The 47,458-nt window shown below is 67.2% G+C and carries 30 protein-coding genes (1 of these 30 running past the window's edge); 11 read left to right on the top strand and 19 right to left on the bottom strand.

Annotation, left to right across the window (positions count from 1 at the left end):
* The 3 genes from KDB67_RS02220 to KDB67_RS02210 all read right to left on the bottom strand — a co-directional run.
* Window positions 1–7,787: non-ribosomal peptide synthetase (locus KDB67_RS02220; protein ID WP_291011849.1), on the bottom strand; the 7,787-nt coding region annotated here is incomplete at its 3' end.
* 103 nt (window positions 7,788–7,890) lie between these two features.
* Window positions 7,891–19,080: a non-ribosomal peptide synthetase gene (locus tag KDB67_RS02215; RefSeq protein ID WP_291011847.1), complete on the bottom strand. Its 11,190-nt coding sequence runs from the start codon at window positions 19,078–19,080 to the stop codon at window positions 7,891–7,893.
* Window positions 19,081–19,087: 7 nt separating this feature from the next.
* Entirely contained in the window at window positions 19,088–27,127 is an 8,040-nt protein-coding gene (locus KDB67_RS02210; protein WP_291011844.1) for a non-ribosomal peptide synthetase, read from the bottom strand.
* 525 nt (window positions 27,128–27,652) lie between these two features.
* Here KDB67_RS02210 and KDB67_RS02205 point away from each other — a divergent pair.
* The 5 genes from KDB67_RS02205 (at window position 27,653) to KDB67_RS02185 (ending at window position 32,550) form a co-directional block, all read left to right on the top strand.
* Entirely contained in the window at window positions 27,653–28,975 is a 1,323-nt protein-coding gene (locus tag KDB67_RS02205) for an ATP-binding cassette domain-containing protein (protein WP_291011842.1), read from the top strand.
* The gene (locus tag KDB67_RS02200; RefSeq protein ID WP_291011839.1) at window positions 28,972–29,799 is read left to right on the top strand and encodes an ABC transporter permease; all 828 of its coding nucleotides are present in this window, start codon (window positions 28,972–28,974) and stop codon (window positions 29,797–29,799) included. The genes KDB67_RS02205 and KDB67_RS02200 overlap by 4 nt, the downstream gene beginning before the upstream one ends.
* Complete coding sequence (locus KDB67_RS02195; RefSeq protein WP_291011837.1) at window positions 29,796–30,653, top strand: ABC transporter permease; 858 nt, start codon at window positions 29,796–29,798, stop codon at window positions 30,651–30,653. Before KDB67_RS02200 ends, KDB67_RS02195 begins: the two co-directional genes overlap by 4 nt.
* A gap of 91 nt (window positions 30,654–30,744) precedes the next feature.
* Entirely contained in the window at window positions 30,745–31,605 is an 861-nt protein-coding gene (locus tag KDB67_RS02190; protein ID WP_291011834.1) for a glycosyltransferase family 2 protein, read from the top strand.
* 84 nt (window positions 31,606–31,689) lie between these two features.
* A complete protein-coding gene (locus tag KDB67_RS02185) occupies window positions 31,690–32,550 on the top strand; it encodes a glycosyltransferase family 2 protein (RefSeq protein ID WP_291011832.1) in 861 nt (286 codons plus the stop codon).
* 99 nt (window positions 32,551–32,649) lie between these two features.
* On the opposite strand, the gene KDB67_RS02180 is transcribed toward KDB67_RS02185, so the two are convergent.
* Window positions 32,650–33,090 (bottom strand): hypothetical protein, encoded by a 441-nt coding sequence (locus tag KDB67_RS02180; protein ID WP_291011829.1) that lies wholly within the window; start codon window positions 33,088–33,090, stop codon window positions 32,650–32,652.
* Window positions 33,091–33,582: 492 nt separating this feature from the next.
* Here KDB67_RS02180 and KDB67_RS02175 point away from each other — a divergent pair, with 492 nt between their 5' ends.
* Both KDB67_RS02175 and KDB67_RS02170 read left to right on the top strand, forming a co-directional pair.
* Complete coding sequence (locus tag KDB67_RS02175; RefSeq protein ID WP_291011827.1) at window positions 33,583–33,789, top strand: hypothetical protein; 207 nt, start codon at window positions 33,583–33,585, stop codon at window positions 33,787–33,789.
* Between the two features lie 9 nt (window positions 33,790–33,798).
* Window positions 33,799–34,449 (top strand): Fic family protein, encoded by a 651-nt coding sequence (locus tag KDB67_RS02170; protein WP_291011824.1) that lies wholly within the window; start codon window positions 33,799–33,801, stop codon window positions 34,447–34,449.
* A 59-nt stretch (window positions 34,450–34,508) separates the two neighbouring features.
* On the opposite strand, the gene rpsQ is transcribed toward KDB67_RS02170, so the two are convergent.
* From rpsQ to KDB67_RS02105, 13 genes are all read right to left on the bottom strand, one after another.
* On the bottom strand, window positions 34,509–34,802 hold the full coding sequence (gene rpsQ, locus KDB67_RS02165) for a 30S ribosomal protein S17 (protein ID WP_291011820.1): 294 nt from the start codon (window positions 34,800–34,802) through the stop codon (window positions 34,509–34,511).
* On the bottom strand, window positions 34,799–35,032 hold the full coding sequence (rpmC, locus tag KDB67_RS02160) for a 50S ribosomal protein L29 (protein ID WP_005193589.1): 234 nt from the start codon (window positions 35,030–35,032) through the stop codon (window positions 34,799–34,801). The genes rpsQ and rpmC overlap by 4 nt, the downstream gene beginning before the upstream one ends.
* Window positions 35,032–35,448, bottom strand: coding sequence for a 50S ribosomal protein L16 (rplP, locus tag KDB67_RS02155; RefSeq protein WP_005193588.1), 417 nt, complete (start codon window positions 35,446–35,448; stop codon window positions 35,032–35,034). The genes rpmC and rplP overlap by 1 nt, the downstream gene beginning before the upstream one ends.
* Before the next feature lie 3 nt (window positions 35,449–35,451).
* Window positions 35,452–36,258 (bottom strand): 30S ribosomal protein S3, encoded by an 807-nt coding sequence (gene rpsC, locus KDB67_RS02150; protein WP_291011816.1) that lies wholly within the window; start codon window positions 36,256–36,258, stop codon window positions 35,452–35,454.
* Window positions 36,259–36,260: 2 nt separating this feature from the next.
* Window positions 36,261–36,671, bottom strand: a complete 411-nt coding sequence (gene rplV, locus KDB67_RS02145; protein WP_291011814.1) for a 50S ribosomal protein L22 — start codon at window positions 36,669–36,671, stop codon at window positions 36,261–36,263.
* Between the two features lie 2 nt (window positions 36,672–36,673).
* Window positions 36,674–36,955: a 30S ribosomal protein S19 gene (gene rpsS, locus KDB67_RS02140; protein WP_005193585.1), complete on the bottom strand. Its 282-nt coding sequence runs from the start codon at window positions 36,953–36,955 to the stop codon at window positions 36,674–36,676.
* A 20-nt stretch (window positions 36,956–36,975) separates the two neighbouring features.
* A complete protein-coding gene (rplB, locus tag KDB67_RS02135; protein ID WP_291011812.1) occupies window positions 36,976–37,812 on the bottom strand; it encodes a 50S ribosomal protein L2 in 837 nt (278 codons plus the stop codon).
* A 33-nt stretch (window positions 37,813–37,845) separates the two neighbouring features.
* Window positions 37,846–38,151: a 50S ribosomal protein L23 gene (gene rplW / locus KDB67_RS02130; protein ID WP_291011810.1), complete on the bottom strand. Its 306-nt coding sequence runs from the start codon at window positions 38,149–38,151 to the stop codon at window positions 37,846–37,848.
* 2 nt (window positions 38,152–38,153) lie between these two features.
* Window positions 38,154–38,834, bottom strand: coding sequence for a 50S ribosomal protein L4 (gene rplD / locus KDB67_RS02125; protein ID WP_291011807.1), 681 nt, complete (start codon window positions 38,832–38,834; stop codon window positions 38,154–38,156).
* Window positions 38,834–39,487 (bottom strand): 50S ribosomal protein L3, encoded by a 654-nt coding sequence (gene rplC, locus KDB67_RS02120; protein ID WP_291011804.1) that lies wholly within the window; start codon window positions 39,485–39,487, stop codon window positions 38,834–38,836. The genes rplD and rplC overlap by 1 nt, the downstream gene beginning before the upstream one ends.
* A gap of 19 nt (window positions 39,488–39,506) precedes the next feature.
* Complete coding sequence (rpsJ, locus tag KDB67_RS02115; RefSeq protein ID WP_003938093.1) at window positions 39,507–39,812, bottom strand: 30S ribosomal protein S10; 306 nt, start codon at window positions 39,810–39,812, stop codon at window positions 39,507–39,509.
* Between the two features lie 397 nt (window positions 39,813–40,209).
* Window positions 40,210–41,820, bottom strand: a complete 1,611-nt coding sequence (locus KDB67_RS02110; protein WP_291011802.1) for an MDR family MFS transporter — start codon at window positions 41,818–41,820, stop codon at window positions 40,210–40,212.
* Between the two features lie 84 nt (window positions 41,821–41,904).
* Entirely contained in the window at window positions 41,905–42,339 is a 435-nt protein-coding gene (locus tag KDB67_RS02105) for a MarR family transcriptional regulator (RefSeq protein ID WP_291011799.1), read from the bottom strand.
* 196 nt (window positions 42,340–42,535) lie between these two features.
* On the opposite strand from KDB67_RS02105, the gene KDB67_RS02100 reads away from it, so the two are divergent.
* From KDB67_RS02100 to KDB67_RS02085, 4 genes are all read left to right on the top strand, one after another.
* Entirely contained in the window at window positions 42,536–43,243 is a 708-nt protein-coding gene (locus KDB67_RS02100) for a GntR family transcriptional regulator (RefSeq protein ID WP_291011859.1), read from the top strand.
* Between the two features lie 156 nt (window positions 43,244–43,399).
* Complete coding sequence (locus tag KDB67_RS02095; protein ID WP_291011797.1) at window positions 43,400–44,965, top strand: NCS1 family nucleobase:cation symporter-1; 1,566 nt, start codon at window positions 43,400–43,402, stop codon at window positions 44,963–44,965.
* Window positions 44,966–45,050: 85 nt separating this feature from the next.
* Window positions 45,051–45,776 (top strand): aspartate/glutamate racemase family protein, encoded by a 726-nt coding sequence (locus KDB67_RS02090; RefSeq protein ID WP_291011856.1) that lies wholly within the window; start codon window positions 45,051–45,053, stop codon window positions 45,774–45,776.
* A gap of 33 nt (window positions 45,777–45,809) precedes the next feature.
* On the top strand, window positions 45,810–46,298 hold the full coding sequence (locus KDB67_RS02085; protein ID WP_291011795.1) for a hotdog fold domain-containing protein: 489 nt from the start codon (window positions 45,810–45,812) through the stop codon (window positions 46,296–46,298).
* Between the two features lie 57 nt (window positions 46,299–46,355).
* Here the strand turns inward: KDB67_RS02085 and KDB67_RS02080 are convergent, their stop codons facing one another.
* Both KDB67_RS02080 and mftG read right to left on the bottom strand, forming a co-directional pair.
* Window positions 46,356–47,198, bottom strand: a complete 843-nt coding sequence (locus tag KDB67_RS02080; RefSeq protein WP_291011793.1) for a DUF559 domain-containing protein — start codon at window positions 47,196–47,198, stop codon at window positions 46,356–46,358.
* 155 nt (window positions 47,199–47,353) lie between these two features.
* On the bottom strand, window positions 47,354–47,458 hold the 3' end of the coding sequence (mftG, locus tag KDB67_RS02075) for a mycofactocin system GMC family oxidoreductase MftG (protein ID WP_291011791.1). 1,173 nt of this gene lie beyond the right edge of the window; the window shows 105 of its 1,278 coding nt (coding positions 1,174–1,278); its start codon lies beyond the right edge, outside the window; it ends in the stop codon at window positions 47,354–47,356.

Genomic DNA, 47,458 nt, shown 5'->3' with positions numbered 1-47,458 from the left:
ATGGTGGTCTCAGTCGGCCCGTACTGATTGTGGACACCGACCGACCATTCCTCGGTGACCTGGGCGGCCACCGACGGTGGCAGTGCCTCACCACCGACGGACACCTTGGCCAGTGTCTTGGCCCACGCAGGAGCCCCGCCGGGCAGATCCGGGCCGAGCGTCTCGGCCATCATGGCCATTAACGACGGAACAACCATCATGGCCGTGACGCCGAACCTCGCGATCGCCGCGGCCAGCGCCTGCGGGTCGCGATGCTCGCCGGGTTCTAACAGCACCAGCGGTGTTCCGTCGATGATCGGCCGCACGAACTCCAGCACCGCCGGATCGAAGGTGTACTCGAGCGCCTGCAAGAACACGTCGTCAGGCCCGAAGCCGTAGTGCGCGCGGTCGGCGCAGACCTCGACCATCAGCGAGCGGTGGCTCACGGTCACCCCCTTGGGGCGGCCCGTCGATCCGGAGGTGAACATCGTGTAGGCGGCATTGTCCGGGCGCAGCGGGGCGTTCCGATCGACGTCGGTCACCGCGGGGGCGGCGGGTACGGCGTCGCCGGAGCAGTCGACGGCGATCATCCGGACGCCGTCGGAACCCGCGAGCACCCGGACGCCGTCGGAGCCGGCGAGCACCCGGACGCCGTCGGAGCCGGCGAGCACCCGGACGCCGTCGGAGCCGGCGATGCCCGCCGCGCCGGCGGCATTCCCGGTGAGCAGCACCGACGCGCCGGAGGTGGCCAGGATGTAACCGACCCGGTCGGCGGGCGCGTCGGGAGCGATGGGCACGAACTGTCCGCCGGCTGCCCACACCGCGTGCACGGCCACCACCATCTCAACCGAACGCTCGAACCGGATGCCGACCGCGGTGTCGGGACCGACACCCACCGAGATGAGTTCGCGCGCCAGCGCATTCACCCGATCACCCAGTTCGGCGTAGCTGACCGACCGGTCCCCGGAACACACCGCGATCTGCTCCGGCGCCGAGGCGACACATCTGCGCAGCAACCCGGTAACCGAGTCCGCTCCGACGTCGACCGTTCCCCCGGACGCGGCGTCGAGCAGTCTGCGCTCATCGGTCGCAGTCATCAGGTCGGCGTCGCCCACCACGGCGTCGGGGTCGGCGGTCAGGCCGTCGAGCAGCCGGACCAGCCGCTCGGCGAACCCGGCCATCGTGAAGTCGTCGAACAGGTCGGTGGCGTAGGTGATGGATCCGGCCCAGTCGGTACCGTCCGCCGATGGCGACAGCACCACCTCGATATCGAGTTTGGCCGGTGCCGACGGCGGATCCAGCGGCTGCACCCGGACCCCGGCGACGGACAGCTCCGCGCCGATCCCGGCCTGCGGGTCGAACGAGAGCGACACCTGCGCCAGCGGTGAGAATGCCTCGCTCCGAACCGGATTGAGCGCCTCCACGACCACCTCGAACGGCACGTCGGCGTTCGCGTAGGCATCCAGATCGATGCCCCTGACCTGGCGCAGCAGTTCGGTGAACGAATCGTGCTGATCGACCTGGGTGCGCAGCACGAGCGTGTTGACGAACATGCCGACGAGCGGGTCGAGGACTTGCTGACCGCGACCGGCGACCGGCGCCGCGATCGCGATGTCGTCGGTGGCGCTCAGCCGCGACAGGAGCACGGCCAGCGCCGCGTGCACCACCATGAACGGGGTGGCCCGGTGGCGGCGTGCGACCTCATCGATCTCGGCACCGACGGCCGCCGGGAGCGTGAAACCGACTCGCGCACCGCGATGGGAGGCAACGACGGGCCGCGGGCGGGCGCCGGCGATGTCGAGCACCTCGGGCAGCCCGTCGAGCCGGTCGCGCCAGCGCTCAAGCTGGCGCCCCACCACCGAATCGGGAACGATACGCTCGCCGGTCCCTGGATCGATCCGGATCCGTTGCGCCGCTTCAGGATCACCGAGCACCCGATGCTGCCACACTGCGAAGTCGGCGAACTGCACCGGCAGCGGCTCCCACGCCGGCGCGGCCCCGCCGCTGCGGGCGGCGAAGGCGGTCACCACGTCGGCCACCAGCGGCGGCATCGACTCGCCGTCGACCGCGATGTGGTGGGCGACGACGGCGAGCAGGTACTCGCCGGACGCCTGCTCGTACAGCCGCACCCGCAGCGGCCAGGTCTTGGACACGTCGAAACCGGTGGAGACGGCGGCCACGATGTCGGCCTCGGAGTCGACGACCCGCCAGACCTCGCTCCGGTCGAACTCGTCGAGTTGCCCGACGACCTGCCGGGGCTCGCCGTCGACCGCCGGGAACGACGTGCGCAACACCTCGTGCCGGGCGATCACATCTCGCACCGCTTCGCGCAGGGCGGTGGTGTCGACGGAGCCGGTCAGCCGCAGTACCGCGGGCACGTTGTAGGTGGCCTCTGTGGGGTCGAACTGGTTGATGAACCACAGCCTGGCCTGGGCGAACGACAACGGGATGACGTCCGGGCGCGGATCGATCGCGGTGATCGGAGGCAAGACCCGGTCGTGGCCGGCAACCTCGGCGACGAGGCCGCGAACCGTGTCGGCGGAGAACACATCGCGCACTGTCACCGTGACACCGAGCGCGTCGCCGGCGCGCGCTGCCAGGCGCATCGCGGCCAGCGAGTTGCCGCCCAGGTCGAAGAACGACGACGTGACGCTCACCCTGTCGACACCGAGGACGTCGGCGAACACCTGCGCGACGAGTTCCTCGGCGTCGGAGGCGGGTTCGGTGAAGTCGTCGCCGGGGACGCCGAACTCGGGTTCCGGCAACAGTTTTCGGTCGAGCTTTCCGGAGGCGCTGAGCGGCACGTCGGCGAGTGGCACCCATGCGGTCGGCACCATGAATTCCGGCAGTCGCAGCGCGGCGAACGCCGTGACGCCGGCGACGTCTACATCGGCAGGCGTCAGATATCCGGCCAGCACCTGGTCCCCGGCGGGGGTGGTGACGACGGCAGCGGCGGCGTGCACCACGCCGGGCGCGGCGGCCAGCACCGCCTCGACCTCACCGAGCTCGAGTCGCTGACCGCGCAGCTTGACCTGAAAGTCTGTACGGCCCAAGTATTCCAGTGCGTCGGAAGCAGTCCAGCGCACCAGGTCGCCGGTGCGATAGAGGCGTCCGCCATCGGGGCCCAGCGGATCGGCGACGAACCGTTCGGCGGTCAGGTCCGGGCGCGCGGCGTAGCCACGGGCCAGCTGCACACCGCCGAGATACAGTTCGCCGATCACGCCCGGGGGCACCGGGTGCAGGCGTTCGTCGAGCACGAGCGTCGTCGTGTTGGGTACGGGCGTACCGATCGGGATGACCTCGTCGCCGACCCGTGCTTCATGGGCGGTGACGTCGACCGCGGCCTCGGTGGGTCCGTACAGGTTGATCAGCCGCACCGCGGGCACCCCGGTGAGCAGAGCCCGTGCGGACGAAGTCCCGAGCGCCTCCCCGGAGGTGAACACGACCCGTAGCGATGTCAGCTCCGCGAGACCGTCCGCGCCGAGGACATCGGTGAACGCCGACAGCATCGACGGCACGAAGTGCATCACGGTGATCTGTTCTGCTCGTACGAGAGCGGCCAGATAGTCCGCGTCGCCATGTCTGCCGGGTGCGGCGATGACCAGCGGCGACCCGATGACCAACGGCAGCAGCAGTTCCCACACCGACACGTCGAAGGTCGCCGGGGTCTTCTGCACGAACACGTCGGAAGCCGACAGCCCGTACTGCTCGCGCATCCACTCCAACCGGTTGCGCAGCGCCCGGTGCGAGACCGTGACGCCCTTGGGCTGCCCCGTCGACCCCGAGGTGAACAGGGTGTATGCGGCGTGGTCCGGACGCAGCGGCGCCAGACGCTCTGCGTCGCAGACCGCTGCTGCCGAGTCCGGATGGATCTCGCCGGAACAGTCGACGACGACCGTCCCGACTCCCTCGGGCAGGTTGGTGACACCGGAGCCTGCCACCAGGACGAGGCCCGCGCCCGCGGTGTCCAGCATGTAGCGGACCCGTTCGGCGGGCGCATCGGCCGCGATCGGCACGTACTGGCCGCCGGCGGCGAGCACCGCGTGCACGGCGACGAGCAGTTCGACGCTGCGGTCGATCAGCACGGCGACCGCGGTATCGGGGCCGACACCCAGCGTTATCAGTTGCCTCGCAAGGGTATTGACGCGTGAACCGAACTCAGCGTAAGTCACCGTACGGGAGTCGTGGCGCAGCGCCGGACTGTCCGGGGAGCTGACGGCGCGAGCCCCGATCACATCGACGACGGTGCCGGGCGGCACCGGCTGCGCCGATCCCTGCGACGCGGCCAGGACCGCGGATCGTTCAGCGGCGTCGACGATTCCGGCCTCCCCCACCGGCAGCCCGGGATCGGCGGTGAGCACCTCGAGCAGTGCGACGAACCGCCGCAGCATCGTCGCGGCCGTCGGCTCGGTGAACAGATCGGTGGCGTAGGTCAGGGCCAGCGACCACGGATCGCCGGCGGCCGCGGTCGACACGATCACCGACAGGTCCAGTTGCGCGGGAATCACCGGCAGCCCGACCGGGCTGAATTCCAGGCCGCCCACCGCGATGTCGGCGCCGGCGGCAGAGGCCGCCGGATCGAACGACAGCAGCACCTGTGCGAGCGGCGAGAAGGCCTCGGAACGAACAGGATCCAGTGCCTCGACGACCGATTCGAAGGGGGCCTCCGAATGCCCGAACGCGTCGAGGTCGACGCCCCGCACCGCGTGCAGGAACTCGGTGAACGTCTCGCCCGAGAAGGTCTGGGTACGCAGTACCAGGGTGTTGACGAACATGCCGACGAGCGGTTCGAGGACGGCCTGGCCGCGGCCGGCGATCGGGGTGGCGACGGCGATGTCGTGAGTTGCGCTGAGTCGGGCCAGCAGGACCGCGAGCGCCGCGTGCACCACCATGAACGGGGTGGCGTCATGGGTACGCGCCACCTCCAGGATCTGTGCCGCCACCGCGGCCGGCACCTCACCGCGGACCTGGGCGCCGTGGTAGGAGGCAACCTTGGGCCGGCGATGATCCGCGGGCAGGTTCAGCACATCCGGCAGACCCGCCAATTGTTCACGCCAGTAGGCCAATTGGCGAGCCACCACCGAGCCCGGATCGCCGGCACCGCCGAGCGCCCGGTGCTGCCAGATGGCGTAGTCGGCGAACTGCACGGCCAGCGGAGCGAATTCCGGTGCGCGCCCGTCGATCCGGGCGGCATATGCGGCAAGCAGATCACTCACCAGCGGCAGCACGGATTCGCCGTCGACGCCGATATGATGGCCGACGACGGCCAGCAGATGCCGTGAGGCGTCCTCCGGGTCGGCCGAAATACGCACCCGCAAAGGCCAATCCGTGGTCACGTCGAAACCCTCGGAGATGGCGCCCAGCAGTTCGCCGGGCGACCCGGCCACCCGCCACACGTCACGGGCGTCGAGTTCGGCTACGTCACCGACGAGCTGGAACGGTTCACCGTCCGGGGCGGGGAACGAAGTGCGCAGGATCTCATGGCGGGCGACGAGATCGCCGACCGCCAGCCGCAGCGCTCCGATGTCCAGCGGTCCCGACACCCGAAGCACCGCGGGAATGTTGTAGGCGGGCGAGGTGGTATCGAGCTGATTGATGAACCACATCCGTGCCTGGGCGAACGACAGCGGCACCCTGGCCGGTCGCGGCACCACCGCCACCACCGCGCCGAGTCCCGCGTCGGCGCCGGCCACCCGCTCGGCGAAGCCGCGTACCGTGGGTGCCTCGAACAGGTCGCGCAGGTTCAGGTCGACACCCATGTCGTCGCAGACGCGGGCGACGATGCGCGCCGCCAGCAGCGAGTTGCCGCCCATGTCGAACACGGACTCGACGACGCTGATCTTCTCCAGCCCCAGTACCTCGGCGAAGATCTTCGCCAGCGTGGCCTCGGCATCGGTTGCGGGTGCGACGAATTCGACCGCTGACACCAGGACCGGCGCCGGCAGTGCCCGGCGGTCGAGCTTGCCGTTCACATTGAGCGGAAGCTCATCGAGTACCGTGATCACGTCCGGCACCATGTACTCGGGAACCTTGCCCGCGACAACACGTTTGATATCCGCGGGGACCAGTTCACCGGCCGCCGAGCCCGCGGTGACATAGCCGACGAGCTGATCGGGGAAACCGTCGCGCGAATGTACGGCCGCCGCCGCCGCGCTGACCCCATCCGCGGCCAGCAGCGCGGCCTCCACCTCGCCGAGCTCGATCCGGAAGCCGCGCAGCTTCACCTGGTCGTCGGCGCGGCCGAGGTATTCGATGCCGCCGTCACGGATCAGCGCGACGTCGCCGGTCTGGTACATGCGGTCGCCCGGGCTGCCGAAGGGGTCGGCGACGAACCGGGTGGCGGTCAGTTCGTACCGGTCGGCATAGCCGCGGGCGAGTTGCCCACCGGCCAGGTACAGGTGCCCGGGCACCCCGTCGGGTGCCTTGACGAGCCGTGAGTCGAGCACGTACGCACGCACACCGGGCAGTGCGGCGCCGATGTCGCTCGCCGATGTGGCCGCCACGAAATCCGGGGTCAGCTCGCGGCGGGTGGAGTAGACGGTGGCCTCGGTAGGCCCGTACATATTGTTCAGCTGCGGTCCGGCGCTGCCCTCGCAGCGTTCCCGATCGGCGAACCAGCGCCGAACCTGCAGGAAGTCGAGTGCCTCACCGGCCAGGATCATCGACCGCACCGACGCGGGGAATGTGCGGACCGACGGCTCCCGCACGGCCTCGGCCAACTGGTAGAACGCCGACGGTGTCATGTTGATCACCGTCACCCGCTCGGCGTCGAGCACCCGCACCAGATCCGGCGGCGTCCGCGTGGTCAGGTAGTCCAGAACCACCAGGCGACCGCCCCAGCACAGCGACACCCAGACCTCGCTGACCGAGACGTCGAAGGCATAGGAGGTGTACATCGCCCACACGTCGTCGGGCGAGTAGTCGTATTCGCGGCCCATCGCCGACAGCAGATTGACCACGTCGGCATGGCTGATGACCACGCCTTTCGGGCGGCCGGTGGACCCGGAGGTGTACATGACGTAGGCAGGGTGCGCGCTGTCGATCCGGGTGGGCAGCGCGGCCCGGTGGTCGTCGGTGGCCAGGGCGCGCTGCCCGGCGACGGTGACCAGTTCGGCACCGAGGCCGGACCATTGCCCGATGGTCGCTTCGTCGGTGAGCACCAGAACCGGGTCGGCGTCGTCGACGACCATCTGCAGGCGGTCGACCGGGTGGGTCTGATCGAGTGGCAGGTAACCCGCCCCGGTCTTGACCACGGCCAGCAGTGCGACGACCAGGTCGATGCTGCGGGGCAGGGCGACGCCGACCAGCTTCTCGGGTCCGGCGCCGGCGGCCAGCAGGCCGGCGGCCAGATCGTCGGACAAACCGTCGAGCTCGGTATAGGTGACCGTGCGTCCGTGTTCGTCGGTGAGGGCGGTGCGCTCCCCGAAGCGGGCCGCCACCGACCGGAAGATACCGGGCAGGGAGGCGAGGTCGGTGCTGCCCGCGTAGCCGAGGGCTCGCGCCCGGATCGCGGCCACCGTCTCCCTGGTCTGTGCGGCCACGGCCTCGGGCGATAGTCCCGCGACCGGGAGGGCGGGGGTCACCGCGGCCCCGACGGCCGCGTCGGTGTCGATGCCCTGAGCTGCGAGAACCCTGGCGGTCAGCGACAGTTGTGTGTTGAGCTGCGCGAACGACACGGGTCCGGCGACACCGTCGACGGCGACCGAGTCTGGCGCAATCGTCGCGGCGAACGCCACCAGGTCCACCGTCGCCGGGGCAGGACCCCAGACACGGCTGAACGCGGCAGCAACCTCACCCACACCCGTCACGCCAAACCAGCTCCCCTCACATCTGTCTCCACCGTGCGGCGTACCGACGGACTCAACGACATCAACCGTCCGACGATACGCCACTGTCCGATCGCCGATACGTTCACCGGTCCAAATCCCCGGCCGTATCATGAATGCGGATATTGCCCGACTTATCAATCTGTGCCCGCAGCCCGGTGGCGAAGATCCGGTCGCCCGGTCCGCCCGCGGGGTCGGCGACGAAGACCATCGACGTCGACGCGGCGTCACCGGGATAGCCCGTGCCCAGCCCGTTGCCGCCGACATAGAGGGCGCCCTCCACGCCGGTGTCGACGGCCGCCAGGCGGTCGTCGAGCACCCGGACGACGACACCGTCGACAGGCTTGCCCACCCCGACGTCCTTGCCCGGGCGCAACCTCGCCGCCGTCGCCGCCCCGGCCACCTCTGCGGGCCCGAACAGGGTGAACATCCGCCGACCGCGTGTCTTCCACGGTCCGGACAGCTCCGCGGCACCGGGCTCGCCGACGAACGTCAGATTCCGCACCGACTCCAGCAGCTCCGGGTCGATCGCCTTCAGATCGGCGAATGAAGTCCACAGGTCCGTCACGGCGTGGCGGGCGATCGCGGCGCCGATGCGGTCACCGGCCCCCGGGATACCGGGAACGAGCACCAGGGTGTGTCCCGCGGCGATCGCGGCGAGCGACTCGCGCAGTGCGCCGATCGTGCCCGGTGTGGCCGTCGCGACGATCCGCGTATCGGGGTCGGTGGCAAGCGTGCCGGTGACTTTCAGGTTCTCCGCCACCACCATCGATAGTCCCGCGTGGGTCAACGCCACCGGCGGTGCGCCGGCGCCTTGCCATGCCAGCACCGCGACGCCGGCGGGATGTACGGGAGCGGTGCGTTCGGTGGCGGTGATCGGCGCGGACGACAGCGCGGCATCGTCGAGGTCGGCGATGCCGCCTTGCTCGATGCCGTCCGGGCCGCCCGGCCCGATCCACAGCCGCACCCGCGGCCAATAGGACGGGAGAGCCATACCCGCCGCGTCGCCGCCTGCGCCCAGAGGGGCCGCACCCGACTTGAGGACACCCCAGGTGGCGACCACCTCGTCCACGGCCCCGATCGGCCCGACGACGACGACATCGCCCGGGCCGACACCGCGGGCGATCAGGGCCCGCGCCACCCGGTTGGTGCGTGCCTCGAACTCGGCGTACCCGATGTTGATGCCGTCGCCGAGCAGTGCCGGATGACCGGGATCGAGGTCACGGGCGGCGAGCAGGCCGGGGAGGGTGGCCGGGTCGGCCGGTTGCCCGGTATCCTGCGAGAACGTATCGAGGATGTCGATATCGCCGATCGCCGGGTCGGCGGGGTTGTCACCCACGGAGCCGCTCCTCACGATCGCTTCGAGGATGCGTTCCCACACCAGGCCGAACCGGACGATACTGGCTTCGTCGAACAGTGCTGTCGCGTAGGTGATTTCGACCTCGGTATGCCCGGAACCCTCGTGCACGCTCAGCATCAGGTCAGTCTTCGCCTCAACGACATCGGGTACTACCGGCTCAACCGTCAGGTCACCTCCCGCCCTACTGCCCACCGTGCGCGCCGCGTCGAAGATCTCCAGGTCACCTGAGGTGTAGGTGAGGGCGATCTGGAACAACGGGGAGTAGGCCGTGGGCCGGTCGGGCACAAGCAGGTCGACCAGTTGGTCGAACTGCACCTCGGAGTAGGCGAACGCGTCAAGGTCGATGCGCCGGGCCACCGCCAGGGCCTCGGTGACCGTGGCCGCCGGATCGAACGCCGTCCGCAGGACGAGCGTATTGACGAACATCCCGACAACGCGGTCGAGCGCCCGGTCTGCCCGGCCCGCGATCGGCGTGCCGATCACCACATCCCACACCCCGGTCATCCGTGCGACGGTCAGCGCGAGAGCGGTGTGGAACACGATGAACGGAGTCACCCGGTGGTGTGCCGCGCACGGGGCGACCGCGGCGGCGATGTCCGCGCGCACCGTCAGGCGCACCACGCCGGCGCCGGCGTCCGCCACCGCCGGACGTGGCCGGTCCATGGGCAGGTCGGTAACCGCCGGCAGACCTGCCAGATGCCGGAGCCAGTAGCCCAGCTGGCCGCCCGGAACCCCGTGATCGTTTGTACCGCCGAGGATCTCGCGCTGCCACAGGGCGAAGTCGGCGTACTGCACCGGCAGCGGCTCCCAATCGGGCGCGCCGCCGGCGGCGCGCGCGGCATACGCCGTCACCAGATCCTGGAGCAGGACCCGCACGGATTCGCCGTCGCACGCGATGTGGTGGACGACGACCAGGATCTCCGATTCGGCACTGTCCGCATCCCGGAAGAACCGCACCCGCACGGGCAGATCGGCGTCGACGTGGAAACCCGCCACGGCCGCACCCCGCAGTTCGGCGGGATCGGCAACGATACGCCAATCAAGTTGCCATGCAGCCGATTCCGGATCCAGGATGTCCTGATAGGGCCCGGACTCGTCGGCCGGATACCTGGTACGCAGCACCTCGTGGCGGCCGAGGACGTCACCGAACGCCGCGCGGACCGCTACGGCGTCGACCGGTCCACGCATCCGCAGACCCAGCGGGATGTTGTACGCGCTGGACTCCGGATCGAGCCTGTTGACGAACCACATCCTGGTCTGCGCACCGGACAACGGGATCCGTTCGGGCCGGGTGACGGCCGACACGACCGGCGGCAGCGCGGAGCCGTTCCCCGACACCGCGGCCACCAGCTCACGCACGCTCGGTGCGGTGAACACATCACGCACCGACACGGTCACCCCGAGTGCGTCCGAGGCCCGTGCGGCCAGCCGCATCGCAGACAGTGAGTTACCGCCCAGATCGAAGAACGAGTCGGTGACCGACACCCGGTCGACGTCGAGAAGTTCGGCGAAGACCTGGGCCACAAGGGTTTCCGCCGGATTCTGCGGAGCCGCGTGAGCACCGGACCCGCCGGTCAGCTCGACGACGGGCAGCGCCGCACGGTCCAGCTTGCCGTTGGCGGTCAGCGGCAGGTCATCGAGCACGACGACGGCAGCGGGCACCATGTACGCCGGCACCCGCCGGGCAACCGCCGCGACCACCACATCCCGATCGACGGTGGCGCCCGGCTCGCGCACCACATATCCAACGATCGCGTCGCCGGCGAATCCGGTGACCGCACGATTCACGCCGTCGGCCGACTCCATCGCGGCCTCGATCTCACCGAGCTCGATCCGGAAACCACGTAGCATAACCTGAAAGTCGTTGCGGCCCAAGTATTCAATATCACTGCACTCAATATCACTGCACTCGATATCACCGCGCTTGCCGCCGTCCACGCGGCGGGCCGTGTCACCGGTCCGGTACATCCGCCGCCCGTCACCGGAGAACGGGTCGGCGACGAACCTTTCCGACGAGATGTCCGCGCGGCCGGTGTATCCCCGGGCCAATTGGTCACCGGATACGTAGATCTCACCGCGCACACCGACCGGCACGGGCCGAAGCCGGCTGTCGAGGATGTGAACTCGCAGCGACGACAGCGGCCGGCCGATCAGCGAGCGATCCCCGACCGGCACCGAATCCGGGGTCAGTTCACGGAAAGTGACGTGCACGGTGGTCTCGGTGATCCCGTACATGTTGATCAGGCGGGCCTGGTCGCCCGGGAACAGTTCCCACCAGCGCCGCACGCGCTGGGGACTGAGCGCCTCACCGCCGAACACCACATATCGCAGGGCGATCGGCCCGTGCCGGCGGCTGCGGGCGTCGATGAACGGGTAGAAGGCCGACGGGGTCTGACTCAGTACCGTCACGCGTTGTGCGGCTACGAGTTCGACCAGGAGGGCTGGGTCGCGCACCGTGTCGCGGTCGACGATCACGCACCGGCCACCGGTCGCCAGCGCACCCCACAGCTCCCAGACCGAGAAGTCGAATCCGTACGAATGGCACATCGTCCACACGTCTTCCGGACCGCAGTCGAAGTCGGCGGCCGCGGCGCCGAGCAGGGTCAGTACGTTTCGATGGGTGATCTCGACCCCCTTGGGTCGTCCCGTCGACCCAGAGGTGTAGATGACGTATGCCAGTGAATCCGGCTGCACCGCAACCGGAAGCGGGACAGCGACCGCTTCGCGCGCTGTGAGATCGGCGAGGTCGAGGCGGCGGGCCCGGCCTGCGGTGGCCTCCCACAGCGGATGGCCGTCCGTCGATGCGTCCGTCACGATCACCGACACCGCCGAATCGGTGACGTAGTAGTCCAGCCGTGCCACCGGATAGCTCATGTCCAGCGGGACGTACCCGGCGCCTGCCTTGAGCACGCCCAGGATGGCCACGGCCAGATCCACCGACCGGTCAGTGGCCACACCCACCGGATCACCCGGCCGCACACCGGAATCCACCAGGGCGGCGGCGACCGTGTCCGAGCGTGCGTCGAGCTGGGAGTAGGACAGTCCCGCATCCGTTCCGGCCGACACCGCGATCCGCTCGCCGTAGGCTCCGACGGACCGGGTGAACACGTCCACCAGAGACCCGGCGGCGGGCCCGGGCCGCGGCACCTCCTCGACCACCGGATGCGCGTGATCGGAGTCGATCAGAATGTCGGCATCACCGACGGCGGCCTCCGGGGCGGCGGTGACCGCGTCCAGGACGCGGACGAACCGCTCCATGATGGTCTCGACCGAAGAATCGTCGAACAGGTCGGTGGCGTAGCCGACCGCACACCGCCACGGCTCACCCGCGAGCCCGGTCTCGATGATGACGATCAGATCCAGCTGCGCGGGAATGTTCGGTGGACGCACCGGTTCTACGGTCAGGCCCGCGACCGTGATGTCCGCGTCGGCCACTGCCGCCGTCGGATCAAACGACAGCATCACCTGTGCCAGCGGCGAAAAAGCCTCCGACCGTACCGGATTCAGCGCCTCGACGACAGTCTCGAAGGGCGCGTCGGCGTGGGCGAAGGCGTCGAGGTCGACGTGCCGCACCTGCTCGAGCAGTTCGGTGAACCGGCCGGCGGGATCGACCTCGGTGCGCAGGACGAGGGTGTTGACGAACATGCCGACCAGCGGGTCGAGCACGGGCTGACCGCGCCCGGCGATCGGTGTGGCCACTGCGATGTCGGTGGTATCACTGAGCCGGGCCATCAGCACCGCGAACGCCGCGTGTACCACCATGAACGGGGTGGCGCCCAGATCTCTTGCGACAGAGTTGATCCGGTCGCCCACATCGGCGGGTATCGCGAACTCGACCCGGCCACCGGCCATCGACGCCACCGATGGCCGCGGACGGGTCGTGGGAAGCTCCAGGACGTCGGGCAGACCGGCGAGTTGGCCGCGCCAGTACTCGAGTTGACGCCCGATCACCGAGTGTTCGTCGGAAGCGGGACCGAGCACGTCGTGCTGCCAGACGGCGAAGTCGGCGAATTGCACCGCCAGCGGCGTGAATTCGGGTACATGTCCCTGCGCACGGGCCGTGTACGCCGCCACGAAGTCTCTGAGCAGCGGATGCAGTGATTCACCGTCGCCGGCGATGTGATGAATGATGACGGCGAGTACGTGCACGTCGCCGGACTTACGCCAGACGCACACCCGGATCGGCCACTGCTGCGCCACATCGAATCCCGTCGACACGGCGTCGAGCACCGCCTGCCGCGAATCGACGACCTGCCACACCCCGCGCGCGTCGAACTCCGCGGCCGAACCGATCCGCTGGCAAGGCACACCGTCGATCGCCGGGAAGGTGGTGCGCAGCACCTCGTGACGGTCGATGACGTCGATCATCGCCGCGCGGACCGCCGGTACGTCGAGTGCACCGGTGATCTTCAGGACGACGGGAATGTTGTAGGTCGGGGCGTCGGGGTCGAACCTGTTGATGAACCACATGCGCTGCTGCGCGAACGACACCGGGATCGGGTCGGGACGCACGGCGAGGGCGGTCACCGGCCCCGGGGCGAGCTCGTTGTCGGCCACCTGCTCGATCAGTTCCCGGACCGTCGGCGTGGCGAACACGTCGCGGATCGCCACCCCGACGCCCAGGACCACGGCGATCCGCGCCGCGAGCCTGGTCGCCGACAGCGAATTGCCGCCGATGTCGAAGAACGAATCGGTAACGCCGACCCTAGGCAGACCGAGGACCTCGGCGAACGCCTGGGCGACGAGGATCTCCTGGGCGGTCTCCGGCGCGGTGAAACCAGCTGTCGCGGCACCGAATTCGGGCACGGGCAAGGCCTCGCGGTCGAGCTTTCCGTTCGCGGTCAGCGGCAGGGCGTCGACGACCAGTACGGTGGCGGGCACCATGTACGCGGGTACGAGATCCGCGGCGCGTTCGCGCACCGCACCGACGTCGGGTTCGGCGCCGTCGGCGGCGACGACGTATCCGATGAGCTGCTCCCCGATCACCGGCATGTCCACGATGCGTGCCGCCGCGGCCACCACGCCCTCGGTGGCGAGCAGCCCGGCCTCGACCTCACCGAATTCGATCCGGAAGCCGCGCAACTGAACCTGCGAATCCGCACGGCCAAGATACTCGATATCCCCGTTTCCGTCGTCCCCCGCCACGCGCCGGGCGACGTCACCGGTTCGATACAGCCGCGATCCGGGCGGCCCGTACGGGTCGGCGACGAACCGGGTGGCGGTGAGGTCGGGGCGGGAAAGGTAGCCCTGCGCCAATTGTCCACCGGCCACGTACATCTCGCCGGCCACACCCATCGGTACCGGCCGCAGCCGGGCATCGAGGACGTGAATACCCAACGAGGACAGCGGCCTACCGATCAGCGATCCGTCACCCGCCGACACCGCCGCACGATCGAGCTCGCGGAAACTCACGTGCACAGTGGTTTCGGTGATGCCGTACATGTTGACCAGCCGGGCTTCATCGTCTCCGAACAGGTCGAACCAGCGCCGCACCTGCTCGAAACTCAGTGCCTCGCCGCCGAATACGATGTAGCGCACCGGCCACCGCCGACCCGCAGCACCGCGCCGACGCACGTCGATGAGCTGATAGAACGCCGACGGCGTCTGATTGAGTACCGTCACTCCTTCTGCCACAAGCAGATCCACGAACACTTCCGGGTCGCGGGCCAGGTCCCGATCGACGATGACGCAGCGCCCGCCGTGGAACAGCGGCCCCCACAGCTCCCACACCGAGAAGTCGAATGCGTAGGAATGGAACATCGTCCATACGTCGCCGGAACCGAAATCGAAGTCGGCCGACGCAGCATCGAGCAGGGTGAGCACGTCGCGGTGAGTCACCTCGACGCCCTTCGGCAGCCCCGTCGAACCCGACGTATAGATCACGTAGGCACGCGAATCAGACGGCACCGCAACGGAAACCGGATCATCAACGGCAACCCGGGGGGCCGAGATCAGGTCTGCGACGTCGGCAACGACAACGCCGTCGCCCGCCGCCTCCCAGAGCGGGTGGGCCGACGACGACGCGTCGGTCAGCACTACACCCACACCTGAGTCGGACACGATATGGGCCAGCCGCCCGACCGGATTGGTGAGGTCGAGCGGTACATAGGCCGCGCCCGCCCGCAAGATGCCGATGATCGAGGCGACCAGGTCCACCGACCTGGCGGTGGCGACCCCCACCAGATCACCGGCCCGGACACCGCGAGCGCGCAGTCCCGACGCGACCGCGCGGGATCGGGTATCCAATTCGGCATAGGTCAGCGACATCTCTCCCGCCGTCACCGCGATCGAATCAGGATGGGCTGCAGCGGAATCGGCGAATATCCCGGCCAGCGACGACTGTGCGTGCGCGGTGGCGGTCACCGGCGCGGGCAACCGTGCCAGCATCGCCCGGTCGCCGTCGGTCAGGATATCGACGTCACCGACGGCCATCGCCGGATCGGCGGTCAGCGCATCCAGAACACGGATGAACCGTTCGGCGAAGACCACCATCGTCGAACGGTCGAACAGGTCGGTCGCATAGCCGAGCGAACCGTGCCACAGACCCGAACCCGCCCCCGGAACCAGGGACACCGTCAGATCACGTTGCGCCGCCCGCTGCCCCGGATCCACGGCACGGACCTCGATCCCGGGCAGGGTGAGGTCCAAATCGGCCAGGTCACCGGTCGGATTGAACGACAGCATCACCTGGGCGAGCGGTTCGTACGCCTGTCCGGCATGCGGCACCAACTGCTCGACGATGTTCTCGAACGGCACGTCCGCATGCGCGAAGGCGTCGAGGTCGGTGGCTTTGACACAGTCCAGCAGCTCGTCCATCGTCAGTTCCGCGGACACCGCCGTACGCAGTACGAGTGTGTTCACGAACATACCCACGACCGGATCGAGCGCCGCCTGGCCGCGGCCGGCGATGGGTGTGGCGATGGCGATATCCCCGGATGCGCTGAGCCTGGCGAGCAACACGGCCAGACCGGCATGCACCACCATGAACGGTGTGACCCCCCGCCCGCGTGCCAGCGCATCGATCCGGCGGCCGACAGGAACGGGTATCTCGAATCCGACGCGGTCGCCCCGCCCGGACGCGACCGTCGGGCGCGGCCGGTCCGTGGGGAGTTCGAGAACATCGGGTACCCCCGCCAGCTGCTCGCGCCAATACCCGAACTGGCGACCGATGACCGAATCCACGTCGTCGACGGTGCCGAGCACCTCGCGCTGCCAGATCGCATAGTCCGCCATCTGGACCGCGAGCGGTTCGATGTCGGGCACCGCGCCGCGCGTCCGTGCGCCGTACGCCGTCAGCAGGTCCGACACCAGCGGCGCCAGCGATTCACCGTCGGCGGCGATGTGGTGCACGACGATCGCCAGCAGATGTTCGGCGACCCCGGTCCGGCAGACGCGGACCCGGATCGGCCAGTTCGTGGATACATCGAATCCGCGGCCGACCGCCTCATCGATCCCGGACCGATCCTCGACCACCGACCAATCAAGTTGCCCCGTAATCGATTCCGGGTCCGCGATGAGCTGGCAGGGCTGGTCGTCGCCGGGCGCGTCCCCAGCACCCGATCCGGTGGGTGCGAACACCGTGCGCAGCACCTCGTGACGGATGACGACGTCGACCACCGCCTGTCGCAGCGCCTCGACGTCCAGCGTGCCGGTGATACGCAGGACGAGCGGGATGTTGTATGCCGACGAGGCAGTGTCCAGCTGGTTGACGAACCACATCCGCGCCTGCGCGAACGACAGCGGAATCCGTTCGGGCCGTGGCGAAACCGCTGTCACCGCGGGCAATCCGGCGTTCGCCCGGGCCACCCGCACAGCGAGCCCCCGCACGGTGGGCTCATCGAACAGGTCGCGGAGGTTCAGGTCGACGCCGAACTCGTCGCACACCCGCGCCACTATCCTGGCCGCCAGCATCGAGTTGCCGCCGACGTCGAAGACCGACTCGACGACGCTCACCCGTTCCACACCGAGCACCCGCGCGCAGATCTGCTCGACGGTCACCTCGACGGAGCCTTGCGGGGCAACGTATTCCGCGGCGGCGCCGAAGACCGGCGCGGGCAATGCGCGCCGGTCGAGCTTGCCGTTCAGCGTCAGCGGCAGCCGTGCAAGGATCATCACCACGTCGGGAACCATGTAGTCGGGGAGCCGGGTGCGGACGAACTCCCGGACCGACTCGCCGGTGGCCCCGGCGCCCGTGACATAACCCACCAGTCGGTCGGTGGATCGCTCGTCGCCGTAGACGTCGGCGGCCGCGGCTACCACGCCGGGCGCCGCCGACATCACCGACTCCACCTCACCGAGTTCGATCCGATAGCCGCGCAGCTTCACCTGGTCGTCGGAGCGTCCCAGAAATTCCAGACTCCCGTCCCGCAGCAGGCCCACGTCGCCGGTAAGGTACATTCGGTCGCCGGCACCGCCGAAAGGGTCCGCGACGAAGCGTGCGGCGGTGAGCGCCGGACGATGCGCGTAGCCGTCGGCCAACTGGGCGCCGGCGAGGTACACATCTCCAGGCACCCCGTCGGGTACCGCCGCCAGCCGCGAATCCAGCACGTACAAGCGGGTTTCGGGCAGGGCGCCGCCCACATCGCCGGCCGGGGTCTCCTCGACGAACTCCCGCGTCAGTTCACGGCGCGTGGCATAGACGGTCGCCTCCGTCGGTCCGTACATATTGTTCAGGCGCGGCCCGATGACCCCTTCGGCATCACGATCGGCGAACCAGCGCCGTACCTGGGTGATGTCCAGTGCCTCCCCCGCGAGCATCATGATCCGCACGCACGAGGGAAAGCCCCCGCCGCGTACTGCACCGGCGATCTCGTAGAAGGCCGACGGGGTCATGTTGACCACCGACACCCCCTCGCGGCCCAGCATGGCCACGAAATCACCGGCCGATCGTGAGGTCAGGAAGTCGATCGCCACGAATCGTCCGCCGCACGCCAGGGACAGCCACATCTCGGCGACCGACACGTCGAAACCGAAGGATGTGAACCCCGCCCACACGTCGTCCGGCGATATGTCGTATTCACCGATCATCGTCGCCAGTAACGCCAGCACAGCGCGATGGGACACCGCCACGCCCTTGGGCACCCCCGTCGTACCCGAGGTGTACATGACGTACGCGGGCAGCCCCGGATCGATCCGCGTCGGCAACGCCGGCTCGCCGGTATCCCCATCGCCGCCGGCCAGGTCATCCCCGGCCAGGTCACTCGCCAGCACACACCGGACGTCCAACGCCGCCGACCAGCTGTCCACCACGGACGCGTCCGAGATCACCAGCACCGGTTCCGCGTCCGCCACCACGGTGCTGATCCGGTCGACCGGGTGACCGGTGTCGAGCGGCACATACCCGGCCCCGGCCTTGAGCACCGCCAATAGCACGGTGATCAGTTCGGCGCCCCGGTCGACACCCACACCCACCAATGTCCCGGTGCCCGCACCGCGCCGGAGCAGGCCCGCGGCGAGTTCATCGGAACGGGCGTCCAGTTCACGGTAGGTCAGCGCGGCACCCGAGGTGTCGACGACCGCGACCCGGTCCGGGTTCCGGGCGGCCACGACCCGCAGTACACCGGCCAGCGAGCCCAGATCGGCATGCCCGACCACCGATCGGGCCGACTCGCGAACCCGGGTGACCTCCTCGGGGACCCGTGCCGCCACACCGGCAGCATCACCACCGGCGCGCATCAGGACCGCCGTAAGGATGGCACCCACCGCGGCATCGGTATCCAGACCTTGCGCCACAAGGACTTCCGCGGTCACTGTAACTTGCTCATGCAACTGACCGAAGGTGAGCACCGGGGTGTCGGCCACCGCGACGCGGCCGGGATCAACCGCCGCGGCACACGCGATCAGGTCGACGGTCGAGGGCGCTGCCGATCCCCACACCCGCGAGAAAGCCAGCACGCTCTCACGACTATCTGTCATCCCCGGCTCAGACCACGTTGCCCTGGTCCATCTCGCGTCCGCCCGCTGCCCGGCGCCGGATCTCCTCGAGCGCATCACCGAGTTCTTCGGCATCGCCTCCGGCCAGACTCTGCGCCAGACTCATCAACGCGGTGACGAATGCCGAGTCCGGATCGGGCAGCGCGGCCGACATGGCGGCGGTCATCTCGGCCAGCGCCTGGAAGGTGACCGTGACCCCGTCCCGGCTCAACGCCGTGCCGTCGGGCGAACGCAGTGCCGCGGCCGCCACCAACGCGGGCAGCGGCTGATCCTCCTGAGCCGACGTACCGGCCGCCGCACGCTCCTCGTCCGTGGCGATCGAGATGTCGCCGACCACGATCTGCGGGTCGGCGCAGATCTCCTCGAGCACGCGAAGATAGCGGCGAGCATGCCGGTCGATCGTCGCCTCGTCGAAAAGATCTGTGGCGTAAACGAACTCACCACGCATCGGGGCGCCGTGATCGGTCACACCGGCATCTCCCGGCAGCAGCGTCAGCTGCAGATCGACCTTGGCCGCGACCAGTTCCTCCGAGAGCGGAGAGATCTCCAGGCCGGCCAGCTCGACCACCGGGAACTCCAGATTCTGGAAGGCGAACATCGCCTGGAACACCGGATTGAACGACGCACTGCGCGCGATGCCGAGTTCGGCCACCACCGACTCGAACGAGACGTCGGTGTGCGCCATGTCGGCAAGATCGTTGCTACGGACCCGTTCGATGAGACCGGAGAACGGTTCGGCCGGATCGATCTCGGTGCGCAGAGCCAGCGTGTTGACGAACATTCCCACGATGTCGTCGAGGGCGGGCATCGAGCGCCCCGCGTACGGGGTCCCGATGACAACGTCGTTACGTCCGCTCAGTCGGGTCAGCAGGATCGCCAGTGCCGCATGGGTGACCATGAACAGGGTCGTGTTGCGCGCGCGAGCGATGCCTTCGAGAGCGTTGACGAGCCGGGCCGGGATCTCGAATCCGACACGCGCACCGCCGAATGTGGGCACGGCCGGACGGGGCCGGTCGCTGGGCAGGTCGAGACGCTCGGGCGCCCCCGCCAGACGGTGCTTCCAGTAGGCCATCTGCCGGTCGCGTTCCGGTACCCCGTCGTCGTCGCGCATGGCCAGACGCTCGGCCTGCCACTGCACGTAGTCGGCGTACTGGACCCGCAGCGGCTGCCATGACGGCGCATGGCCCGCGGCCCGGGCCGAGTACGCGGCCATGAAGTCGCGCGCGAGCGGTCCGAGCGACGAGCCGTCGCCGCCTATGTGATGGATGACGAACACCATCACGTGCTCGGCCGGACCGACACGGAGAAGCGCCAGCCGCATAGGCGGCGCGGTGACCACGTCGAAACCCTTGCCGGTGATCTCGGCGATCGCCGCGTTCAGCGGTCCGCGCACGTCGATCGGGGTGAGTTCGAGTCCTGCCACCACCTCGTCGGCGGGGCGGATCACCTGGGTGGGCATCCCGTCGATCATCGGGTAGCTGGTGCGCAGCACCTCCTGACGGCGGATCAAGTCACCGGCGGCGGCCCGCAGAGCACCGAGATCGAGGTCGCCGACCAGGCGTAGCGCGAACGCGATGTTGTAGGCGGCCGAATCGGGATCGGCCCGGTTGAGCAGCCACATTCCGCGCTGCGCATCCGACACGGGCACGAGCTCGGCCCGCTGCCGGGCGACCAGCGGTGGCATGATGTGGCCCGCGGTCAGCGTTCCGATGGCCTCGGACATGCCGGCAACGCTGGGCGCCTCGAAGAGCGTCTTCACCGGAACCGGACGCCCGATCACATTGGACAGCGCCGCCGCGAGCTTGGTGGCCGACAGTGAGTTGCCGCCGAGTTCGAAGAACCCGTCGTGGACGCTGACCCGCTCAAGTCCGAGCGTCTGCGCGAACACGTCGGCGATGACACTTTCGAGCTGGGTGCGCGGCGCGACGAAGTCGGTCACCCGCGTGAAGTCGGCGGTCGGCAGCTTCGAACGGTCGATCTTGCCGACCGGGGTCAGCGCGAACTCGTCGACCACGACCACCGACTGCGGCACCATGTGCGAAGGCAGCGACTGCGCCGCGAAGTCGATCACGTCGTCGGGGAAGAGCGTGCTGCCCTTGACCGGGGTCACATACGACACCAGGACCGTCGCACCGGCCGGACCGGGCACACCCATGCTCAGCGAGTTGGCCACACCCGGATACGTGTTGAGCACCGCGTCGACCTCGCCCGGTTCCACGCGCATCCCGCGGACCTTCATCTGGAAGTCGCCGCGGCCGTGGTAGACGAGCCTGCCGTCGGCCAGCCGCCGCACCCGGTCGCCGGTCCGGTACATCCGCGTGCCCGACCCGAACGGATCGGCCACGAATCGCTCGGCAGTGAGCTGCATACGATTGAGGTAACCGAGAACCACCTGATCACCGGTCAGATACAGCTCCCCGATCACTCCGGTGGGCGTGGGCCGCAGACCGACATCGAGCACCATCGCACCGATCCCCGCCGGCGCCCGGCCGATCGTCACCTCCTCGGTGGTGGTCATCGGGCCGATGTAGGTGGCGAACACCGTGGCCTCGGTGGGTCCGTAGGCGTTGTAGAAGCGGCGGCCGGCGTCGGTCCAGGTGCGCACCAGATCCGGCGAGCACGGCTCACCGCAACTGACCACGACCTGCACCGAGGGCACCTGCTCCGGCGCCACCGTGGACAGCGCCGACGGTGTCATCACCACATGGGTGGCCTCGTGCGCGGCGATGAGCGCCTCGAGTTCCTGACCGCCGTAGGTGTAGCGGTCGGCGACGACGAACGGCTCGTCGGTGGACAAGGCCATCAGGAGTTCGGCGATCCACACGTCGAAGCTGGTCGACACCACGTGCAGAACACGCGAGGACCGGGTGACGCCGAAGATCTCGACGCACCGTTCGGCCAGGTTCTGCAACCCGCGATTGGGGACGACCGTGGCCTTCGGCGTACCCGTGGACCCGGACGTGTAGATCAGGTAGGCCGGGTCGTCCGGCAGCGGCAGGCGGCGCAACTCCGCGTCGTCGATGGGGGTCTCGCGGTGACCGGCGAGCCTCAGCTCGCACACGCTGTCGTCGAGCACGATCCAGTCGAGCCCGCCGGCACCGGCCGCACCGGTCGCCGTGGTGGTGATACCGATCGCCGACCGCGAGTCCGCGAGCATCGTCTCGCGGCGATCGGCGGGGAACTCGGGGTCGATGCTGACGAACGCGGCACCGGTCTTGATCACTGCCACCGCCGCGATCACCGACAGGTGAGAACGTGGAATCGACAGTGCGACAACATCTCCCGGACCGAGACCGACGGCGAGCAGTTCGCGCGCAAGCTGATTGCTCTGCATGTCGAACAACTCGTTGCTCACGGTGGTGGCACCGGTGACCGCGGACCGCTGCGCATCAGCGGCCGCGAGCGCACCGATCACGAACTCGCGCAACGTGCCCGGTGTGGCCCCGGGCGCATGGCCGGTCAGAGCCGTGATCTCGCCGGCGGGAAGGATATCGATCGAGCCGAGCGGGCGGCCCGGATCGGCGATCATCGCCTCGATCGTCGCTGCCAGGTACGCCGCGATCCGCTCGACCGTCGAACGTTCGAAAAGGTCTGTGGAGTACGAGAATTCGAGCTCGATGCGGTCGCTTTCGGCACCGGCTCCGTCAGTGCCGTCGTCGCGGAACTGAACCGCGGAGACACTCAGGTCGTACTTGGCGGCGGGAACGCGGGCGTCGAGAACCTCGACGCCCTCGGTGCGCAGCGCCCGATGGTGGTCGGTGGTCATCGTGAAGATGGCCTGCACCAACGGGCTATGCGCCAGCGTCCGGTGGGTTGCCACGGCGTCGACCACCTGCTCGAACGGCGCCTGCGAATGCTCCAGCGCCCGCGTGCGCACCCGGCCGGCCTCACGCAGGAAACCGGCCACCGTCTGCCCCGGCCGGACCTGAGTGCGCAGCACAACCGTGTTGACGAACATGCCGATGAGCGCTGCCGTCTCGGGCTCGTCGCGGCCCGCGACAGCGGTGCCGATCGAGATATCGCCACTGTCACCGAGCCGGGAGAACACCGCGGCGAGCGCGGCATGCAGGACCGTGAACGGGGTGACGTCGTGCGCCCGCGCAAGGGCACGCACCCCGGCGGCCGTCGTGCCGTCGAGCACCGTGTCGACGAACGCTCCGACACCGGTGGGGATATGCGGACGGGGATGGTCGGCGGGCAGGCTCAGCAGCTCCGGTGCACCGGCCAGTTCATCGGCCCAGAACACCAGTTCCTTGTTCAGCCTCGATGTCTCGTCGTCGGGTGCTCCGAGGACATCACGCTGCCACAGCGCGTAGTCGGCGTACTGGACGGGCAATGGCAGCCAGAGCGGGACCTGACCCGCCAGCCGGGAGGCGTAGGCGGTCATCAGGTCGGTGATCAGCGGTTCGAGCGACGCGCCGTCACCGGCGATGTGATGCAGCACGATCGCCAGCACATTGTCTGTGACCACACCGGCCTCGACCACCTGGAGGACCAGGAACCGGACCGGGAGTTGGGTGGCGACGTCGAAACCGACCATGACCTCGGTGCTCAACGCGGAATCGAGTTCTGCCGACGACACCTTGCGCACCGACAGCGCCGTCTCCGCGACGGCCGCCTCCACCGGAACGATCTCCTGCAGCGGCTCACCGTCGACGGCGGGGAAACGGGTGCGCAACGACTCGTGCCGGGTGACCACGTCGGTCACCGCCGAACGCATCGCGTCGATGTCGACGTCGGAGCCAAGCCTGACCGCGCCCGGCATGTTGTAGGTGGCCGCGGAAGGATCCATCCGGTTGATGAACCACAGCCGGGTCTGCGGATACGACAGCGGGATCCGCTCGGGGCGCAGGGCCGCACGGAGCGGTGGTCGGTCGTCCGCACGCTCGGCGTTGTCGATGGCTGCTGCGAGCTCGCCGATGTCGACGCTGTCGAACACCTCGTTCAGGGCGACCGCGGAACCGAACTCCTTGCGGACCCGGGCGGCGAGCCTGGCCGCGGTGAGCGAATCGGCACCGAGAGAGAAGATGTTGTCACGCAGGCCTATGCGCTCGACATCGAGGAGTTCGGACAACAATGACACCAGACGGAGCTGGGTGGGTGTCGTCGGCTCCACGAACGGTACCGAGTCGTCGGTGGTGAACATCGGATCCGGCAGCGCGGACCGGTCGAGCTTGCCCGATGAATTGACCGGGAACTCGTCCAGCACGACGACCACCGCGGGCACCATGTAGCGAGGCAGGTGCCGACGGCACCAGCGCAGCAGCGACGCCGACAGATCCTCGTCAACAGTGGTCCACGGATTGGGCCGCACGTACGCGACGAGTGTGGGTGCGCCCAGGTCGGTACGGACCACCACGACAGCGCTGTCGACCCGGCCCTCGCCGAGCAGAGTCGCCTCGATCTCGCCGAGCTCGACCCGCTGGCCACGGATCTTGACCTGGAAGTCGGTGCGGCCCAGGTAGTCCAGATCGCCGTCGGCGTTCCACCGGACCAGATCGCCGGTCCGGTACATCCGCTCACCCGACACGAACGGGTCGGCGACAAACCTGTCGGCCGTGAGCGACTCCTGATTGACGTAGCCGTCGGCCAACTGCGCACCGGCCAGATACAGTTCGCCGGCGACACCGACCGGCACCTGCCGCAGCCGCGCGTCAAGAACGTACGTACGCGTGTTGGGAACCGGGGCACCGATGGGAATGGCGTGCTCGTCACCGTTGACCTCGTACCCGGTCACCTCGACCGAGGCCTCGGTGGGACCGTACAGGTTGATCAGCCGGACATCGGACTCGGCGACCACACGTCGGGCCAGCGGCGCCGGCAGTCCCTCGCCGGAGGTGAAGACCCGGCGCACGCCCGGCGGCAGGATCTGCGTGCCCGGCTCGACGGCGTCGACGAAGACGTCGAGCATCGACGGCACGAAATGGACGTTGGTCACCGACTTGGCGCTGAGCACCGTCCGCAGGTATTCCGGGTCACGGTGGCCGCCCGCGCGGGCGATCACCATCCGAGCACCCACCTGTAGCGGCCAGAAAAGCTCCCACACCGAGACGTCGAAGGTGAACGGGGTCTTGTACAGCACCGAGTCGCCGGCATCGATCGGGTAACGGTCCTGCATCCAGGCGAGCCTGTTGGCCACGCCGGCCACCGGCACCCCGACACCCTTGGGGACACCGGTCGAGCCCGAGGTGAAGATCACGTAGGCGTTCGCTCCGAGCGGCAGCGCGGGCGAGGTGACCTCGACCGGATCGGATCCGTATGCAGCGGGATCGGCCTGCAGGCCGACCTTCGTCAGGTAGTCGGCGTCGATGACCAGAGCGGGCTGCGCGGTCTCCAGGACCAGTGAGCGCCGGCCGTCCGGCGAGGCCGGATCGATCGGCACATAGGCGCCGCCGACGGTGAGGACCGCGTAGATGGCTGCGACCTGCTCGATCCCACGATCGAGGACGACAGCCACCCGGTCGGCGGGCCGGACACCGTCGTCCGCGAGGTGCGCTGCCAGTTCCCGCCGCAGCCCGTCGAACTGCGCATAGGTCCAGTCGTGGGTGTCATCGCTGATCGCGACTCGGTCAGGATGCTCGGCCACCCGCGCCGAGAACAGCCCGAGCAGCCCGTCGGGCGAGAACTGCCGGTCAGTCCACTGCCGCTCGGCACCAGTGGCGAGTTCGGTCAGATCCGCGCTCTCGCCGGGCAGCAGGATGTCGACGTCAATGACGTCGGCGTCCAGGTCATCGAGTAGCCGTCCCACGAACGCCAGGAATCGCCGGTGGTGGGTGCTGATCTCCTCTATCGAATACAGATGCGGGTTGCCGTGCAGGTCGACCACCAGTTCGGCGCCCTTACTCGCCTGGTACAGGTTGATGAGCAGGTCTTCGAGGATCCCTGAGGTGAGAATCCGGTAGTCGACGCTCGCACCCTCGATCTCGATGGGTTCGTCGAAAAAGACCATGTTGATCCGCGGCCCGAATCCCACAGAACTGCCGTCCATGTCGGCGTCCCGTTTGATGTCGTCCGAGCGGTAGCGCTGATGCCGCAGCGCACCCGTCAGCTCCAGTTGAGCTGCGGCGACCAGGTCACGCACGGTTCGCGTACTCACATCCCGGACACGGACCGGGAGGATGTTCGACAGCATTCCACCCGACCGCTTGATCTTGGCTGTCGAGCGTCCGGTGACGGGCAAGCTCATCACGATATCGTCCGCGCCGCTCATCCTCGAGAGGAAGGCGGCGAAAGCCGCAGTCAGCACCACGGCCATAGAGGAGCCGCATTCCTTGGCGACAGTCTCGAGGCGGACCTGCAGGACAGGATCAAGAGCCCCTCCTGCAACCACGTTGTCGAATGACAGCGGTGCGTTGCCGCTGACCCGCGCCAGAGTGACGCGCTCGGGGAGATCCTGCACGCGGCTCAGCCAGTGCTTACGATCCGTTTCCCTGCGGCCGCTGGACTGGTATGCCTTCTCGTACTCAACGATCTCCGCCATGTCGGCAGCGGGCCGGGAGACCGGTTCCTCGCCGCGGCGAAGTGCGTTGTAGCGGTCGACGATGCGCTGTACCACGGTCAGTGCGGCATACCCGTCGACGATGATGTGGTGGCTTCGCTGGTACCAGAAGGTCCGGTCGTCGGCCACACGGATCAGTACGATCACCACGAACTGATCGGAAAGCAGATCGACAGGCTGCCGGTACTCGGTGTTCATCCAGGCGAGCGCGGTGGCCACCGGATCGGCCTCGCCGCGCAGGTCCTTGATCTCGACATGCTGGTCGAAGTCGACATCGACGTACTGCATGGGTACGCCATCGACCTCGGTCAACCGCACGAACGGCGACTCGATCTGCTTACCAACCTCCTCGCAGACCCCAGCGAGGAGGTCCACATCCAGGCCGCCGGGATCGTGGCGGATGTCCAGGTACTGGGCGATGTTGACCGAGTAGTCGGGCGAGAGATTCTCGGCAAACCACATGCCGCGTTGCGCAGGTGTCAGCGGCAGCGTGCCGTTCACCACGTCGCGGTCTCCGTTTGCCCCAGCCATCGGACTCAACCCTCCTCGCTACCTCTCTCCGCCATCACCCGTTGCGGATATCACCCCGCAACGGTGTGCAGGAGGCGCCGCAGACTTCCCTTCGAACCCCGACCCATCGGACAGTGTAGGGGCTGTCTCGCCCGATGACGTCGCCGCATCTCGCCATGCATGTGCATTTCGAGACGGCCGACAAGCACGTTACAACCAGTCACAGACATCGGGCGCATCTGCGGAGCCGCGCCCAGCCCATCGGGCCATTCTGTCATCCACTAGGTGTCCCCGGCACCGAAGTCGGGTACAGGCGACCGCACCCACAGGGCTGACCAGGCCATATTGCCGCCGCCTTCCCTCAGGTTCGGCCGTATGACCGACACGCCACGTCGCCTCGTCCGTCGGTTGTACCGGGACGATCCGGGCATCGTCGCACCGTTACCTGACCGTACCGGCGCGCACCCGGGCCGCGCGCATCTTTCGAGACCGTATGCTCTGAGATGACGGTCATCTCGTCAGATTCTCGTACACACCAGGAGCAGCATGACCCACGCCGACCGGCCAGCTCGCGACCGCGAGGGCGCACTCGCGTCCCCCGGCGGTGGTCGCACTCCGGCCGCCCAGCCCGCACATCGAGCCGATGGCGGCGCACCATCGTCCCCCGGGCTGCGGTACAGGCGTGGCAGCGAGGTTCCGGCAGCGCCCGCCGGCGGCGATGCGCTGGGCCGGCCCGACGCGAACGGTTCGATCGCACCCGGTTCCGGGGCGCTGCCACGCATGCTCGGGCCGACGGGTACCCACGACCCGGACATCACCGACATCCTGCCGGTGGTGCGGGCCGTTCGGCCACCCGCCAGGCACCAGCTTCCGACGCCGGCCGGAACACGTATCGGCGCGCGGCCGGCCTCCGAGGCTCCCCCGGCGATCGAGGCCGTGGGCCTGCGCAAGCTCTTCAAGGACTTCGTCGCCGTCGACGACGTCAGCCTGGTGGTCCCCACCGGCAGCATCCTGGCCCTGCTCGGCCCCAACGGTGCCGGCAAGACCACCACCGTCAACATGCTGTGCACTCTCCTCAAACCCGATGGCGGCCACGCGGTGGTCGCCGGGCACGACATCGGCAAGGAGGCCGCGCAGGTCCGCCGGTCGATTGCGCTGACCGGCCAGTTCGCGTCGCTGGACGAATCGCTCACCGGCCGCGAGAACCTCGTCCTGTTCGGCAGGCTTCTGGGCCTGAAGAAGAAGGAGGCCAAGCTCCGCGCCACTGAACTCCTCGAGCATTTCAACCTGGTGGAAGCGGCCGACAAACGGGTGCGCGACTACTCGGGCGGTATGCGCCGGCGGATCGACATCGCGTGCGGTCTGGTCACCTGGCCGAGTGTGGTGTTCCTGGACGAGCCGACCACGGGCCTCGATCCCCGTAGCCGCCAGGATGTGTGGTCGCTCATCGAGACCCTGCGCGACAACGGCGTCACCACCCTGCTGACGACCCAGTATCTCGAAGAAGCGGACATGCTGGCCGACAACATCGTGGTCATCGACCGCGGCAGGGTGATCGCCCAGGGCACTGCGAACGAGCTCAAGGCTCGCACGGGCAATGCGTACTGTGACGTCACACCCGAGTACGCCACCGAACTGCCACGGCTGCTGGCTACGCTGGCCGATCTGCTCGGACCCGATCACACACAGCCGCCCGGTCTCACCGTGTCGGTACCCGCCCCCGACGGGGCCGATACCCTCGTCGAGGTGGTTCGCCGGACCGCGGATGCCGGGATCCAACTCGCCGACATCACGTTGCGGCGCCCATCACTGGATGAGGTCTTCCTCTATCTCACCGATCCGAACACGGCAGGAAAGGATGCCCCGTGACAGCGGATACGGCCGCCGCCGCCGACGTCGACGCGCGGCTGGTCGGCGTCCGGACGCCACAGATCAGCCCTCTCGGACAGTGGCTGGCCCTGAGCCACCGCGGACTCATCCACGTGATGAAGAACGGCGAGGTGATCTTCGCCATCATCTCCCCGCTCCTGCTGGCCGTGTGCTTCTATGTGCCGCTGCGGCGCCTGATGGATGTCAGCGGCATCAACTACGCGCAGTTCCTGATGCCGATCATCCTGTTGCAGTCGATCGGTTTCACCGGATCGACCGCTGCGATGCGTGTCACGCTCGACATGGATCGTGGCATCTCGACGCGCTTCCGGGCGTTACCCATGCACAAGGCCGTACCGATGCTGGCCAGGGTGTCGACCAATCTGATCCTTCTGGTCCTGTCGATCATTTTCGCAACCGCCATCTGTCTGGTGATCGGCTGGCGGCCGCAAGGCGGTGTGATGGGTCTGGTCCTGCTGTATTCGTTCGCGATGATCGTCGGCATCGTGGTGAGCATGGTGGCCGACGGCATCGGCATGGTCGCGGGAACTCCGCAGGCCACCAGCCAGGTGATCGGTCTGCCACTGATGATCCTGAGCATGTGCTCATCCGGGTTTATTCCGCCCGAGCGCTTTCCCGAGTGGATTCAGCCGTTCGTCCGGAATCAGCCGGTGTCACAGATCACCAACGCGCTGCGCGCACTCGATGAGTACAACCTGAGCTGGTACCACATCGGTCCCGCCATCTGGTGGTGCGTCGGCCTCACGGCCGTTGCGTCGGTCCTGATCGCGATCGGCACGCGGAAGGCGGCGCTCGCACGATGACCTCACACTCTGTGACCCCCACGACCAAACTGCGCTCGCTCACGGCCGCCGAGGTCGGTGCCCCACCCGAGTGGAGCCTGCGCGGCTGGTGGGCACACTCGATGGTGCTCGCGGGACGGCAGTTCCTGATCTGGGCCCGCGAACCGTTCACCACCGTTCAGACCATCCTGATGCCTGCCTTGTCGATGGTGCTGATCAAGGTGGTCCTCGGCGACACCATCGGCCGCGCCACCGGGTTGAACAGCGTGTACGGCTCGGTGCCGATGATCATTCTCGTGGGTTCGATGTTCGGGTCGATGGCCACCGCCCTACGGCTGAACCAGGAAAGCACGGCGGGTCTGCTGAGCAGGCTGTACGTGATGCCGATTCACCGGGGCGCGGACCTGACGGCACGGATCATCGCCGAACTGGTCCGGATCCTGGTGACCACCCTCGTCCTGCTCGGAGTGGGATGTCTGCTCGGGTTCCGATTCGCCGAAGGGACGTGGACTGTCGTCGGCCTCGTCGGTATCGCCGTGCTGTACGGCGTGGCGTTCTCGGTGTTCATCATGGCACTGGCGGTCAACAGCCCCCCGGGCGCCTCAATGGTGCACTACGTCTCGCTGCTGTCCACGGTGCTGATGTTCTTCAATTCGGGATTCACCCCGGTCGACATGTATCCGGACTGGCTGCAGCCGATCGTCGAGTATCAACCGATGTCACCGGCGATCGATGTGATGCGCGGCCTGGCCCTGGGCGATCGTGCCATCGCCCATAAGCTCGTCATCGTGTTCATCTGGTCGGTCTCTTTGATCGTCGTCTTCATCTATCCGGCCATCCGCGGATACCGCAGAGCGGCCACCGCCCGCGGATAGAGCAGGATACCGGGCATATCAGACCGTTCAGTCCCTTGACAAGGTCACCCCGCACCCTTTGCCGCCCGCCGAACTGCGTTACTCTGTGCGGGTGACCTTGCGGCTGAGCCTGGTAATTCCCGTCTACAATGAAGAGCACTACATCGGCGCGTGTCTGGAAGCCGTCACCCGGCAGATCCGGCTGCCCGACGAGGTGATTGTCGTTGACAACGGATCGACCGACGCCTCACGGAGCGTGATCGACGGCTTCGTCGGCCGTCTGCAGATGACCGTCCTGTCCGAATCACGACAGGGCGCTATGTACGCGCGGGACGCCGGATTCGACGCCGCCACCGGCGAGGTCATCGGGCGTATCGACGCCGATACCCTTCTCGACCCGCACTGGTGCGAGCGCGTCGAGCAGTACATCGAGAGCGATCCCGAGCTCGACGCGATCGCCGGCAGCCAGTTCTTCTACGAACTGCCCTGGAAACGTCTGCAGGAACGCCAGCGCACTGCCGCGCTGGATACGTATATGAACACCGAACCGAGCGTCACCGACGCGCTGTCGGGAAACAACATGGCGATCCGGAAGACCGCCTGGGAGAAGGCCAAGCCGCACCTGGTGGGCAGGGCCGACCTACACGAGGACATGGACCTGTCGATGGCGCTCAAGAAGTCGTCGGCCCTGTTGTGGTACGCCCCTCGCGTCTTCGCCGACGTGTCGGCCCGCAGGTTCCGGTCCTCACGCAAGGAACTGCTGCAGTACGGGCGCACCATGATGGACACGGCCGTGGCACACGACGACCAGGAACTCGTCAACGCACTCAAGAAGAACAAGTACGCCATCGGACTGAACTTCGCGATCCTGTGGGCCATCGAGCAGAACTACGACCCGGACAAGGACCGGATCGTGCCGTTCTTCCTCCGCAAGGACAAGAAGGAGCGGGTCTCACCGGTCGCCATTCCCTGATCCTGGAACCCGCAAGGCCACGAATCCGCATCGCCACCCGAATCACCGGACCTACCGGCCTCGGCATTCCCTTAGGATTGACGGATGACGCTTAGCCTGAGCCTGGTCCTGCCGGTATACAACGAAGAGGAGGGCGTGGCCGCCTGCCTTGACTCAGTGGTAGCCCAAACCAGGCCCGTCGATGAGGTGGTCATCGTCGATAACAATTCGACGGACGGTACCCGTGCCATCGTCGACAGCTACGCCGACCGACTTCCCCTCGTCGTGTTGAACGAAGCTCAGCAGGGCCTGATGTACGCCAGGACGACAGGACTCAACGCCGCGACCGGTGATGTCATCGGCCGGACCGACGGCGACGCCATCCTCCCTCCGGAATGGTGTGAGCAGGTCGTGCGGTTCATGGAAGCCAACCCCGAACTCGACGCCCTGACCGGACCGGTCCTGTTCCATGACAACCCCGGCGCCGCCAAGCAAGAACGCAGAATCAAGAAGATGTGGCCAAAACTGCTGGCAGCCCCTCCGGAGAAGGACACGTGGCCGTTGGCAGGCGGAAACAACGTCCTGCGAAAGCGTGCGTGGGAGGCCGTCAAACCACATCTAATCGGGCGGGCGAACCTGCACGAGGACATCGACATCGCCTGTGCAGCAGACAAGGTCGGCCTGAAAATGTGGTACTGCCACACCGTCTATGTGCTGGTGTCGGCGCGCCGCTTCAAGTCGCCGTTTGATGAGATCAAACCCTACATTCAGACCACACTGGACACGATCGAAGCTCACGGACTGAAGGATCGGGCCGAATGGTACAAGGGGCAGATGCCACAGGTCACCAAGAGCTTCCGGCTGCTGTGGCTCATCCAGCACAACTACAACCCCGAGACCAAACGCTTTGTACCGTTCTTCCTCATGCGCAACAAGGAATCACGCGTCTCCCCACTCGCCGACTGATCCGTGGAAGCACGACGCCGCCTCCGTGCATGCATCGAATGCAGATGCGCTGAGGCGGCGTCGGATTCGCCCAATGGCCGATCTACCCCCATGACCGATCTACTCGGTGAAGCTTCCCAGGCCGGCCTGGATCAGTCCGACGGTCCGTTCCTGGTGCTTGGTGAAGTGGAAGTTCTGGAAGTACAGTCGCTCACCACCGAGGAATTGGTGCGGGCTGGCGACCCTCACCTTGAGCGCCACACCCTGCGGTACGTTGTTGGCCACATACGAGAAGCCCGTACGGCCCGGACGGCGCATCGGGTACCCGACATAGCGCGCATCCTTGACGTAACGCCCGGTGGCGGTCGTGATATATACCCGGGGTGCCCGGTAGTTGTTGCCCTTGGTCCACACAGTGATGTTCACGGCGTTGGTGACGGGCCCGTAGTTGTTTCCACCGGGCTGCCAACGCGGATAGGCATCTGCCTGCCCGGCGACGGCTCCCGCCACCCCCGCCGACAGGACGAGCGCCAGCAGCGCCACTGACAGTTTTCTGATCATCATCATTCCTTCCGTATGCCGGGCTCTCAGTACTCTTAGACAGCGTGCCGCGTCGAGTCCCGGCGACTATCGCCATGGTAGCGACTACACCGAGTGGCCATCGGGTCGCCGCAGGCCCCCACTCTCTATCGGTCTGTGCGAGGTCACTTGTTACTTGAGACCGGCGAGGCGGGTCGCAGGTGCGCTCAGATCACGCAGACCAGCAGTTTGCCGATGCTTACACGAACACCTGGGCACTCGTACTAGAATCCGGTGCGCAGCGAATATCACACCAGGTATCCGCATCATTTTGGATGGAGAGAACCCTTGTCACAGCACCCGAGACACCACCACAATCGCGATCCCCTCGGTAATCTCCTGGACCTCTTCGGTTTCTCCTTCGGGAGCGCCACACCCACGCTGACCATCAAACCCGGGATCTAGTCCGGACCCAGGGTTTGACCCCGACGGTGTCGGGAGGCCGGAGCCGTTGATCGATCCGATACTGATGCTATGACCGATCTACGGCTCGATAGGCGCTTTGCCGCCGCACTCACCCCGCTCACAGCCCAGCAGCGGGCCGACCTCGTCGGGACCCTCGGCAGCGCGATGCACGAGGGCCTCGACCCCGACGACGACTTCGTCGCCACAATGGTCGCACTGCGCCGCGGTGAGTGCGGCAGGGACGACCTGCTCGCCAAGTGGCGGCGCGGCAGCTGACGCGCGGCCGTGTTCCGGCAACGCAAGGCCCGTGCCGCGTGGGAGGCCACGTTCATCCCGGGTACCTACATCCTGGCCAACAAGCTCGGTATCACCGATGCCCGGCAATTGCAGCGCGCCGAGTTCGAACTGGCCACCGACGCCGAACTGCGCGTACTCGACGGGTCGACGCGCATCCCCGCGACGTACGATTTCGACCACCTCAAGGCCCTGCATCGGGCACTCGCCGGTGACATCTATCCGTGGGCCGGGCAATGCCGCATCTACGAGCTGGGCCGCGGCAGCGTCTCGTTCGCCCCTACACACGTCATCGACCGCCAGCTGGCCACGATGGCCCGGTTCGTCCGGAAGCAACCTTGGGCGGAGCTGGGGCACGACGAGACCGCGCAGGTGCTTGCGCACGTATACGCGCGGCTCAACTACGCGCACCCGTTCCGCGACTGCAACGGACGCGCCGGCAAACTCCTGGTGCGGCTCCTGGCCCGCGAACACGGCTGGGAGCTCGACTACTCGCGGGTGCCGATCGCCGACTGGATCCACGGTTCGCGGCTGAGTCTGCCCGACCCGAGCGCGGTATCCACCTGGGCCGGGCCGGCAGAGCCCGATCCGGCCTACCTGGTCCCGGCCTTCCACCGCGCACTCATCGAACCGCCCTGGTAACACGGCAAAGCGGCCCACCCCCAACCGGGGACGGGCCGCTTTGTGGCTTTGCGAGGGGCCTACTTGGCCTTCTCCAGCACCTCGACGAGGCGCCAGTGCTTGGTCGCCGACAGCGGACGGGTCTCCATGATCCGCACGCGGTCACCGACGCCGGCATCGCCGTTCTCGTCGTGTGCCTTGACCTTGCTCGTGGTCCGGATGATCTTGCCGTAGAGCGGGTGGCTCTTGCGATCTTCCAGCTCGACCACGATGGTCTTCTGCATCTTGTCGCTGACGACGTAACCGATGCGCTCCTTGCGGCGGTTACGAACCTCAGCAGCCTGGGTTTCGGTCACGTTCTGGTCCTCACTCATGCGTCGTCACCGTCCGGCCCGGCCGCAAGGCCGAGTTCGCGCTCACGCATCACGGTGTAGATCCGGGCGATCTCACGACGCACGGTCCGCAGCCGACGATTGTTGTCGAGCTGGCCGGTGGCCATCTGGAAACGAAGGTTGAACAGCTCTTCCTTCGACTCCTTCAGACGGTCGACCAGATCGGTGTCGGTGAGGTCACGCAGCTCAGCTGCTGCCACTCCCAGTCCCATCAGAACTGCTCCTCTCTGGTGACGATCCTGGTCTTGATGGGGAGCTTGTGCTGCGCGCGACGCAGGGCCTCGCGAGCGATCTCCTCATTGGGGTAGGTCATCTCGAACAGCACCCGACCCGGCTTGACCGGGGCGACCCACCACTCGGGCGAACCCTTACCCGAACCCATGCGGGTTTCGGCCGGCTTCTTGGTGAGCGGGCGGTCCGGGAAGATGTTGATCCAGACCTTGCCGCCACGCTTGATGTGCCGGTTGATGGCGATACGAGCGGACTCGATCTGCCGGTTGGTGATGTAGGCGCCTTCGAGCGCCTGGATGCCGTAGTCACCGAAGGTGACCTTGGTGCCACCCGATGCCTGGCCCTTCAGGCTGGGGTGGTGCTGCTTGCGGTGCTTGACCCGGCGAGGGATCAACATGGGCTAGCCCTCCTGCTTCTCGGTGCCCGCGCCGGCAGGAACCTCGGCCGGAGCCTCGGCGGCGCGACCCGCCTCGGTGCTGGTGGCCGTGGTGCCCGACGAACCGCTGCGACGCGGCCGGCTGGGGCGACGGGGACGACGGTCTTCCGAGGCCGGAGCGGCAGCGGAAAGCTCGCGGCGTCCGCCGACGATGTCGCCCTTGTAGATCCACACCTTCACTCCGATACGGCCGAAGGTGGTCTTGGCCTCGTAGAGTCCGTAGTCGATGTCGGCGCGCAGCGTATGCAGCGGCACGCGTCCCTCGCGGTAGAACTCGCTCCGGCTCATCTCGGCGCCGCCGAGGCGACCCGAGCACTGGACCCGGATGCCCTTGACGTTCGGCTGACGCATCGCCGACTGGATGGCCTTGCGCATCGCGCGACGGAACGCCACACGGTTGCTCAGCTGCTCGGCGACACCCTGGGCCACGAGCTGGGCCTCGGACTCGGCGTTCTTGACCTCGAGGATGTTGAGCTGAACCTGCTTGCCGGTCAGCTTCTCCAGGTCGCCACGGATCCGGTCGGCCTCGGCGCCGCGGCGGCCGATGACGATGCCCGGGCGGGCGGTGTGGATGTCGACGCGGACCCGGTCACGGGTGCGCTCGATCTCCACCTTGGCGATGCCGGCCCGCTCAAGTCCCTGCGAGAGGAGCTTGCGGATGGCGACATCCTCTTTCACGTACTCCGCGTACTGCTTGTCGGCGTACCACCGCGACTTCCAGTCGGTGGTGATGCCCAGACGGAAGCCGTGCGGGTTGATTTTCTGGCCCACTACTAGGCTCCCTTCTTCTTCGGCTGGCGCGAACGGGCGCGGCCCGCGGTTGCCTTCTCCGGCAGCGACTCCACGACCACGGTGATGTGGCTGGTGCGCTTACGGATCCGGAACGCACGACCCTGCGCACGCGGCTGGAACCGCTTGAGCGTCGGGCCCTCGTCGGCGAACGCCGTGTTGACCACGAGGGTCCGGCGGTCGACACCGAGGTTGTTGGTGGCGTTGGCGACGGCACTCGCGAGCACCTTGTACACCGGGTCGGACGCCGACTGCGGGGCGAACCGCAGGATGTCGAGCGCTTCGTCGACGTCCTTTCCGCGGATCAGGTCCAGCACGCGACGAGCCTTCATCGGCGTGACGCGCACGAAGCGCGCCGTCGCCTGGGCGGTCGGGTTTTCAGTCTGTGTGCTCATGGTTACCGGCGCTTCGCTTTCCGGTCATCCTTGATGTGACCCTTGAACGTGCGGGTGGGCGCGAACTCGCCCAGCTTGTGACCGACCATGTTGTCCGAGATGAACACCGGCACGTGCTTGCGACCGTCGTGGACGGCGAAGGTGTGACCGATGAAGTCGGGGATGATGGTCGAGCGGCGCGACCAGGTCTTGATGACCTGCTTGGTGCCCTTTTCGTTCTGGGCGTCCACCTTCGCAAGGAGGTGGTCGTCGACGAACGGGCCCTTCTTGAGGCTGCGTGGCATTCTCTAACTCCCTCCTGTGCTTATCGCTTGTTCTTGCCGGTGCGACGACGCCGGACGATCAGCTTGTCGCTGGCCTTGTTCTTACGGGTACGGCCTTCAGGCTGTCCCCAGGGGCTGACCGGGTGGCGACCACCGGAGGTCTTGCCCTCACCACCGCCGTGCGGGTGGTCGACCGGGTTCATGACCACACCACGGACGGTGGGGCGCTTGCCCTTCCACCGCATGCGGCCGGCCTTGCCCCAGTTGATGTTGGACTGCTCGGCGTTGCCCACCTCGCCGACGGTGGCGCGGCAGCGCACGTCGACACGGCGGATCTCACCGGAAGGCATACGCAGCGTGGCGTAGGGGCCTTCCTTGCCCAGCAGCTGGATCGAGGCACCGGCGCTGCGGGCCATCTTGGCCCCGCCGCCCGGACGCAGCTCGACGGCGTGCACCTGGGTACCGGTGGGGATGTTGCGCAGCGGCAGGTTGTTGCCGGGCTTGATGTCGGCGCCGGGTCCGGATTCGACGACGGCGCCCTGGTTCAGGCCCTTGGGTGCGATGATGTACCGCTTCTCGCCGTCGACGTAGTGCAGCAACGCGATCCGCGCGGTGCGGTTGGGGTCGTACTCGATGTGAGCGACCTTGGCGTTGACGCCGTCCTTGTCGTTACGACGGAAATCGATGACACGGTAGGCGCGCTTGTGGCCGCCACCCTGGTGACGGGTGGTGATGCGACCGTGCGCGTTACGGCCACCGCGGCCGTGCAGCGGGCGGACCAGCGACTTCTCCGGATGGTCACGGGTGACCTCGGCGAAGTCGGAGCCGCTGGCGCCGCGGCGACCGGGGGTTGTCGGCTTGTACTTACGAATAGCCATAGTTAGTTCTCAGTCCCTACTTTCGAAACCCGGTCAGCTGACCGGACCTCCGAAGATCTCGATGGACTTGCTGCCCTCGGCCAGCGTCACGATGGCGCGCTTGGTGTCCTTGCGCTTGCCATAACCGAAGCGGGTGCGCTTGCGCTTGCCCTGACGGTTCAGCGTGTTCACCGAAGACACCTTCACACCGAAGATCTTCTCCACGGCGATCTTGATCTGCGTCTTGTTGGCGTCCGGGTGCACCAGGAAGGTGTACACGTCGTCCTCGATGAGTCCGTAGGACTTCTCCGAGATCACCGGCGCCAGAATGATGTCGCGAGGATCGGCAATGGTAGCCATGCTCACGCCTCCTCTGTCTTGGCGGTCTTCGTGTTCGCGGCGATGAACGCGGTCAGCGTCTCGACGCTGAACACCACGTCGTCGGAATCGAGGACGTCGTAGGTGTTGAGCTGATCGGCGGCGATCGGCAGGACGTTCTGCAGGTTCGCCACGCTCTTCCACGCGGTGAGGTCCTCACGGGCCAGCACCACCAGGAACTTCTTGCGGTCGCTGAGCGACTCCAGGAAGCCGCGCGCCGACTTGGTGGACGGAACCTGCCCGGCGACCAGTTCGGTGACCACGTGGATGCGCTCGTTGCGCGCCCGGTCCGAGAGGGCTCCGCGCAGGGCGGCGGCCTTCATCTTCTTGGGAGTGCGCTGGCTGTAGTCACGCGGCTGCGGGCCGTGTACGGTGCCACCGCCGACGAACTGCGGTGCGCGCGTGGAACCCTGACGTGCCCGGCCGGTGCCCTTCTGGCGGTACGGCTTGGCGCCGCCACCGCTGACCCGGCCACGGGTCTTGGTCGCGTGGGTGCCCTGACGCTTGGCGGCCTGCTGTGCGATGACGACCTGGTGCAGCAACGAGATGTTGGCCGGTGCGTCGAACAGCTCGGCCGGCAGGTCGACGGTGCCGTTGACCGAACCGTCGGCGGCCTTGACCTCGAGCGTGAGCTTGGTTGCGGATTTGGTCAGATCGGTGCTCATTACGCACCACCCTTCACTGCGTCGCGGATCACCACGATGCCGCCCTTACGGCCGGGGATCGCGCCCTTGATCAACAGCAGACCCGCCTCGGCGTCCACCTTGTGGACGGTGAGGTTCTGCGTGGTCACCTTGTCGTTACCCATGCGTCCGGCCATCCGCATGCCCTTGAACACGCGGCCCGGGGTGGCGCAGCCACCGATCGAACCGGGAGCGCGGTGCACGCGGTGCACGCCGTGGCTGGCGCCCAGACCGGCGAAGCCGTGACGCTTCATGACGCCGGCGAAGCCCTTGCCCTTGGAGGTGCCGGTCACATCGACCAGTGCTCCGTCGGCGAAGATATCTGCGGTCAGCTCCTGTCCGACGCTGTACTCGGCCACATCGGCGACGCGGATCTCGGCCAGGTGCCGGCGCGGGGTGACCCCGGCCTTGGCGAACTGACCGGCGACAGGCTTGTTGACCTTGCGCGGATCGATGGCGCCGTAGGCGAGCTGCACGGCGGTGTAGCCGTCCTGCTCGGCGGTGCGCAGCTGGGTGACGACGTTCGGGCCCGCCTGGACGACGGTGACCGGAACGACGCGGTTGTTCTCGTCGAAAACCTGGGTCATGCCGAGCTTGGTGCCCAGGATTCCTTTGGTACTCGCTTGGTTGCTCATGTCTTTTCTCGCCCCCGCCCTACTGGATGTTGACGTCGACGCTGGCCGGAAGGTCGATGCGCATAAGCGCGTCGACGGTCTTCGGCGTCGGGTCGAGGATGTCGATGAGTCGCTTGTGAGTGCGCATCTCGAAGTGTTCGCGGCTGTCCTTGTACTTGTGCGGCGAACGGATGACGCAGTACACATTCTTTTCGGTGGGCAACGGCACCGGGCCGACGACGCGTGCACCCGTACGGGTCACGGTCTCCACGATTTTGCGCGCCGAAGCGTCGATCGCCTCGTGGTCGTAGGCCTTGAGCCTGATGCGGATCTTCTGTCCCGCCACGCTGTGTCCTCTTCCGTCAGTTGTTCTCGACAGACGAACACCGCGTGGCCGCCACAGCCAGGTGCCACCAAAGCACCTGAGACATCGGCGCGTGAGGCCGACGGTCACATGACCACCCGTGTGAGATTCGGGGATCGACGCTGTTCATCTATCGTTGTACGTTGGCTTTCCACTGGAGAAAGCCGGTTGTGCTCCGGCACCCGCGGTCGGGCGTGTCGTGACCGTGAACCTATGAGGGTTGCACGCGGAACACGCCAGACCCCGTGTCGGGAGCCTGGGAGTTATTCACCTGTTCCGGGGCCGCGTTTCACCGCAGCCCCGGGCAAGGCAACCTGACAATTATGCACCATCGGGGGTGCGGTGTTCAAATCAGCGGACCTCGCACCCCCTTCGCGCCTCAACCAGCAGTACGGCTCGGCGCGTCGGCTTCCGTACCGGAGGCCTCGACGGCCGGCGTCTCGATGTCGATGGTCTTGCGCAGCGGCCGGTTCGGGATGAACAGGATCGCGATGATCGCGACCACGGCACAGGCGGCACCGATCTGGAAGATCGTCGCCGTCGCGTCACCGTAGGCGTGCCTGATGACATCGGCGACGGGTTCGGGCAGCGACTTGATGTCGAGATTGCCGCCGCCGGACTGTTTGCTGGTGTCGATGCCGAGCTTGGCCAGTCCGCTCTCGGACAGATCGGCGACGTGGGTCGCCAATACCGAACCGAGCACCGAGACACCGATCGCACCGCCGAAGGTCCGGAAGAAGGCGACATTGGCCGAGGCCGCGCCGATGTCCTGCACGCTGACGGTGTTCTGCACCGCCAGGACCAGGTTCTGCATCAGCGAACCGGTGCCCAGGCCCATGACGAACATGTAGACGCTGATCGCGGCGATCGGTGTGGCGTGGTCGATGGTGCCCAGCAGGGCCAGGCCGATGGTCAACAGGATCGACCCGCCGATGATGAAGGGCTTCCATTTGCCGAAGCGCGTGATCATCAGACCGGAGAACATGGTGCCGGTGAGCATGCCGACGACCATCGGGATGGTCAGCAGTCCGGCCTCGGTGGGGCTGTAGTGCCGCGCGGTCTGGAAGTACTGCCCCAGGAACGTGATGGCACCGAAGAGTGCCAGACCGACCATGACCGAGGCGATGATCGCCAGCGCGGTGGTGCGCTCGGCGATGATCTTGAGCGGGATGACCGGATCCTTGGCCTTGGATTCGACGTACACGGTCAGCCCCAGCAGGGCCAGGCCACCGATCACGTAGTAGGCACTCTCGGGCGAGATCCACTCGTAGTAATCGGCCTTGCCGGCGAACGAGACCCAGATCAGCAGGACGCTGACGCCCGCGGTCATCAGGGTGGCGCCGAGCCAGTCGATGCTGACCTCGGACTTGCGCTGCGTCTCCAGATGCAGGGTGCGCTGCAACAGACCGAGCGCGACGACGGCGAGCGGGATGCAGACGTAGAAGCACCAGCGCCAACCGAGCGGGCTGTCGGCGATGACACCGCCGAGAACCGGACCGCCGGCCATCGCCACGGCCATCACCGCACCCATGTAACCCGAGTACCGGCCGCGTTCGCGCGGCGGGACGATCGAGCCGATGATCGCGACGACCAGCGCGGTCAGACCGCCCATGCCCAGGCCCTGCACGACGCGCCCGACGAGCAACAGTTCCATGTTGTGGGCCGCTCCGGCGAGCGCCGAACCGGCCACGAAGATGATCAACGAGAGCTGAACCAGGAGCTTCTTGTTGAACAGGTCCGACAGCTTGCCCCAGATGGGTGTCGATGCCGCGTTCGCCAGCAGTGCCACGGTGACGACCCAGGCGTACTGGGTCTGGGTCCCCTTGAGGTCACCGACGATGGTCGGCAGCGCGGTCGAGACGATGGTCGTCGACAGCAGGGCCGTGAACAGGCCCGCCAGGAGACCGGTCATCGCCTCCAGCACCTCGCGGTGCGTCATGGCGACGGTCGGCGACGATGCCGTGTCCGCCGCGCTCGTTGGTGCACTCAATTTCCTCATCCTCTACTTCTTCAAATCTTCAGAAAAACTTGTTCGATTGCGCGACCGGGCCGTGCATTACCTGCCGCGCGCCGCTCACTCGGCGATCGCCTGCCGGAGTCTGGCGATCGTCTCGAGCACCTCCCGGGTCTGCTCCTCGGACCAGTCGGCGAACTTGGGCGCGTACTCGTCCACCCGGTGTTCGAGTGCGGTATTCATCCGTTCCCGGCCCGCCTCGCTGATCTGTACGAGACTCACGCGCCCGTCGTCCTCGCACCGGGCGCGTTCGATGAGCCCGTCGGCGGCCAGGACCGCGATCTGCCGGCTGAGTGCGGATTCGCTGATGCACAGCTTCTCGGCGAGCTGGTTCTGCCGCAGCGCACCGTGGACATACAGCGTCCACAGGAGTCCGAGCAGCGGCGCGGGCATGTCGACCCGGGCCGACGTGCGCTGTGCCATCGCGCGTGCTGCGCGCAGCAGCAACGACATCTCGTCGACGAGTTCGACGACCGTCTCGTGTCGCGGCGCCATCGGCAAAGCCTCCTAGATAGTTGATTGACGAAAGTAAACGTTACGCCGCCGGCGGAGCTCCGTCACCATCGTCGTCAAGTGACTTTGGTCCCACCGCCCGTCCCGGCCGCCCCCTCGCCACACCGACCGCCCGCTTGTTCGCGCTGCCGCGAACGCACGACGGGATTACGCTCTTGAGGTGAGGCCCCCACGTCCGGTGTCCAACCACCTCGTCGCCCAGCTCGCCGAGACCCGCTCGGGCAACACCCGCGCCAACGTCCTGGAAGAATTGCGCCGCCTCATCCTGTCCGGGTCAGTGCCGCCCGGCACCCAGATCCCGCCGGCGGAGGTGGCATACGCGTTCGCCGTGAGCGCCATCCCGGTCCGCGAGGCACTCAAGACGCTGATCGGTGAAGGCCTCGTCGACCACCGGCCGCACGGTGGCTACAACGTCAGCCTGCTGTCGGTGGAGGAGTTGCACGAGATCTACTTCGTCCGCGGCGTCCTGGAGGAGGCCGCGCTCGCCCGCGCCGTCGACAAGGCCACCGACGACGACCTCGCCCGCGCCCGCCGGTATCACGAGCAATTGCTGACGGCCACCAAATTCCGTGACCGCAAGTCCTTTCACGACGTCTCGCGCAAATTCCACCGCCAGCTCGTACTGCCGTGCGCGATGCCGCGCCTGCTCAACATGTTCGAATCGACGTGGAATCTCACCGAACCGTTCCAGGTGATGCGATCGGTGTCCGAGGACATTCAGCACACCCTCAACGACGACCACGCGCGGATACTCGACGCGGCGGCCGCCCACGACACCGACACCGTCCTGAATCTCGCCCGGCGCCACCACACCCGGCTTGGCGAGGCGATCGTCACCGCCGAACCCGATCTCACGCTGCGGCCGGATCATTCTGGCCCACAATAGGACTCATCTATCCGGGACCGATCAGCCGCAATGCTCATCAGATCGATCCGGGCCGGAGGAAAAATATATCGGCGAGGTAATCGCCGAGTAACACACTGTTCCTAGGTTGAAAACCGTCAACGTCGACCCGACGTCCGGCTTAACCGAGGAGAAATCATGACCGCCACGGAAAACGCCCCTGCGACCGCGCACAGCGCCGCCGGTGAAAGTGTCATAAAACTCGAGTATCACCAACGATTGACCAACAGCGACCTCGCACCACTGCGCAAGCAAAGCTGGACCTGGTACAACATCTTTGCTTTCTGGATGTCCGATATTCACAGTGTCGGCGGATATGTCTTCGCCGGCAGCCTCTTCGCCCTCGGTATCGCCGCCTGGCAGGTGCTGGTGGCGCTGATCATCGGCATCGTGGCCGTCAACATCCTGTGCAACCTGGTGGCCAAACCGTCACAGCTGGCGGGGGTTCCGTATCCGGTGACCACCCGGGTGTCATTCGGCGTGATGGGCGCCAACATCCCGGCCATCCTGCGCGGGCTGATCGCCGTCGCCTGGTATGGAATCCAGACCTACCTGGCCTCGGTGGCATTCGGCCTGCTGGCCATCAAGTTCTGGCCGAGCCTGGCGAAATATGACGTCGTCGACGACTACGGATTCCTCGGCCTGAGCATCCTCGGATGGGGCGGCTTCATCCTTATGTGGATTCTGCAGGCCATCGTCTTCTGGAACGGTATGGAGACCATCCGCAAATTCATCGATTTCTGCGGACCCGCCGTGTACGTCGTGATGGTGATTCTGGCCGGCTACCTCATCGCCAAAGCGGGCTGGAGCAACGTCTCACTGGATCTGTCCGTCGGACCCGGAAAAGTGGGCTGGGATTCGGTGACCGCCACCATCGGAGCGATAGCCCTTGTGGTGTCGTACTTCTCGGGACCGATGCTCAACTTCGGTGACTTCTCCCGCTACGGAAAGACATTCGGCGAGGTCAAGAAGGGGAACTTCTGGGGACTGCCGGTCAACTTCCTGTTCTTCTCGCTCCTGGTGGTGTGCACCGTCTCGGCGGGCGTCACCGTCATCGGCAAGGATGAGAACGGCGCGATCATCACCGACCCGGTGCACATCGTCGACCGCATCGACAACACCACCGCCGCGGTCCTGGGCGTGCTCACCTTCGCGATCGCCACCATCGGTATCAACATCGTCGCCAACTTCGTCTCCCCCGCCTTCGACTTCTCCAACGTCGCGCCGACCAAGATCACCTGGCGCACCGGCGGAATGATCGCCGCGGTCGGTTCGGTGCTGATCACCCCGTGGAACCTGTTCAACAACCCCGACGCGATCCATTACACGCTGGACACCCTCGGCGCGGTCATCGGCCCGCTGTTCGGCATCCTCCTGGTCGACTTCTATCTGATCAAGAAGCAGAAGATCGTCGTCGACGACCTGTTCAGCATGGAACCGGGCGCCACGTACGCATACCGCAAGGGCTGGAATCCGGTCGCGGTGATCGCGACCGTCGTGGGTCTGATACCGCCGCTGTGCGTGGTCATCTGGGGTACCGCCTACGCCGCGAGCTTCACCTGGTTCATCGGCGCCGGTGTCGCCGGGGCCGTCTACTGGACCGGGATGAAGTACGCGCCGAAGACATTCCTCTACGACTCCGGTGTCGAGCCCGTGGTCGGTGCCGACGCCGCCGACGGATCCGCCGAACGCACGCTGTACTGAGCGGTCCTGTGTTCTCGCGCCGGCCCCCTCGTGAGTCACGAGGGGGCCGGTGTCGTCACCACTCCTCCTCACCCCGGGAGCCCACATGCGCATCGTCGTCATCAACCCCAACACCACCGCGTCGATGACGGCCGTCATCGACAGTGCCGCCCGTACCGTCGCCCGGCCCGACGCCGAGATCGTCTCGGTCACCTCCACGATGGGGCCGGCCTCGATCGAAAGCCACTACGACGAGGCGCTGGCCGTGCCCGGCGTCCTCGCCGCGATCGCGGACCACCCGGGAGCCGACGGCTATCTGCTGGCGTGCTTCGGCGATCCCGGACTTGACGCCGCACGCGAGGTCGCCAAGGCCCCGGTACTCGGGATCGCCGAGGCGGCAATGCATCTCGCCGCACCGCTGGGCCGCGGATTCTCGATCGTCACCACCGCCGGCCGCACCATCGGCCGAGCCGCCGACCTGGTCGGGCACTACGGATTCACCCGCAGCTGCCGCGGCATTCACGCCTGCGAGATCCCCGTTCTGGAGTTGGAGACCGATCCCGAGGCGCTCGCCGTCATCACCAAGATGTGCGCGGAAGCGCTGACCACCGACGGCTCGGACGCGGTGGTCCTCGGTTGCGCCGGGATGGCCGAATTCGCCGCCGGCATCGGTGACGACGTGGGTGCGCCCGTGATCGACGGCATCGCCGCCGGGGTGGGGATGCTGACCGCGATGGCCGCGATGGGCCTGCGCACCGGCACCCGCACCGGCGAGTTCGCGCCGCCGCCGGCCAAGCCGTATGCGGGCCTGCTCGCTCCGTTCGCCCAGTAGTCCCACTTCTTACCAAGCAGTAAGATGGCGCGCATGTCGATCTCCACCGCGGCCGGAAGCGCCACCTACCGTCTTCGTCGCAAACTGCCCGACAACGTCGTCGGCAATGCACTGTTCTCCCTGGGCATGGTGGCCCGGGTCCCCTACTTCGGCACGATCCTGCCCTACGTCTCGGAGATGGAACCCGGACGCTGCGTGGTCTCCGCACCCAAGTGGTTCGGCATCCACAACCACATCGGTACCTTCCACGCCATCGCCGCCTGCAACCTCGCCGAGGTCGCCATGGGCATGTTGATGGAGGCCACCACCCCCACCACCCACCGCTGGATCCCCAAGGGCATGTCGGCGCAGTACCTGACCAAGGCCAACACCCGCCTCACCGCCACCGCCACCCTCGCCCATCCGATCGACTTCGCCACGATCACCGAGGGCACCGACGTGGTGGTCTCCATCGAGATCCGCGACACCGACGGCATCGAGGTGGTCCACTGCGACATCACCACCTGGGTCACCCCCGCCTGACCCTGTCACAAACCCCACCGCTGAGACCCGGCGGGGAGATTATTGCGATGCGGGGCCTCAGCGGTGGAGTTTGTGACGGAGGTGGTCGCGGCGCCGGACAATTTCAAGAATGGATTCCTCTGCGGCGGCCCAGTCACGGACTATGTCGTGGTAGGTCAACCTGACCACCAGGTATCCCTTTTCGACGGCAATGCGGTCACGTTCCCGGTCTTTGTGGAACTGCGCGACGTTATGATGAAACTCCTCACTGTCGACTTCGATGATCAGCCGGTTGCCCACCAGGAAGTCCACCCGGCCGATCCCGCGGATCCACACCTGTGGGGTCAGCTTGACGTTGTGGGCCCGCAGGCGGCACCGGACCATCGTTTCGGTCCCGGATTCGGCGGTGTCGCATTTGTCCACGAGATTTCGGACCTCGGCGGGACACTGTCGTAGCAGGTGGGCGACCTCATCCCTGCCTGCCAGGCCCAGGTTGATGATCGAGTCGACGACCACGATGATTCCCTCGCCATCGAGGCACCGCACAGCGTGACGCAATGCCACATCGACGCCGTCGACGGCCTGGTCTTCCGGCTCCGGTCGGCCGTATTGCCTGCAGAAGTCGTTGTCCGGCCTGGCGCGGTGAGCCGCGCCGCAGGCACGGGCGTGGGTGCGGCGACCTATGTTCGGCACCCACACCCCGGCCAGCTTGAGCGCTGACACACAACTGCACACCCCGCCCGAGGCGACCGCTGCGACGACGGTCTTATCGGCCCACGGCGCTGCATACCACCCCCTGCGTACCGGTCGGAGTTGTCCGGCTGAGATCAGTCGCCGGATCTCCGCGTGGGCGAGGGCCGACCGCAGGGTCGCGAACGAGACGACCCCATGACCATGGGCAAGGGCGGTGCGCGAGTTCATCCACCCAGCGTGGACAGCAGACCCCCGGATGTCACGGCGCCCATCCACAGGCCGGCCGACTGTGGATGCGTCGGTTGACGGGCGAGGCCGTCACAAACCCCACCGCTGAGGCTCGGCGAGGAGATTATTGCGATGCCGGAGCCCACCGGTGGGGTTTATGACGAAAGCGCCGCGACCATAACGGTGGTGGCGTGCGGTCCGCTGCGGCCGCCGGGCGGGAGGATGGATCCGTCCACAATCCGCAGGCCGTGGACTCCGTC

This window comes from Gordonia sp. (in: high G+C Gram-positive bacteria) (genome assembly GCF_020438995.1).
In the GTDB taxonomy this organism is placed as follows: Bacteria; Actinomycetota; Actinomycetes; order Mycobacteriales; family Mycobacteriaceae; genus Gordonia.
The sequence above is the reverse complement of the archived record's forward strand: the minus strand, read 5'-3'. Positions and strand labels throughout refer to the sequence as shown.

Excerpts from the sequence above, each read along its gene's own strand:
- KDB67_RS02205 (WP_291011842.1), top strand. The coding sequence starts at position 27,653 with ATGACCCACGCCGACCGGCCAGCTCGCGACCGCGAGGGCGCACTCGCG.
- rplW (WP_291011810.1), bottom strand. The coding sequence starts at position 38,151 with ATGGCTACCATTGCCGATCCTCGCGACATCATTCTGGCGCCGGTGATC.
- rplP (WP_005193588.1), bottom strand. The coding sequence starts at position 35,448 with ATGTTGATCCCTCGCCGGGTCAAGCACCGCAAGCAGCACCACCCCAGC.
- KDB67_RS02210 (WP_291011844.1), bottom strand. The coding sequence starts at position 27,127 with ATGGCTGGGGCAAACGGAGACCGCGACGTGGTGAACGGCACGCTGCCG.
- rpsS (WP_005193585.1), bottom strand. The coding sequence starts at position 36,955 with ATGCCACGCAGCCTCAAGAAGGGCCCGTTCGTCGACGACCACCTCCTT.
- rpmC (WP_005193589.1), bottom strand. The coding sequence starts at position 35,032 with ATGGGACTGGGAGTGGCAGCAGCTGAGCTGCGTGACCTCACCGACACC.
- rplD (WP_291011807.1), bottom strand. The coding sequence starts at position 38,834 with ATGAGCACCGATCTGACCAAATCCGCAACCAAGCTCACGCTCGAGGTC.
- KDB67_RS02175 (WP_291011827.1), top strand. The coding sequence starts at position 33,583 with ATGACCGATCTACGGCTCGATAGGCGCTTTGCCGCCGCACTCACCCCG.
- KDB67_RS02180 (WP_291011829.1), bottom strand. The coding sequence starts at position 33,090 with ATGATCAGAAAACTGTCAGTGGCGCTGCTGGCGCTCGTCCTGTCGGCG.
- KDB67_RS02105 (WP_291011799.1), bottom strand. The coding sequence starts at position 42,339 with ATGGCGCCGCGACACGAGACGGTCGTCGAACTCGTCGACGAGATGTCG.
- rplV (WP_291011814.1), bottom strand. The coding sequence starts at position 36,671 with ATGAGCACACAGACTGAAAACCCGACCGCCCAGGCGACGGCGCGCTTC.
- KDB67_RS02090 (WP_291011856.1), top strand. The coding sequence starts at position 45,051 with ATGCGCATCGTCGTCATCAACCCCAACACCACCGCGTCGATGACGGCC.
- rplC (WP_291011804.1), bottom strand. The coding sequence starts at position 39,487 with ATGAGCAACCAAGCGAGTACCAAAGGAATCCTGGGCACCAAGCTCGGC.
- KDB67_RS02215 (WP_291011847.1), bottom strand. The coding sequence starts at position 19,080 with ATGACAGATAGTCGTGAGAGCGTGCTGGCTTTCTCGCGGGTGTGGGGA.
- KDB67_RS02085 (WP_291011795.1), top strand. The coding sequence starts at position 45,810 with ATGTCGATCTCCACCGCGGCCGGAAGCGCCACCTACCGTCTTCGTCGC.
- KDB67_RS02095 (WP_291011797.1), top strand. The coding sequence starts at position 43,400 with ATGACCGCCACGGAAAACGCCCCTGCGACCGCGCACAGCGCCGCCGGT.
- KDB67_RS02080 (WP_291011793.1), bottom strand. The coding sequence starts at position 47,198 with ATGAACTCGCGCACCGCCCTTGCCCATGGTCATGGGGTCGTCTCGTTC.
- rplB (WP_291011812.1), bottom strand. The coding sequence starts at position 37,812 with ATGGCTATTCGTAAGTACAAGCCGACAACCCCCGGTCGCCGCGGCGCC.
- KDB67_RS02195 (WP_291011837.1), top strand. The coding sequence starts at position 29,796 with ATGACCTCACACTCTGTGACCCCCACGACCAAACTGCGCTCGCTCACG.
- rpsQ (WP_291011820.1), bottom strand. The coding sequence starts at position 34,802 with ATGAGTGAGGACCAGAACGTGACCGAAACCCAGGCTGCTGAGGTTCGT.
- KDB67_RS02185 (WP_291011832.1), top strand. The coding sequence starts at position 31,690 with ATGACGCTTAGCCTGAGCCTGGTCCTGCCGGTATACAACGAAGAGGAG.